Genomic DNA, 55,639 nt, shown 5'->3' on the forward strand with positions numbered 1-55,639 from the left:
GCCAACGATGTCATTCAAGGAACAGGAGTCACAGATGCGTGATGTGTCACAACGGGCCGCGCCGGCATGGAGCGCGGTTTTCTCGATGACGCTCGGGGTTTTCGGATTGGTCACCGCGGAGTTTCTCCCGGTGAGCCTGCTGACGCCCATGGCGTCTGATCTCGGTATCACCGAAGGCATGGCCGGACAGACGGTGACGGCAACGGCCGCAATCGCCCTGGTGACCAGCCTGTTGATCACGGCGGCGACCCGGAAAGTCGATCGTCGCCACGTGCTCCTGGGGTTTTCGGTGCTGTTGATCATCTCGAATCTGCTGGTGGCGCTGGCACCGAACTTGCCACTGCTGCTGATCGGCCGTGTCCTCCTTGGCATTGCCCTGGGCGGCTTCTGGACGATGTCGGCAGCCACGGTGATGCGCCTGGTGCCCGAGGATAGCGTGCCGCGCGCACTGTCGATGATCTTCAGCGGTGTGTCGGTAGCCACTATCGTGGCGGCCCCCATGGGCAGTTTTTTCGGCGAGATCATCGGCTGGCGTAGTGTCTTCTTGATCGCCGCGATGTTTGGGGGGCTGGCCCTGGGGGTACAGTTCGCCACTTTGCCACGCATGGCACCGAACGCTCAGACGCGCCTGAAGACCCTGGTCGAGGTGCTGCGGCGCCCAATGGTCGGAATCGGCATGCTGGCCGCCGCCATGATCTTCGCGGGACATTTCGCCTTCTTCACTTATATCCGTCCCTTCCTCGAGACCGTCACCCGGGTCGATGTGAACGGCATGTCGAGCATCCTGCTGGGTTTTGGCCTGGCCAACTTCCTGGGCACTTTCCTGGCAGGCGTCATGCTCGAACGGAACATGCGTTTCACGCAAATCGTGATGCCGGCCACGATGGGCATACTCGGCCTGGGGCTGGCGAGTGTCGGTGGCATCCCCCTGGTCGACGCCATGATGATTGCACTCTGGGGCATGGCGTTCGGTACCGTTCCGGTCGCATGGTCCACCTGGCTGACCCGAACGGTGCCCGATGAAGCCGAAAGCGCAGGCGGCCTGCTGGTGGCGGCGATCCAGTTCGCGATTGCCAGTGGCGCGGCTGCCGGTGGGTTGATCTTCGACACCGGTGGCGCCGTCGGTGTCTTCGCGGTGAGCGGTTTCGTACTGCTGCTGGCGGCGCTGTTGATCCTGTTCGGCGTCAGGGCCCCGGTCACCGTTGTCTCCTGAACGATGCATGAGGGCGTCATCGTGACGCCCTCCCTGACAGCTTTCCTGACCCTCCTTCCTGTCCTTTCTGGTCCGTCGTGACGCGCTTGCCGCGCCCCCCTCTCTTCCTTCAAGCAAAGTCCATGCCATCGGCTCCCGACCGTCGGTGCGACGAGAGTTGATACCCTGTCGACGATATACCCGAGCGCGCGGCTGATAGAATGGATGATGGTTATCTCGTCATGACGCGCCGGTCGTCATCGTGGACACCGGGAGGCCGGCTCCTTATCATCCCTGCAACCCATGCATCCCGTTCACGTCAGTGCAAAGGACACCCACGATATGCCGAATCGCCCATCGTTGATGTTATCGCTCTTCGGCTCAATGACGTTACTCGGGGGGTGTGCCCTGCTGCCTCCTCAGTCTCCCGAACCGTCGCCCCCACCGGTGACGACGGCGCAGTTCGAGGCGGGCATGCAGCGTCTGGAAAGCAATCTCACCGCTCGCTGCGAGAACCAGTCACACCTGCTGTCGTTGCAGAGATTGGAACAACGGACGCTGACGGCCGATGTGCGTGAAGTCGGCAGCCTGTTGCGGAATCTGCGAGGCGATATTGCCGCCCTGGACGATAATCAGGGTGAAGAGGCCACAAAGGTCATCACCGAGTGCCAGGCGACCGATGACCGGCTGGCCAACAAGGAACTCCTGGGGCGCAGCGAGTGGGTTGGCCTGCCCAATGTCGGCACCTACCTGCAAGCCCGCGTGGACTCCGGGGCGGATACCTCCTCGCTGAGTGCCAACGAGATCACCAGCTTCGAGCGGGATGGCGAGGACTGGGTGCGCTTCAAGCTCGGCCTCGATGACGACGATAGTGTGGTCGAAGCGGTCAGGGACAGCTGGCTGGAGGCCCCGGTAGAACGTCGCGTGCGGGTGAGCCAGGCAGCAGGCGAGGAGTCCCGTCCGGTCATCGAGCTGCTGATGACCCTGGGCCCGATCCGTGAGACGGTGGAGTTCACGCTGACCGACCGCCGTCATCTCGATTACCCGGTTCTGCTCGGGCGTCGTTTCCTGATGGACATTGCCATTATCGATGTCGCGGAGGACTTCCTCCATGGGCGACCCGAGTTCACGAGCACGACCGACGACGCCGAGTCGCAAGACGAGACGCCCTGATACATGGATGTATTCCTCACTCTGATTCACCAAGGACGTTGATATGTCCCGACTGCCCTTCTATCTGGTCGTTGCCCTGTTGCTGGTTGCTGGCATCGGCTTGAGCATCCATCGCCATGTCCAGTTCGAGGTGCCCTGGACACCAGGCGAGCAACGGCAGGTCTGGGAAATCGAGGCGCAGGTGAATTTCCTCGCCGATGGTGGCCCCGCCAAGGTGGAGATGGCCTTGCCCTCTACCCAGCAAGGATTCCGGGTGCTGGCCGAGCACACGGCCTCCCCGGGCTACGGCCTCTCCTTTCTCGAGGAAAACGGTAGCCGCCGCGCCCTCTGGTCGATCCGCGATGCCACCGGCAATCAGCAACTCTATTACAGCAGCCGCATCCAGGTCGCTCCTCGGGCCCGGGCATCCGACGTTACCCCGCCTTCCCCGGAACCGGATGTCGCCTGGGAACGCCCCTACGATACCGCGGCGTCCCAGGTCATCGACCGCGCCTGGGCACGTAGTGCCGATCCCTTCACCTTCACTCGCGAGCTGATCCGCGACTTCAGCGAGCAGCGTCAGGGAGAGAATGCCCGCTTGCTGCTGACGCAGTTCGATCGTGTGCCATTGCTGGTCCGGCTGCTCAACCAGGCCGGCATCGCCGCACGCGATGTCAGCGGCCTGATGCTGGATCATGGACGACGCCGACAGAGCCTGACCCCCTGGATCCAGGTCTACGACGGTGAGGAGCAGGCGCTCTTCAATCCGGCTACCGGCGAACAGGGGCGCCCCGACAACCTTCTCCTCTGGGAGAATGCCGGCAAGGCGGTGCTCGAAGTCCAGGGGGGGACGAACTCCCAGGTCTATTTCTCCATGCTGTCGCGCAACCAGCCCGCCGGGGCCGCCGTGCGCAATCGCATGGCCGAGGCGTCCGACACCATTCTCAACTTCTCGATCCACAGCCTGCCTCTCGAGGAACAGGCACTGTTCCAGACGATCCTGCTGATTCCCATCGGGGCGCTGGTCGTGGTCCTGCTGAGAGTGCTGGTCGGGATCAAGACGTCGGGCACCTTCATGCCGGTGTTGATCGCCCTGGCCTTCATCCAGACGACCCTGGCCACCGGTCTGATCGGCTTCCTGCTGGTAGTGGCCGTGGGTCTGGTGATCCGCAATTATCTTTCCTACCTCAATCTATTACTGGTGGCGAGGGTCACGGCGGTCATCATCACGGTGATCGCCATCATCTCCCTGTTCTCGGTGCTGTCCTATCGCATCGGGCTCAACGCCGGCCTGACCATTACCTTCTTCCCGATGATCATCCTCTCCTGGACCATCGAGCGAATGTCGATCCTCTGGGAGGAAGAAGGTCCCAAGGAAGTCCTGATCCAGGGCGGCGGCAGCCTGTTGACCGCGGTACTGGCCTATCTGGCCATGAACAACCCCTGGATTCGCCACATCACCTTCAACTTCCTCGGCGTGCAACTGATCCTGATGGCGTTGATCCTGATGCTCGGCAACTACACCGGCTATCGCCTGCTGGAGCTGCGTCGCTTCAAGCCGGTCACGGAGGACTGAGCCGATGTGGACGACCCCCGGAAAGCTTCGCGCCAAGGGCATCATCGGCATGAACCGGCGCAATATCCGCTATATCGGCCGTTACAACGACCGACGGCTCTATCCGCTGGTCGATGACAAGCTCCAGACCAAGCTGCTCGCCCAACGCTACGACATCACCACACCGGCCCTGATCGGCACGGTGTCGACCCAGTTCGGCGTCAAGCATATCCGCGACATGCTCGATGGCCATACAGGGTTCGTCATCAAGCCGGCCAAGGGCAGCGGCGGCAAGGGCATTCTGGTCGTCGAGCGTGTCGAGGGGCAGCATTACGTCAAGCCCAGTGGCGCTCACCTGTCGCTCAAGGACGTCGAGCGTCATGTGTCCAATATCCTGTCGGGGCTCTATTCCCTGGGGGGATCGCCGGATGTGGCGCTCATCGAAGGCTTGATCAACTTCGACGAAACCTTCAACGAGTACACCTACGAAGGCGTGCCGGATATTCGCGTCATCGTCTTCAAGGGCTATCCGGTGATGGCGATGATGCGGCTCTCCACGGCCGCCTCGGACGGCAAGGCGAACCTCCACCAGGGCGCGGTGGGTGTCGGCATTGACATCGCCTCCGGCCAGGCGATTCGTGGCGTTCAGTTCGACCGTTCGCGCAACGATCACCCGGATACCGGCCATGAGCTGGCCAGCCTGCGGATCGGCAACTGGCGCACCCTGCTTCGGCTGGCCGCGGGCTGCTACGAGATGACCTCGCTGGGCTATCTGGGGACCGACATGGTGCTGGATCGCGACCATGGCCCCATGCTGCTGGAGCTCAATGCACGCCCCGGGCTGGCCATCCAGATGGCCAACGGGGAAGGCTTGCGCGAACGCCTGGATCTCATCGAGCGACAACCTGAAGGGCTCGAGATCGAGCAGCGCGTTGACTTCGCCCGGCAGCATTTCGCGCGGCGTAGCGAGCTGGACCCCGTGCAGGCCGCATCGGCATGAAGCAGCTTCGTCAGGGCTATCGCCGTTAAGCGTTGTCGCTCGGGCTGATCCGTCGACAGGCCTGCGAGGGGGCGCTGTGAATCCTTCCCTGGAGGCTACCGATGCCATCCATGGCATCGGACCCCCTCTCCGGCCTGTCCCCGGCGCCCCTCGCCAGATCCAACTGCGATAGCAGCCCTGGCAGCCTCGTGCGATGTCTGGCGATGGCGGTGCGCGGCGCGTAGAATGGGTCGTCAATCCCGAGACCGCATGGCCAGCATGACCGATTCCCGAGCCCTGATGGACCAGGCCGAACGACAGTGTCGCCATCGTGGCGTCCGCTTCACGCCGATTCGTCGGCGAGTGCTGCAGATGATCGCCGACACGCGTGGCGGACTGAAGGCCTATGACCTGCTCGATCGCCTCGCCACCGAGCATGCCTCTGCCCGCCCGCCGACGGTGTATCGCGCCCTGGAATTTCTCATCGACCAGGGCCTGGTGCATCGCATCGAGTCGCTCAATGCCTATGTGGCCTGCCCGTGCCCCGAGCATGCCCATGGCTTCCAGCTCTTGATCTGCCGCGATTGCGGCCGGGTCGAGGAGTTGCACCTCGACGATATCAACGAGCAACTGGGACAGCGTGCCCACGAGCTGGGGTTCACGGTGCAGCGTCAGACCATCGAGCTGCTCGGCCGTTGCGATGCCTGCCATGCGGTTCCTCAGACATCCTGAGCCAGCCGGAGTCCCAATGTCCGATATCTTCAAGGCGCTGGAAGGCGCCCCTCTCGACAGCCGTCGCCCGCTCGACGCTATTCTGGACGCTGCCCGCTTCAACGCCGATGGCCTGATGCCCGCCATCGCTCAACAGCATGACTCCGGCGAAGTGCTGATGATGGCCTGGATGAACCGCCAGACCCTGGAGGAAACCTTGCGGACCGGGCATGTCTGCTACTGGTCACGCTCCCGGGGGAAGCCCTGGCGCAAGGGAGAATCATCCGGACAGCAGCAACACCTGCGAGCGGCCCATCTCGACTGCGATGGCGACACCCTGCTGCTGCAGGTCGATCAGACCGGACCGGCCTGCCACAGCGGGCGTCGAAGCTGCTTCTACGTGGCACTCGATGAGCAGGAAGCCCGCGTCGTCAGCGAGCCGATGATCGACCCGCAAACCCTCTACGGCGACAAGACGCCCCACTGACCCCATGCATGCCCTCGCCCGTGGCCTGCGCACCGGGCTGGCCTTCATCATGATCGGCCTGGTGCGCCTCTATCAGTGGCTGATCAGCCCCCTGCTCGGCCCGCGCTGCCGTTACTGGCCCAGCTGCTCTCAATACACGGCAGAAGCACTGAAGGTGCACGGCCCCATGAAAGGCGGCGAACTGGCGGTTCGGCGCATCCTGCGCTGCCATCCCGGCGCTTCCGGCGGCATCGACCCGGTCCCCGGCGGTCCCAGTGAACGGCTGTGCCGAGAAGACCCCGAGCTGGATGACGACTTTCGTTGTCGCTAGACTGCCTTGTTCTAGTCGCCACCTTTCAGATCACGAAACCCGTTTTTTACTTCCTGTTCCAGGCGTGTCGCCAAGTCTTGATCCTGGATAATGGGGAACTCCTTGAGCAATTTGCCACTGATGCCGCCGTGTTGACGGATCGAGCGGATGATCCGGTCAATATGATCGTCGGGGCCCTCCAGCCAGTCCTTGATGGCCAACCGGGTCCGATACCAGGCGCGTTGCAGTGCCGCCTGCTCATGCATCTCATGTTCCAGAGTATGTTGAACCACTGCGCGAAGATACTCGACCTGTTGGGTCAGGTCAGGGTAACGCCATGTCGGCGCAGCCTGATCATAGGCTGAAAAATGGAAGTCGGATTCGATGCCATCATCGTAACGACGGCGCCCTTTCGAGAAATCCACTGCCCCTCTGAATGCATCCATCAACGGCTTGGAGTAACGCTCGAGAATGCGATCATACTCGGCACGCCGAATAGCCGACGACGTGATAGTGGCCGATATGGGGAGAATGAATGGCTCAGGTACCGCGCCGTCCCGGCGCAGGACGTCGTTGACCAGAAAGCGCGACACTCGACCATTTCCGTCGGCTAATGGGTGCAGGAACACAAAGCCGAAGCTGGCAACAGCCGCTCGGATGATCGATGGCTCTTCCCTGGTGACTGTCAGGAAAGCACGTAATCCCTCGAGCATCTCGGCAAGCCACTCCCAATGCGGGCATATATAGTGGACCACTGCACCATGCTGCAGTGAATTACTGCCAACGAAGACCGGTGAATGTCGTAACCCTGGGCGTATCGTCGAGATGCCCAGGATCGCACGCTGGAGTTCGGTCAGTGCTTGTGAGTCCAGAGGGTCGTCCAGGTCGCCGCAGTAACGCTCCATGGCTTCCGCAAAGCGCTGAATTCTGTCTCGCTGCTCTCCTTCGTGCTCGATCACGAAGCTGGCCCGACTTTCCTTGATCGTCAGCCATACGGCACTCCTGAGTAGAATATCAGCGCCGAACTCCCCTTCCATGGCCTCAAGCCTGGCGGTTACATCGAAATCGTTCAATGCCTTGACGGTCGGAGTTCTTCGTATCAACGGGCAATAGTCAGACGTTCCCGGCAAATTGTCATTGATACGCCAACGACGGTTTCGAATCGGCTGGCTTCTGGTGACATAATGTCGAGGGTCGAGAGCATCTCGATAGTTGCCGCCGACCTCGACGACATCCAGCTCACGGCCTGTCAGCCACTCGTAGAGAAAGCCCGCTCGACGGGCATATTGTCCAGTTGGCTCATGCTTCACCCACTCGGCAATTTCGCGTCCCGGCATGACGCCGAACAAACGGGCAAGGAATTCCAGGTGTATACCTTCATGCTTCAAGGCAAAGGCCAGGTGAGCCGTCGGCGTGTCGGCTGGACGCATGGCATCAAGATATGTCTCCTGACGCCCAGCCTCACGCTCATGGGTGTGCCGCGTGCGACCGATGCAACTCATCACTGGAAACGGCTGGGTCGCTTGAACACCGAAGTGTCGGACGAGCCAGCCATAACCGATTTCATCCTGCTCTTGAGCTGCCAAAATGATTATCTCGCCAAAAAAATGATTACATGCGCGAACTTTTCTTCAAAAACGATTATGGCAGGGTGTCAGATGGGGGGCTACCGAGTCACGCGGCCTCCTGCTCGGCGACGCGATAGATGCGCTCAAGCATGGCATTCAGGCCGTTGCTGCGGGTCGGCGACAGATGCTTGTCGAGGCCGAGGTCCACGAGGAAGTGCGGACTGGTCGCGCGGATGTCTGCCGGGTGACGATCATTGTAGATCCGCATCAATACCGCGATCAGCCCCGAGACGATGGCCGCATCCGACACGGCATCGAAATGCAGCAGCTCGCCGTCGAGACGGTGATGCATCCAGACATTGGACTGGCAGCCCTGGATCTTGAGTTCCTCGACCTTCCACTCCTCGGGGAAGGTCGGCAGCTGCTTGCCCATGTCGATGATGTACTGGTAGCGGTCCATCCAGTTGTCGAACATCTCGAACTCTTCCAGCAATTCCTGCTGGGCCTGTTCGGCGGTGATCTCTGTGCTCATGAGGGCTCCTGATTGCATCTGGCCATATTATACCGGTTGCTTCCCCGGTGCGTCCGCCCCCGCCTTGCCATGGACGGCCAGGCCGTGTCGCGATTGCTGTCGATGCCACTCCTCCGCCTCGGCATGCAGGTACCGTGCCGTGGTATCGAGGCGAGAGTGACGTGCCGTCTCGGCAAGATAGCGAAGCTCGACACCGGCCTGTGCCTGGTGCGTCAGCGCCGTGTGACGCAGCCAGTGCGGCGTGGCACGACGCAATTGTGCCACTTCGCGCCCGGCGTCGACACCGAGCTGGCGCTCCAGAGTACTGGCCGCTTGTTCGAAGGTCGCCCGAATCAACCGATACAGGTGATTGTCCCCCACGCCACGTTGGCCATCGAGTCCCCGCAGCAATGGTGTCGGCTCGTCGGGTGATGGTTCCGGCGAAAGTCCCAGGGAGGTCCGCCACTCGGCGAGCAGGCGCATCATGTCCGGTGGCACGGGAATGCGCGCGGTCTTGCCGCCCTTCCCTGTTACCCGCCACCACCAACGGCCCTCGAGACGAGTGAAGTCGTCCATGCGGGCGCCGCTCATCTCGCCGATGCGGGGCGCCAACAGATAGGCGAAGCCAAAGACCAGGCGCCGACGCATCCAGAGGAAGCGCTCACGACGGGAAGCCTGCAACGAGGGCGGCTGATCTAGCCATTGCCAGAGCCACTCCCATAGTGGCCGTTCCAGGTAGCGCTCGATCGCCGTCTGGCGATTGTCCAGCCGCCGTCGCTTGTCGCGCATCAGCCGGAACGGATTGTGGTCGAGCCACCCCGCTTCGACCAGCCAGGCGCACAGGCCCTGCAGGATGACCAGGCTCTGACGGCGGCTGGAGGGCGACAAGGGGCCACGGAACGGCCGCCAGCGCGGATCCTGACGAGCCCGGGTCGGACCGACCCAGCGCTCCTTCGGCATGGGATCGCCGAGAAAGGCTTCGAAGGCATCGAGATGATCTCGGCGCAACTCGGCAAGCGACATGTCTCGTTCGTTCAACCACAGCAAGAGCCGCTCGGCTTCGCGCCGGTAGGCCCGCTGGGTATTCGGGCTGGCGCGATACTCCCCGAGCCACAATGCCACCGCCTGGGCATCGCTGGTTGCCGCAATGCGTCCTGCCCCGCTTGTCGGGATGCCACCCGGGAGCAAGGCGCCGGCACCATAAAGCGCCGCTCCTATCTCCGAAGCCACGGCATAGGCCGGCTGCGGTACGCCTGCCCATCCCGCTGGCTCTCCTGCGGGCCATTCGTCCGCCACATGCCCTCCTGCCGTCTGTCTGCGAACCAAGGCCTGCAGTGTCACGCTGTAAGTCAAAATAATCAAGATAAGCCGCGTAATCTTGATTATATGCCGGGTAAAATAAATAAAATTACATTATCCATAATACGTAATAAGCTTTATCTTCGATCGTGAAAACGCTATCCTGCGCCTATTCATCGGATGGCCACGCGCCCCGATAACCCGACAAGGAGGCTTCCCATGGCACGCACCGGTGTGCGATACGAGGATGTACAGCGCGCCATCGATACCCTGATGGCCAAGGGGGAAGCCCCCAGCGTGCACAAGATTCGCGAGACGCTCGGCACAGGCAGTTTCACCACCATCAGCGAACATCTGCGCGAATGGCGCCGTCTGCGCGAAGAGAACCGTGACGTCCCGCCCCCTCAGGGCATGCCCGCGGAGCTGCAGGAACTGGCCGAGGCACTCTGGACACAGGCTCAGGAAGCGGCCAACCAGGCACTCGCCCACTACCGCCAGGAGGCCGACTCCCGCGTCGGTGATGCTCGACAGCAGGCCGCCGAGGCCGATCGCCGCGCCGAAGATGCCGAACAACGCGAGACGGCCCTTTCGGCGCACCTGACACAGATCGACCAGCGACTCGAACAGCGCACCAGCGAACTGGCCCAGCTACGCGCCGAGCACGAGGCCCTCCTGGCACAGGAAACGCGATCGCGCGAGCGCTGCGATGAGCTGACGCGACGTCTGGAAGCGGCAGAAGAAGACGCGAAACGCCGTGAAGAGGCGCACCGGCAGGCACTCGAGGAACAGGCAGAGACCCACCGGGAACGCCTCACCCAGGAGGAAGAGCGCAATGAAAGCGCCGAGGCGCGCTTGATGGGGCTGCTCGATCAGGAACGACAGGAACGTCAGGCCGCCGAAAAGGCACATGCCGGCCGGGAACAGCGCCTGACCCGACGACTGGAAACCACCCAGGAACAGCAGAACGCGCTGCAGACGGATCTTGCCACCGCTCGTCAGGCACTACACGAGGCCGAACAGGCCCGGGACAGCGCCGAACAACGGGCGGCCGCCCTGCGCGACCAGCACGAACAGCTCAATGCGCGTTTCGAGGAGCAGGAACGGCGCATGGCAGAACAGACGGAACAGTGGCGCGAACGTGAGCGCCACTTCGAGGAACGGCTATGGGCCTCGCTCGAGGCACTGCGTGAAGAATGGCGGACCGAGACGGCCGCTTCGCCGACGAAGGGGGACGACGCACCAGACGAAAGAGGCCCCGCATGAGCGGGGCCCGAGAAAGGGTTGCGCTTATTGCTTGAATGCAGAGTAGACAGACGGTGTTGTCGACACCGCCTTGATCGAGACGGCGTCCTTAGCGGTAGTAGGCGTTGGTGGTATCCGTATGATCGGTCACGTCGCGAATGCCCGAAAGCTCCGGGATGCGCTCCATCAGCGTCTTCTCGACACCATCCTTGAGAGTGATGTCAACGGCCGCGCAACCCTGGCAGCCACCGCCGAATGACAGGACGGCGACCTGTTCCTCGGTCAACTGCACCAGGCGGACTTCCCCGCCATGAGCTGCCAGGCCGGGATTGATCTCGCTATACAGCACATAGTTGACCTGGTCCTCGATGGGGCTGTCGGCATTGACCTTGGGCATCTTGGCGTTGGGGGCCTTGATGGTGAGCTGCCCGCCCATGCGGTCGGCATTGAAATCGACCACGGCTTCCTCGAGGAAAGGCACGCTGTTCTTGTCCAGGTAGACGGCGATCTTCTCGAGCTCGAGACGCTCGTCGCTGGGTTCCTCCTCGCCGGGCCGGCAGTAGGCCAGGCAGGTCTCGGCGTAGGGGGTCCCCGGTTGGGTGATGAAGATACGCACGGCAATCCCCTCGACGTTCTGCTTGGCCAGCAGTTCGCCGAGGTAGTCCTGGGCACTATCGGTGATCTGGATGCTGTCGCTCATGATGCTCTCACTGGTCTGGCCCCGACCGGGATGAGGCTAACGGACGCGGGCCGGGAATCGGTATTTTCCCTCATGGTAAGCGAGCGATGGCGCCGAGACAATCCCGAGTGATTTGCTGGGTCTTTGATGCCCTGCCGCCGGGCCGCACCATTTGCTACCATAGGGCGCCTATCCGGCGCGCCACGCCGAACAAGGAAAATACTGCACCCAATTGCGCGTGCAAATCGCTGCATCGTGCGGCGCTCTGCTCAGCGTTTTCCCAGGACCGATGCTTTCACGCTGGAGATCACCCCGACCCATGGCCGACGTTCCCGTATCCTCGCTCGTGACGCTTACCGACAGTCTCGCCGAACGCATCCTGATGCTGGATGGCGGCATGGGTACCATGCTGCAGAATGCCGGCCTCTCCGAAGAGGAGTTTCGGGGCGAGCGTTTCGCGGACTGGCCGACGGATCTCAAGGGCAACAACGACCTGCTGGCGCTGACCTGTCCCGATCTGGTGACACGCATCCATCGCGACTACCTCGAGGCCGGTGCGGACATCGTCGAGACCAATACCTTCAACAGCACCCGGCTGTCCCAGTCCGACTATGGCATGGAAGACCTGGTGCCGGAACTGAATCGCGAATCCGCGCGCCTGGCCCGGGGCATCTGTGATGCCGTGGCACAGGAAACCGGCGTGCCGCGCTATGTGGCGGGCGTGCTGGGCCCGACCTCGCGCACCGCCTCACTATCCCCGGACGTCAACGACCCGGCGATGCGCAACGTCACCTTCGACGAATTGCGCGACAACTACCGCGAGGCTGCCGAGGCACTGGTGGAGGGCGGCAGCGACCTGATCCTGATCGAGACGATCTTCGACACCCTCAACGCCAAGGCGGCGATCTACGCCCTCGAGGAGCTCTTCGAGGCGCGGGGCGAACGACTGCCGGTGATGATCTCCGGGACCATCACCGATGCCTCCGGTCGCACCCTCTCGGGCCAGACCACCGAGGCTTTCTGGAATTCGGTACGCCATGCCCGGCCGTTGTCGGTGGGCCTCAACTGCGCCCTGGGGGCCGAGGAATTGCGCCCGTACGTCGAGGAGCTCGCCAACAAGGCCGACACCTTCGTCTCCGCGCACCCCAACGCCGGCCTGCCCAACGAGTTCGGCGAGTATGACCAGACACCCGAGGAAATGGCAGCCATCGTCGCCGAATTCGCCGAGAGCGGGCTGGTCAACATCATCGGCGGCTGTTGCGGCTCGACGCCCGAGCACATCGCCGCCATCCACCGGGCGATTCGCGACACGGCGCCGCGCCGTATCCCCGAGCGCGCCCTGGCCTGCCGGTTGTCCGGCCTCGAGCCGTTCAACATCGAGCACGACTCGCTGTTCGTCAACGTCGGGGAACGTACCAACGTCACCGGATCGGCACGCTTCAAGCGCCTGATCAAGGAAGAGGACTACACCACCGCCCTGGAGGTGGCCCTGGAGCAGGTCGAGAACGGCGCCCAGGTCATCGACATCAACATGGACGAAGGCATGCTGGAGTCCGAGGATGCGATGGTGCGCTTTCTCAACCTGATCGCCGGCGAGCCGGACATCGCCCGGGTACCGATCATGGTCGACTCCTCCAAGTGGGAGATCATCGAAGCTGGCCTGAAATGCATCCAGGGCAAGGCGGTGGTCAACTCCATCTCCTTGAAAGAAGGCGAAGATGCCTTCCGCGAGCAGGCGACCAAGTGCCGCCGCTACGGTGCTTCGATCGTGGTCATGGCCTTCGACGAACAGGGCCAGGCCGATACCTTCGCGCGCAAGGCCGAGATCTGCCAGCGTGCCTACCGCCTGCTGGTCGACGAGATCCATTTCCCGGCCGAAGACATCATCTTCGACCCGAACATCTTCGCCATCGCCACCGGCATCGAGGAACACAACAACTATGCCGTGGACTTCATCGAGGCGACCCGCTGGATTCGCGAGCATCTGCCCCATGCCATGGTGTCCGGCGGCGTTTCCAACGTCTCCTTCTCCTTCCGCGGCAACAATGCGGTACGCGAAGCGATCCACTCGGTCTTCCTCTACCACGCCATTCGTGCCGGCATGACCATGGGGATCGTCAACGCCGGCCAGCTGGCGGTCTACGATGATCTTCCCGAGGAGTTGCGCGAGGGCGTCGAGGATGTCGTGCTCAATCGCCGCGACGACGCGACCGAACGCCTGCTCGACCTGGCCGACAAGTACAAGGACGACAGCAGCGGCGCCTCTCGCCAGGAGGACCTGGAGTGGCGCGGCTGGGAGGTCGAGAAGCGCATCGAACATGCCCTAGTCAAGGGCATTACCGCCTATATCGAGGATGACACCGAACTGGCCCGGCAGCGCGCCGAACGCCCCATCGAGGTGATCGAGGGGCCCTTGATGGATGGCATGAACGTGGTCGGCGACCTGTTCGGCGACGGCAAGATGTTCCTGCCCCAGGTGGTCAAGTCGGCCCGCGTGATGAAACAGGCCGTGGCCTATCTGATCCCCTATATCGAGGCCGAGAAAGGCGAGGATACCCAGGCCAAGGGCAAGATCGTCATGGCCACGGTCAAGGGCGATGTCCACGATATCGGCAAGAACATCGTCGGCGTGGTCCTGCAGTGCAACAACTACGAGGTCATCGACCTCGGCGTGATGGTGCCGGCGGAAAGGATCCTCCAGACGGCCCGCGAGGAAAAGGCCGACATCATCGGCCTATCCGGGCTGATCACCCCGTCGCTGGATGAGATGGTCCACGTCGCCAAGGAGATGCAGCGACAGAATTTCGATCTCCCGCTGCTGATCGGCGGGGCGACCACCTCCAAGGCCCATACGGCGGTCAAGATCGAGCCCGGTTACGAGCATCCGGTCATTTATGTCACCGACGCTTCTCGGGCCGTTGGCGTGGCCGGCAAGCTGCTTTCGCCGGGGCTCAAGGAAGCCTATGTCACCGAAATCCGTGAGGAATACGAAAAGGTTCGCGAGCGTAACGCCAAGCGTCGCCCCAAAGCCGCCGAGATCAGCTACACCGAGGCCCGCCGGCACAAGCCGGCCATCGACTGGCAGGACTATACCCCGCCACGCCCGGCGCTTGCTGGTCTTGAGGTCTTCGAGGACCATGATCTGGCACCCTTGGTCGAGCGTATCGACTGGACGCCCTTCTTCATGAGCTGGCAGCTGGCCGGCAAATATCCGCGCATCCTCGACGATGAAAAAGTCGGGGAAGCCGCTCGCAACCTGTTCGACGATGCCCAGGCCATGCTCGGGCGGCTGATCGAGGAACGGCTGATCCAGGCTCGGGGCGTGATCGGCATGTGGCCGGCCAATACCGTCGACGACGACATCATCGAGGTCTACGCCGACGAGTCGCGCACCGAGGTCGTCGAACGACTCCACCATATTCGCCAGCAGACCACCAAGAATCGAGAAGGCGTGTGCTATAGCCTGGCCGATTTCGTCGCACCCAGGGAAAGCGGCAAGCCCGACTGGATCGGTGGTTTCGCGGTGACCGCCGGGCACGGTGTCGAGGAACTGGCCGAGCGCTACAAGGCTGCCGGCGACGACTACAACGCCATCATGGTCCAGGCACTGGCCGATCGCCTCGCCGAGGCCTTCGCCGAACACATGCACGAGCGTGTGCGTCGGCAGTACTGGGGTTATGCGCCCGACGAGGCACTGGACAACGAAGCGCTGATCGCCGAGAAGTACCGCGGCATCCGCCCTGCGCCCGGCTACCCGGCCTGCCCCGATCACACCGAGAAGGCCACGCTGTTCCGCCTGCTCGAGGCCGAGACGCATACCGGCCTCTCGCTGACCGAGAGCTTTGCCATGTGGCCTGCGGCAGCGGTGTCCGGCTGGTACTTTGCGCACCCGCAGTCGAAGTATTTTTCTACCGGCAAGATCACCCGCGATCAGGTCGAGACGCTGGCCGAACGCAAGGCGATGTCACTGCCCGAACTGGAACGCTGGCTCATGCCGGTGCTCTCCTACGACCCCGACTGACATGTCCGAACGCGTCACCTCTCCTGTGCGTTCGGCAGCCGCGATTGCCTCGCGGCTGCCCGACGGCGACAGGCGTCGCATCATCCTGCGCCTCGCCTTGCCGATCATCGGCGGCATGCTCAGCCAGAGCCTGCTGAATCTGATCGACGCCGCCATGGTCGGCGCCCTGGGCGAGATTCCGCTGGCCGGTGTCGGCATCGGCGGTTATGCCATCTTTCTGATCACCGCCGTGGTGTTCGGGCTGTCTTCCGGCGTGCAGGCCCAGACCGCCCGACGCCATGGCGAGCAGGCATGGGGATGCCGCGCTCAGGCCTTGAACGCGGGACTCGCCATCGCCCTGGTCGTCGCCGTGCCCTTGACCCTGCTCTGTCTGTGGCAGGCACCACGACTGATGAGCTGGATCAACCAGGATCCGGCGGTAAATACCGAAGCGGTGGCCTACTTCCGCTGGCGCGTGGTGTCGCTGGTCCCGGTGGCCATGATCTTCTGTTTTCGCGGATACTGGAACGGCATTCAGCGCACCGGGCTCTATCTACGCATCATGCTGGCGATGCACCTGGTCAATGGCCTGGCCAGCGTCGGCTTGATCTTCGGCCTCGCGGGGCTACCTGCCATGGGCGCCGCCGGCGCCGGTGCCGGTACCACGCTCTCGCTATACGCGGGACTGGCGATCTGGGCCTTCTACAGCTTGCGCCACGCCATGGCCAGCGGCTTTCTCGCTGCGCGTCCTCGTCTCGAGACCCTGCTGACGACCCTGCGGCTGGCCATTCCCCATTCCTTCCAGCAGATCTGGTTCGCCGCCGGCTACGCCATGCTGTTCTGGATTCTCGGCCATATCGATACGGCCAGCGTGGCAGTGGGTCATGTGCTGGTGAACCTCTCGCTGCTGCTGATACTGCCCGGTGTCGGGCTAGGCATGGCGGCAATGAGCCTGGTGGGGCAGTCGCTGGGGCGCCAGGACCATCGCGATGCCCATCGCTGGGGGTGGGACGTGGTGTCCATTGCCCTGCCATGCCTGTTGCTTCTGGCCCTGCCGCTGCTGGCCTTCCCCGACGCGGTATTGGGCCTCTTCCTGCACGATGCCGACCTCATTGCCCTGGGACGACGCCCCTTGCAACTCACGGCCCTGATGATCGTGCTGGACGCCGCCGCCCTGGTATTCGCCCAGGCCTTGCTTGGCGCCGGTGCCAATCGGACCGTGATGACCACGACCCTGACGCTGCAATGGCTGGTCTTCTTGCCGCTGGCCTGGTGGGTCGGTGTTCATCAGGAACTTGGACTGCTCGGCATCTGGTGGGTACAACTCGGCTATCGATGCCTGAATTCCGCCTGGTTCGCGACCATCTGGCAACGCGGCCGCTGGACAGCGCTGAGCGTATGATGGGATGCGTGGAAATGCGTCCAGGGACAGGGCGAGATGCCGCTCCTCATTCCATTTCGAATATAAACTATGCACATTTATTCTTTTCTCGTATAAAGATCACCCGGTAAGCTAGTCGCAACCGTGCCACTTCCCTATCGTAGGAAGGCGTAGAATGTATCGCTACGACAATCATGACCAGACCCTGGTGGACGAGCGCGTCGCCCAGTTCCGCGACCAGATGCGCCGTTATCTGGAGGGCAAGATCAGTGATGAGGAATTCCTGCCTCTGCGTGTGCAGAACGGCCTCTATATCCAGCGCTACGCCCCCATGCTGCGTATCGCCATCCCCTACGGCATGCTGGCCTCCTACCAGTTGCGCAAGCTCGGCGAGATCGCCGCGCGCTACGATCGAGGCTACGGTCACTTCACCACGCGCACCAATCTGCAGCTGAACTGGCCGAAGCTCGAGGACGTGCCGGACATCCTGGCCGATCTCGCCAGCGTGCAGATGCATGCCATCCAGACCAGCGGCAACGACATCCGCAACACCACTACCGATCAGTTCTCCGGCATCGCCGCCGACGAAGACGTCGATCCGCGGCCCTGGTGCGAGCTGATCCGGCAGTGGTCGACCTTCCACCCGGAATTCGCCTATCTGCCGCGCAAGTTCAAGATCGCCGTGACCGGTGCCGAGGAGGATCGTGCGGCTATCCAGGTTCACGATGTCGGCCTGCGTTTCTGGCGCGACGACGCCGGCGACGTTCGCGTCAAGGTGCTCGCCGGTGGCGGCCTGGGCCGCACGCCGATGATCGGTGGCGTGATGTGCGAAGACCTGCCGTGGCGCCATCTGCTCACCTATCTGGAGGCCCTGGTGCGGGTCTATAACCAGTTCGGTCGTCGCGACAACAAGTTCAAGGCGCGCATCAAGATCCTGGTCAAGGCACTGGGCATCGACGAGTTCCGACGCCGAGTCGAGGAAGAGTGGGCTCATCTCAAGGATGGCGCCCAGACCCTGACCGAGGAGGCGGTGTCCGCCGTGGCCGAGCACTTTGTCGACCCGCCCCGCCGCGAGGTCGCCGACGACGCCATCGAGGCTTACGAGCGCCTGCGAGGGGAAAATCGCGCCTTCGCCCGCTTCGTGACCAACAACGTCACCGATCACAAGGTTGCCGGCTACAAGGCCGTGACCCTGTCGCTCAAGCGTCACGACCACTCCCCCGGTGACGTGACCTCCGAAGACATGGCCGCAGTGGCTGACCTCGCCGATGAATTCGGCTATGGCGAGCTGCGCGTCACCCACGAGCAGAACCTGGTGCTGACCGATGTGCCGGTGGATCGCATGGAGGAGCTCTGGCAGCGTCTCGACGCGCTCGGCATGGCCAATCCGACCGTGGGCACCCTGGCCGACCTGATCTGCTGCCCCGGCGGCGACTACTGCTCGCTGGCCAACGCCAAGTCGATTCCGGTCGCCCAGTCGATCCAGGAACGCTTCGAGAACCTGGATTTCCTCTATGACCTGGGGCCCCTGGAGCTCAACATCTCTGGCTGCATGAATGCCTGCGGCCATCACCATGTGGGCCATATCGGCATTCTTGGCGTCGACAAGAAAGGCGAGGAGTACTACCAGATCTCGCTCGGCGGCAGTCAGGGCAACGAATCGTCCCTGGGCAAGATTCTCGGCCCGTCCTTCTACCGCGAGGACGTGACCGACGTGATCGACAAGCTGCTGAAGGTCTATGTCGGAGAGCGTACGCCCGACGAGACCTTCCTCGACACCTATCGTCGCATCGGCCTGAAACCCTTCAAGGAGCATGTCTATGCCTGAACAGCATCGAACCCTGATCGCCGATCGCCGCGTCCAGCATGACGGCTGGGTGCTCCTCGAGGAAGGTGCGGAGCGCCCCGCGGACACCCGTGTCATCGTCTCCGTGACGGAGTGGCTGGACGCCCCGAGCGAGAACGTCGCCCCGCTGTTGAGCAGCGACACCGAGCTCACCCTCGAGCTCGCCAGGCACTTGCTCGACGCGCCGCTGATCGCCATCGACTTTCCCAAGTTCACCGATGGACGGGGCTACAGCATCGCGCGCCTGCTGCGGGAGCGTTACGGGTACGGCGGCCAGATTCGTGCCGTGGGAGACGTGTTGATCGATCAGTTGTTCTACATGTCGCGCTGCGGTTTCGATGCGTTCCTGCTGCGCGAGGACCAGATCGTCGAGGACGCTCTGAACGCCCTGGACACCTTCAGTCGCAGCTACCAGCCCGGGACCGACACTGGCGAACCGCTGTTCCGGCGCCGAATGCGTGAAGCCCGTCGCGAGCAAGCCGTCGCCTGACACGGTCGGTTCGGAAACGCCGCAAGAGCGCCGAACGAAAACGGCAAGCCCCTGCAGACAGGAAGCCGGCCTCTGGCCGGCTTCCTTGTGTCATGGCCCGTGGTTCCTCAACCACGACGCTTCTGCTGCCGTTCGCGATTGTCGGCCCGGGCACGCTCGCTCTTGCGCAGCATGACCCAGGTCGCGCCGATTCCCCCATCACGCTGCCCCGCCGAGGCGAATGCCTGCATGTCTTCCACAGCGGCGAGCCACTTGGCGAGATAGGAACGCAGCACATTGGATGGGCTGTCGATCTCACGGCCCCGACCATGCACGATCAACACCGAGCGCAGGTCGTGTTCACGAGCCTCGCGGAGAAAACCGGGCAAGGCACGACGACATTCTTCCAGCGGCCGACGCAATAGATGCAGGCTGGCCTGGGCGGGATAGCCGCCGTGACGCAGGCGCTCCACTACCCCCCACTGAATGCCGTCACGGCGAAACTCGAGAGGATCGAAGGGAGGCACCAGGTCGACGAAGTCGTCCGACAGCCCCAGGCGTGCCTCGCCTTCGGCGACGGCGCTTTCTCGCCTCGCCAACTGGGCGTCGCTGGGGTCGCGACGAGGCCGACCGGGATCGGCACGATCATGGCCACCACGCACGGGTCGCACCTCACCCACCAGTGCCCGGAAATCCATCTCGTCATGCTGGGGCTGAGTCATGGGGCACCTCCGTCTCGAATGGTGAGTCCTCCATCCTAGCGCCCCGTGTCAGGCGAGCAAAGCGTCGTGATGGGTCTCGAGTCGACCGCATCTTGTGGCAGGATATGGCTTTTGCGTCGACGAGACCGATCCTGATGTCCTTTCGCCGTCTCGCCCTGTCGAGTCTGTGCCTCACGCCTTTCGCCCTTGCCGGCTGGTTCTGGTTGACCTGGCTCAGTCCCTGGACCTATGAGCGCCCGGACGCACTGCCTGACGTGGCAAGCGGTCAACACCAGCTCTTCGTTTACGGCACCCTGCGTCATGCTCCGATTCGCTGGCTCGTCTACGGTCGAGCCGGAGACCCGGAAACGGTGACATTACCCGGCTACCGACGCGAGGGGCTCGATCTGGAACCCGCCGAGGGGAATAGCGTCCCCGGACTGCTGTTGACGGTGGATGCCGAGGAACTCGAACGGCTCGATCGCTATGAGCGGCTCGGTATTCGGTATTATCGGCAAGAGGTCACGCTTTCCAGCGGTCAACAAGCCTGGGTGTATCGACGGCTGGATTCGGTAAGATGAATGTCGAGTTTTTATCAAGGAAGATAACGGTATAAAACCAAGATCCTTTTCTCAAGAAGGCCTCGATACGCCACCCTCTATAGGACAGGCCATCATTTCACCAATGATGCGAACACGAACAAGGAGCGTGTCATGGAAGCTGAACTGACACTGCTGGAGATGCTCACCCGCTTGTCGGCTGCCTCGGGACTGGCGCTGGTGCTCGGCATCGAACGTGAATTCCGTGGCAAGCCAGCGGGCCTGCGTTCTCACATGCTGGTCGCCCTGGGCGCTGCCGCCTTCCTTCTGGTCGGACTGGAAATCCTGTACGCCACGGCTGGAGAAGACTCCTCGGCACGCATCGACCCGACCCGTATCGTCGAAGGCGTGATCGGCGGCATCGGCTTTCTCGGTGCCGGCAGCATCATTCGCAGCGGCACCAGTGTTCAAGGCATCACCACCGGTGCCTCGATCTGGCTGGCCGGCGCCATCGGCATTGCCGCCGGTGTCGGGGACCTGGCCCTGGCTGCCATGGTCACGGTGCTGGCGCTGATCATCATGACGGTGCTCGGCGCCATCGAGCGCGCCCTGCCCTGGCACAAGCGGGATGACTGAGGGGTATGTTGTGAGGCTCAACGGCGACGGCCTACAATGGCTCGGCGCTATTCGACTCGACCATGAGGCCCTGCCATGTTGACCCTGCTGCACAACCCGCGCTGCTCGAAATCCCGTCAGGCTCTGGCACTGCTCGAGGAACACGGTGCCGACGTTCGGGTTCGCCGATACCTGGACGATCCTCTCGACGAGAAGGAGCTTCGGGCCTTGATGTCACGACTGGATGCCGATGGCACTGCCCTGGTGCGGACCAATGAAGCCGAATGGAAGGCTCTGCACGCCGACCTCGAGGATCCCGATCAGGTCGTGCATGCCATCCTCGCCCACCCGAAGATCCTGCAACGCCCGATCGCCGACGATGGCCAGCGCGCCGTGATCGGACGTCCTCCGGAGGACGTGCTCGGCCTGCTCGACTGACCCGCACCCCCTTTTCCTTTCGCTCCAGGAAGCCGCATGCCATCCCAACCCTACATCCTGATTCTCTACTATTCGCGCCAGGGCGCTACCCGCGCCATGGCCGAGCGCCTGGCAGCCGGCGTCGAATCGATGCGCGGCATCGAGGCCCGCCTGCGCACCGTGCCCCCTGTATCCCCTACCTGCGAAGCGGTGGACCCGGAAATTCCCGCCGAAGGGGCTATCTACGCCGATCTCGATGACCTGCGTCATTGCGCCGGCCTGGCACTCGGCAGCCCGACCCGCTTCGGCAACATGGCCGCGCCCTTGAAGCATTTCATCGACACGACCAGCGAACTCTGGCTGGGAGGCGCCCTGGTCGATCGGCCGGCCACGGCCTTCACTTCCACTTCCAGCCTGCATGGCGGCCAGGAGACCACACTGATCTCCATGCTGTTGCCCCTGCTGCACCACGGCATGGTCTATGCGGGCCTGCCCTACAGCGAGGTGGAGTTGATGGAGACCCAGGCCGGCGGCACGCCCTACGGTGCCAGCCACCTGGCCGGCAAGCGCAGCGATCGTCCCCTGGATGATCATGAGCGCCGCCTGGCCTTCGCCCAGGGCAAGCGCCTGGCACGCCTGGCGCTTGCCCTGGGCCACCATGGCGAGGAGGAAACATGAAGCGCTGGCTGGACAATCTCGAAGAACGCGAGGGACTGACCGCTCTGGTGACCCGCTGCCGGCGTCTGGTGATCGGCAGTTATGCGATACTGATCCTGATGATGATCTACCGAGGCGTGGCCGTGGAAAGCGATGCCAGCCGCATCGGCCCCATGGTGGCCTTCGTGCTGCCACTGGTGCTCTTCCTGCCCTCCATCCTGGCCAGGCGTGCCAGGGGACACGCCTGGCTCGCTTTCGTCAGCCTGCTCTACTTCGCCCAGGGCGTGATGGTCGCCGGCCTGCCCGGGCAGATGGCGCGAGGCAGCCTGGAGGCGCTGGTCTCGCTGGCACTGTTCGCCGGCTGCACGGGATATGCCCGCTTTCGCAGCCGCCAGGTCAAGGCAGAGGCGTGACCCGACCGCTCATCCTCGAAGGCTCTCGACTTTGGTCCAGCACTGGTGGGCCCTCCCTTGATGGCATCACGCTCATCCAGGCTAGAGGGTCCTCATCGATCCATGACATCGACCAATCATGTCTTGAGCTTGGCACGCCGAGCGGCGACCATGACCGCATATTCTAGGAGAACGCCATGACACGAGATATTGCCGATATACGGCGCGATTATGAGGGTGGCCGGCTCGAAGAGGACCAGATGCCTGAACGGCCCATGTCCCTGTTCGACGAATGGTTGGCACTGGCCCTGGAGGCCGAGGGCGACGATGGCAACGTCATGACGCTGGCTACCGTCGACAGCCAGGGCATGCCTCATGCCCGTGTGGTGCTGCTCAAGGACATCAGCGAACAAGGACTGGTCTTCTATACCAACTACCAGAGCCACAAGGGCAGCGAGCTGGCCAATGTCCCGCATGCCGCTCTGGTCTTCTGGTGGCCCTCCCTGGGCCGTCAGGTGCGCGTCGAAGGTGCCGTGGAGCAGGTCAGCGACGAGGAGTCCGACGCCTACTTCGCCAGTCGACCCCGAGCCAGCCAGCTGGGTGCCTGGGTGGCTACCCAGAGTGTGGTAATTCCCGGTCGAAACTGGCTCGAGGAACGTGAGCAGCGCTTTCAGCGAGCCTATGAGGGCCAGGAGATCGAGCGGCCCGGCCACTGGGGTGGCTATCGTGTGGTGCCCGAGATGATCGAATTCTGGCAGGGCCAGCCCAGTCGCCTGCACGACCGCATCCGCTACGAGCGACGCGCCGATACCTGGAGCCATTTCCGGCTGGCTCCCTGAGAGGGACCTTCCCGTCAATCCTTCAGCGTTTCGAGACGATGGCGCTGCCATTCGCTGTGCGGTTCGTTGAGACGCAGTACGGCATCCACGACCTGCTCCTCCATGTTATAGCGCTGGCGAAAACCGAGCTGCTTCATCAGCGCACGCATGGGATGGTTGTCGGCCATGATCTGGCCGACCATCTCCAGGGTACCGACGCCCTTGCTGTAACGGATCATGCGTTCCATCAGCAACTTGCCGATGCCCAGCCCCTGCAGGTCGTCACGGATGATGATCGAGAACTCGGTGCGAATATTGTCGGGATCGTTCCAGACCCGCACCACGCCGAGCATTTCCTTGGTGCCATCCTCGAGCGGATGTTCGGCGATGAAGGCCATCTGGCGGTCATAGTTGATATGCGACAGCATCGACAGATCCCGCTGTGACAGATCGGCCTTGTTGTGGAAATAGCGGAACCGAATGCTTTCCTCGGAGAGCTGGGTGTGAAAGCGCGTGATCAGCGGGGCGTCCTCGGCGCGTATCGGTCGTACCTCGACATCCCAACCGTTGCCCAGCTTCACCCACTCGCGCAGTTCTTCCGGATACGGCATGATCGCGAAGCGCGCCGGCTCGCCTAGGTCCATGGCGAAATCCACGGCCACTACCCCATCGCGATTGAGCAGGACCGGATTGAGTTCCAGCCCCTTCAACGTCGGCAGATCGCTGGCCATCTGAGAGAGCTTGACCAGCAATTCACAGATACGCTCGATGTCCCGTTCCGGGTCACTCGAGTGCGCGTGAATCAAGCGCGCCGCATGGGTGCGTCCGACGACGTCGGCCGCCAGTGACATGTTCAAGGGCGGGAGGGCTATCTGCCGGTCGGCGAGGATATTGACCTTGTAGCCACCGATGCCGAACAAGATCAACGGGCCGAACACCGGATCCCGCGTGATACCCGCGCACAGCTGCATGGAATGCTTGCCGCGCTGCATCGCCTGAAGACAATACTCGCGAACGGCCAGGTCGGGAAACTTCTCGCACACCTTGTCACCCAGGCGTGTGACGCCTTCGGCCACCTGTTCGGGGGTGTCCAGGTCCTGCAACAACCCCGCCGAAAGCTTGTGTGGATGGCGTCGATAACGAAAGGGGTGGCAGTTGCCATCGTGCACCACCTTGAGCGCCATGGGGCCATCGAAGCTTCTGGCCGCTTCGCTGGCCTGGTCGGGCGTCTGCAGGTACCGGCTCGGGGCGGAGGGAATGCCATAGGTCTCGAGCACCCGCGAGACTTCGGAGTGATCGAGGCTCTGGCGCCCCTCGGCACGAACGCTGTCGATCAACTCACGACAGCGGGCACGGATCGCCGGTGTCGTGGCAAACGGCAGGCTCGGCGGCGTTTCCTGAAGCAGCGCCTGTACCCGCTGATAGTCGACCATATGCATGAAGGCCTTGATGGCCTTCTCCGGCGAGATGTAGGTCGGGATGCCCGCCTGGTTGCACTCGTGCCGAGCCGACAGGGCCTCCTCCAGCCCCATCCAGCTGGTCAGGAGATTGCGCTTGAAACGCCTGCGCGCGTCGATGACGGCTCGCGCCGTCTCCGCCGACGGCGCCAATCGCGTCGGCGCATGCACCACCAGTACGGCATCGACGCCCGGATCGGCCGCGACCAGCTCCAGCGCTTCAACGAAATGTGCCGGTGTAGCCAAGCCTCCCAGATCGACCGGATTCTCGCCCGGCTTGCTGCGATCCCGCTGCTCCTGACGCAATCGTCGCTGCGTCGATGCCTCGAAGGTTGCCAGACGACCGCCGGCGCTGATCAACTTGTCGATGGCCAGCATCGCCGGCCCCAGGCCGTTGGAGACCACCGCCAGACGATCGCCACGCAGGGGCTTCATGCGTGACAGGGTTTCCAGGGCATCGAAGAGTTCATCGGAGTCATCGACGCGCACCACGCCGGCACGGGCGAAGGCGGCATCGAAGACTTGGTCGCGATTGGCGATGCCCGGTGTCGCCGGCAGGTTCGAGATATCCGATTCCGCGGTGCGGCCGCTCTTGATGGCCAGCACCAGACGGTGGCGAGAAGCATCGCGCATCGCGGTCATGAGATGCTGGGCGTCGAGGATGCGCTCCAGGTGCAACAGGATGGCCTGAGTCGGCGCGTATTGATTGATGTAGTCGATCAGGTCGGGCAGCATCACGTCGACGCTGTCCCCCAGCGTCAGCAGATGCGAAAAGCCGATGCCTCGCCCCGCTGCCCAGTCGATCATGGCGTTGCCCAGCATGCCGGACTGCCCCAGATAGGCAACGCGCCCGCGCTTGACCGGTTGACTGGCGTAGGAGGCATTGAGTCTGCGGCCCGGCACGATCAGCCCCATGCACTCGGGGCCCAGCACGCGAATGCCGGACGCCCGCGCCGCGCTCAGCATTCGCGAGCGCACCGACCCCTGCTCGCCTCGCGCATCATCGAGATGCGCACCGCCCGACAACACCAGCGCCGCCTTCACCCCGAAGCGCCCCAGCCGATCGATCAACTCCGGCGCCGTCTCCACCGGTGAACAGATCACGGCCAAATCCGGTACCTGAGGCAGGCGAGAGACGCGGCTCACGCAGGGGTCACCGAACACCGCCTCGTAGCCCTTGGGGTTGAGCGCCCAGATCTCGCCGGCGAACCCTCCTTCGCGCAGATTACGCATCACCAGCCCCCCCATGGAATGGGGCTTCTCGGACGCACCGGCCACCACGATGCTGCGCGGCTCGAAGAAATGGGGCAGGAAGCGAGTGCTCATCGAAGGCTCCGTCGACTGACCGGGACATCAGGTCGTGTACGAAAGGTCGGCGAATTTCCGTACACGACCAGAGGCGCTTGCTCCTGTGTACGACTTATTGCCAGTGTCATGCAAGGACTCCCCACCCCTATGGTAGGCGCAACCCAGCGGAGGGCATGCATGATAACGGCCTACATCACCCATCCCGATCACCCCCGGCACTACATGGGCCCCGAGCATCCCGAATCGCCCCAGCGGCTGGATGCCATCCGCGCCCGCCTGCTGCGTTCGGGCATCCTCCAGCAGACCATGCAGTCCGAGGCCGTCGAAGCCAGCGAAGCACAGTTGTTGCGCGTCCACCCCGAGGCCCACCTGCGTCATCTCGAACGTTGCGTGCCAGAGCATGGCATCGTGTCCATCGACGGCGATACCCTCATGACGCCCGACAGCCTGCGCATCGCCAGGCTGGCTGCCGGCGCGGCGATCAAGGGTGTCGACCGGGTCTACCGGCACCAGGCGGACAACGTCTTCTGCGCCATGCGTCCCCCCGGCCATCATGCCGAGGCCTCGGACGCCATGGGCTTCTGCTTCTACAACAATGTCGCGGTGGCCGCCGCCCACGCCCGGAGCCAGTATGGTGCGCGCCGCGTCGCGATTCTCGACTTCGACGTTCACCAGTGCAACGGCACCATCGATATTCTCCAGAATGATCCCGACGTGCTGATCTGCACCAGTTTCCAGTACCCCTTCTATCCCTGGCGCTATCTCGACTGCCATGCTCCCAATATCGTCAATGTACCATTGCCGGCCGGTACCGAAGGCCCCGCCTTCCGTCGCGCCATCGAGGCGAGCTGGCTACCGGCCTTGCACGACTTCCAGCCCGACCTGGTACTGGTCTCCGCGGGCTTCGATGCCCATCGCGAAGACCCCCTGGCCGAACTCTGTCTGGGCGACGAGGACTTCTACTGGGTGAGCCGCCTCGCCACCGACATCGCCGACCGTTATGCCGAACGTCGCCTGGTCTCGGTCCTCGAGGGCGGTTACTCGGATAATGCCCTGGGACGCAGCACCGAGGCCCATCTCAAGGCCCTGCTGGGCCTGCCCTTCGACTGACCCCGGCCCTTCGACCAGACACGGGTTTCCCAGTCTCGGGAAACGGCATCGACGATGGCCGACTGCACCGACATGTCGCCACCGGCCAGGTACGGGTCGCCAGGACTACCCGATGGCCCGGGCGGTTATGGTAGTCTGAGGGGAAACCCAGTTTCCGATAGTGAATTCCGATGACCGCCAGCAACGATCAGGACGCCGCCCTGCGCATCGCCTCCGGGCGCAAGCCGTTCGTCGAGCCCCTGCGACTCGGCGAACGGCTCAAGGAAATTCGCCTGGCCAACGAATGGACCCTGGGCGACGTCAGCGAGCGTACCGGACTGGCACGCTCCACCCTTTCCAAGATCGAGAATGACCAGATCTCGCCGACGTTCACCGCGGTACAGAAGCTCATCAGCGGTCTCGATATCGACCTGCCACAGCTGCTCACCCAACCGCGGACCAAGACTCGCACCATGGGGCGACGCGACCTGACACGCCGGGGAGAGGGGCAACAGCACCCGACCCCGACCTATGAGCACGAGCTGCTCAGTTGCGAGCTGGCCCAGAAGCGCATGATTCCCTTCAAGACCATCGTGCGCGCTCGGCGCTTCGAGGAATTCAGTGAATGGGTCCGTCACGACGGCGAGGAATTCCTGATGATCCTCGAAGGCGAGATCCAGCTGTTCTCCGAATTCTATGAGCCGCTTCACCTGGCCAGGGGCGACAGCATCTACTTCGACAGCGACATGGGCCATGCCCTGGTCTCGGTCGGCGAGGAGGATGCCGTGGTGCTGTCGGTGTGCACACCGCGGGATGGGCATTGACGGACGACCGTCCTTCTCCGACAAGATATCGAACCTCTCTCCAACGGAGCGACACCATGCAGGATTTCGACGACGCCACCCGTACCGAACTCGAGGCCGCCGCTTTTCGCCGGCTGCTTCGCCACCTGGACGAGAACAAGGATGTTCAGAACATCGACCTGATGATCCTTGCCGACTTCTGCCGCAACTGCCTGTCCAAATGGCTGGTGGCCGAGGCCGAGGCCCGTGGCGAGTCGCTGGACTACGAAGCCGCTCGCGAATATGTCTACGGCATGCCCTACCCCGAGTGGAAATCACGCTACCAGGCCAAGGCCACGCCGGAACAGTTGGCCGCCCTCGAGGCCCGTCAGTCCGCGAAACGCGAACGGAGCGATGGCGAATGAGCGAGGCGATGGTTGCCCTTTCCGTGGCGGTGCTCACCGTCTCCGACACCCGCACCGAAGAGACCGACCGTAGCGGCCAGACGCTGGTTGAGCGCCTCGAGGCTGCCGGTCATCGACTGCATGACAAGCGAATCATCGCCGACGACGTCTACCACATTCGCGCCCAGGTGGCGGCCTGGATCGCCGACGCCGAGGTACAGGTCATCCTGACCACCGGCGGCACCGGCTTCACCGGTCGAGACTCCACCCCGGAAGCCGTCTCGGTACTGCTCGACAAGCGAATCGAGGGATTCGGCGAACTCTTTCGCCACCTTTCCTGGCAGGAAATCGGCAGTTCCACCGTGCAGAGCCGCTGTCTCGGCGGGCTGGCCAACGCCACCGTCGTCTTCTGTCTGCCCGGTTCCACCGGCGCCTGTCGCACTGCCTGGGACGGTATCCTCGCCGAACAGCTCGATAGCCGCCATCAACCCTGCAACTTCGCCAACCTGGTGATTCCCGAGCGAGGCCAGCATGTCTGAGACGGCGTCCCTACAGACAGTGGAGGCAGCCCTCGACACCCTGCTCCAGGGCGTCCCGGTACTGTCGACGGAAACTCTGCCCTGCGACCAAGCGGCGCGACGGGTACTCTCGACCGATGTCACGGCCTGCATCGACGTGCCGCCCTTCGACAATAGCGCCATGGATGGTTATGCCCTGCGTCATGACGACGCCGGGCGAACCCTGCCGGTTTCCCAGCGTGTCGCCGCCGGCGCGAACGCCGAGCCACTGGCGCCGAACAGCTGCGCCCGCATCTTTACCGGAGGCGAGCTTCCCCAGGGTGCCGATTGTATCGTTCGGCAGGAAAGCGCCGAGGTCACCGCCGACGGTATCCGGGTTCCCGACGACATCCCCGTCCATGACAATGTGCGTCATCGAGGCAGCGACGTGCGCGCGGGCACGCCATTGCTGAGCGCCGGCATGCGTCTCGATGCCGCGGCGCTTGGCCACCTCGCCGGACAGGGCATCACCGAAGTCGAGGTGCGCCGCCGTCCGCGTGTCGCCCTGCTATCCACCGGTGACGAGATCGTCGAGCCCGGCCAGCCGCTGAGTGCCGGCCAGATCTACAACAGTAACCGTCCCATGCTGACGCGGCTGCTCGAGACCTTCGGCGCCGATGTCACGCGGCTGGCCACGGTACCGGACGACGCCGAGGGCACCCGTGCCCTGCTGGATGAAGTGGCACGGGAGGCCGACGTGGTCATCACCACCGGCGGTGTGAGTGTCGGCGAGGAAGACCACGTCAAGGCCGCCCTGGCGTCACTGGGCCATCTCGATCTGTGGCGGCTGGCCATGCGACCGGGCAAGCCCCTCGCCCTGGGCCGTCTCCCCGATGGTGACGGCGGCGAGACCCGCTTCGTCGGACTCCCGGGCAATCCGGTCTCCAGTTTCGTCGGTGCCTGGCTGTTTCTGCGCCCCCTCATGGGCGCCCTGCTCGACTGCCGCGAGCTGGCCCGTCTCCCCAGGCTCGCCGTCCGCGCCGACTTCACGGCCCGCACCGGTCCACGTCGGCATTACATGCGCGTGACGCTGGCATTCACCGCGCAAGGAATCGTTGCCCAGGCCTTTCCCGACCAGAACTCCGGTGTGCTGTCGTCCTGTGTCGGCGCCGATGCTCTGGCGATCATCGAACCCGACTCGCACGTCACCGCCGGCGATACCATCGACTGCCTGTGGTTGCGCGGCGGTTGAGACCTCAGGGTGCCACGTCCAGTGTCGCCTCGAGATCGTCCCAGAGTGACGCGAAATCCCGGGCCAACCGGGAATAATCGCGTTCCATCCAGGGCACCAGGCGAGCCAGATGATTGGGGCCGGCGATCCGTCGCCCTACGCCCGCCACCGCACGACAGGTGAAGGCGAAGTCGGCATATCCCCTCAGCCAGTCCTGGCGTACCAGGGCCGGCATCATCGCCTCGAGGCGATTGGGCGCAACACGACCGTCGAGTACTCGATAACAACGCGTCACCAGGGCATCGCGCTCGGGCACCAGCAGGTGACGGGCCAGGAAATGATCCCACAACAAGTCCAGGGCGATGCCCGCATAGCGGCGCTGGGGTAATGGCGCTCTTGCCCGGGCGTCACGCACCACCGGATGCGCATCGACGTAGGCATCCACGCGACGATGGTGACGGATCCCCCTGGCGATATCCGCCGCCCAGTCGTCGAGGTCCACGCCCTTGACGCCATCGGCGATGAGATTGCCGTACAGGAAGTCGTCTGTCCCGCCCCTCGCCAGCCAGCCATGCGCCAGAAAATTCATGTCACAGACAATGACTGGGTTTGGGCAGTCCCGCCAGTCGAGCCGCCACCTTGGCAGGGCTGCCGGGGAACAGGCGCATCAAATGGATGGAGCGTCCCTTGTCCGGCCCCAAGGCACGTCCCACTGCCTTGACCAGAGGACGCATGGCAGGCGCCATCTCGTAGCGCTCATGGAAATCACGCAGCACCTCGATCACCTCCCAGTGCGCCTCGCCCAGAGCGATGCCCTCTTCATCGGCCAGCGCCCTGGCGACGTCGGGGGTCCACTGCCCCAAATCGACAAGATAGCCTTCGGGGTCCAGGGCTATCTCGACGTCATTATCGAGAGATAGATAACGGTATATTTCTGTCGTGGCCATCAGTACCAGCTCAAGGTTTGTTCAGCCTGCTCGGTCAGGGTCACGAAACCATCGACGTCCACCACCGTCACCCGATCGTCGTGACGGCTCATGAGCCCCCGGGCCTCGAGATCCTCGCGCAGGACATAGAGTCGTCCCTCGATACCCGAGAACCCGTCGACCAGGGACGGCAGCGCTCCCTGTACACCATCTTCGATCAGCAAAAGCCGGTCATCGGTCGTCATGGCCGAGAGCGCCTGCTGGACGACGCGCCCAGCATCCGGCGCACAGTTCACGATATGCAGTTTCATAGATTCCTCGTTGGCGGCACGAGTCTCACCGGGGATTGTACGCAAGCAAAGGCGGGACGAAATGAGCATCCTTAGCGGGCTCGCGACACCGCATGGCCGAGCACAGGCAGTTTTCAGACAATGCCTAGAATGTCAGCACCAGAGCATGGCGCTCCACCAGCTCGGCGATGGCCGTGTCATCCAGATGACGAGCCGCCAGCAGGAAATCCCGCTGTTCGAGGCCATATCGCGCCATGGCCTGTTCCTCGACATACAATGCCTCGATATCATACATCTCGAGCATCTCGAGCGTCGGCCCCGTGCCCTTCTGTCCAAGCGCACCCTGCCCTTGCCCCTCGAGCAGGCCCAGGACCCCCTCTCCCATGAACAGCAGTGCAACCTCTCGTCCAAAGGCAGCGCCCACCAGGGCGGCATCGAGGCCTTCTCGCAACCAGCTCGTCCCATGAGAACCATGGCGCAGGATCACCAGCAGATCGCCAGCAGGCGTTTCGCCATCACGCATCATCATTCCTCTGCACAATGCCTGGGTCTTGACGTCGACGAGCACAGGCAGTTTTCGGACACAACCTAGGGGCCGAAGGTCACCAGGCGGTCACACTGCAATCCGAGATCGATGAGCTGACCGAGCCCCGTCAATTCGAAGGGAGCCTCCACACTGTATCCCGACTTGCCATGCCGACTCGCCTCTCGCTCGTCCATCAGCCCACGCCGTAGAGCCGCCGCGATGCAGACCTGCAGCGTGACCCCGTGTTCGGCATTCAACGCGGCCCAGCCATCCACCAGATGAGGTTCATCCTGGGGGGGAGCGGCGAGTCGGGCGGCGTTGTACACCCCATCATGGTAGAAGAACACGGTTTCCAGTCGATGCCCCCGTGCAAGCAGGGCACGAGCAAAGCGCAGTGCCGAATGACTGGCCTGATCGCTGTAGGGGGCGCCCATCAACAGGATCGCATAGCGCATGATACTTCTCTCTGAACGCGCTGACCCCGCCGTAGCGGGGCCAGCATGAAGACGGACGTCCGAGTCGAATCAGTCCTGACTCATGATTCCCAGGATGGAAAGCAGGCTGATGAACAGGTTGTAGATGGAAACGTACAGGGTAATGGTCGCGAGAATATAGTTGGTCTCGCCGGCGCGATGCACGATCTCACTGGTTTGGTAGAGGATGGCCGCGGAGGAGAAGAGCACGAAGCCGGCGGACACCATCAGCGAGAGGCCGGGAATCTGCAGGAAGAAGCTGGCCAGCATCGCCAGCACCAGCACGATAGCCCCGGCGAGCAGAAAATTGCTCAGAAAACTGAAGTCCTTGCGGGTGACCAGTGCCACGGCCGAAAGGCCGAGGAAGGTGAGGCCGGTCATGCCCAGTGCGGTCATGATCAACTGAGCCCCGTTGGGCAGGGTCAGGTAAGCGCTGAGGATAGGCCCGAGCGTAAAGCCCATGAAGCCGGTGAAGGCAAAGGTGGCCAACAGGCCGAAGGCCGAGTTCGCCGTCTTGTGGACCAGAAACATCAGCCCATAGGCACCGATGAAGAACACCAGAATGTTCATCTGCTGGACGCCCAGCGCCACAGCAGCGCCCGCCGTCACGGCCGAGAACAGCAGCGTCAGCGACAACAGCCCATAGGTGTTGCGCAGCGTCTTGTTGGCGCTGACGCCTCGTGACTGCTGATGTGTCACGTGAGTGTCTTGGTAAGCCATTTATCCAGAGCTCCCTGTTTATGATGATCCAGGCAATCGACACAGAATGCCCCTTGAAGGTTCCCGACGCAAGCGCTCCATCCAACCGCCCCGCCGCTCCTCTCCAGGGCCGACGTCTCGCCGCCCGGCAATCGACGGAAGAGACGCTTCCTTTTCAGTATACGTCATGCGCCGTCCTTGCATAGGTAACATCTTGATCGGCCAGGGGTCTTGACTCACCAGAAAATCTTGGTAGGATACACCGCCGTAAGCCGGAGGGATGGCAGAGCGGTTGAATGCACCGGTCTTGAAAACCGGCGAAGGTTTGCGCCTTCCCAGGGTTCGAATCCCTGTCCCTCCGCCACCTTCTTCAAGGGAATCAGCTAGTTGGCTGGTTCCCTTTTTCATTTCCGCCCCTCCAAAACCCCGTTTTCTATAACGCCTATAACAGCACCCGTTATAGAGAATCTCCCAGCCCGGTGCATAAACGACTGTTTTTTCAACAAAAGTCGAAAGCACAGGGCCATCACCAAGACTCGGCCCTCGCATCTACTGAGACGGAACGCTGCCCTGCCACCTAGCCACCGTCGGTGGCATGTGACATCGCGCCCCACGCACAACACCCTCTTTGCTACTAAGCTGTGAACTGAGAATGACCTTGCTCACCAATGTCAGGAGTTTGCCATGTTTCAGTCAATTCTCGTTCCTCTGGATGGGTCAGAGCATTCACAAATGGCCTTGCACGTGGCCTGCAAGCTCACCTCACAAACAAGTGGGCAGATCATCCTCTTGCATGTCCCCGAACCACTAGAGCATGAGCCCATGATGGTATGGGGGATTGGGGCTGTCCCTATGGGGGCAAACCAAGAGGAACGCGAAAAGGTAGGACAAGCGTTGCTTGATAAGGCAGTCGAAGACGCAAGGTCTCAAGGGCTTGATCAGAATGCCATTACCACCAAGCTAGTGCACGGTGCCCCCCAGCAGAAAATCTTGGCTGCAGCCAAGGAACATCATGTCGATGCCATCGTCATGGGCAGCCGTGGTCTCAGCGATCTCAAAGGACTGGTTGTCGGCAGTATTGCCCATCGAGTCAGCCACGCGGCGGATTGTCGAGTGATCACTGTCCACTAGACTCAAAGACAGGACCGACACAACGAATAGCCCAGCCTGGTAAACCTTCACCGGGAATAGGCCCCGTACGAGCCGTTCCAGGCCGGGCCTCCGAATTATGCAGCGTGGCTTACGGGGAGGACGCCGATCGCTCTCACCCAGTTGCCATGTTGACGACCCACCCTCTCAAAACACTCGAACATGGCCTTCCCCGGCTCCAGTTCGTGTTCGATGACGACGGTCAGGCGACCCCGGCTCACCTGGAGACACGGCAGCATCGTGGCTGGCTGGACAGAAGGCGCATGTCGAGACTCTATCGCACCTATCTGGACAGCTAGACGAGGATCACATCATGCCGGCGCGCTGTCACAAGCCCTGCCCATGATGGGCTCACGGCGTTTTACCGCCTCATTTGCATCGAGAGGTTCTGGCATAATGATGGCGCCGAGTGCCTGTATCAGGGTACCGGAGCCGCACTCACGTACCTTTCCAGCACCATCACCGAGGGATAGAAATGGACATCATCCGCATCATTCTCGCCGTCCTCCTGCCGCCCCTGGGCGTCTTTCTCCAGGTCGGCTTCGGCCTGCACTTCTGGGTGAACATCCTGCTGACGATACTGGGCTATATCCCGGGCATCGTGCATGCCATCTGGATCATCGCCCGGCGATAGAGCGTGGCGACACGACGACTCGCGGCCCCTGACCGGAGGGGCCGCTATCGCGCCCTGCAGTCGGCCATTGGTACCGGGGCGACGATATCATGTGCTCGCCAGGGGCCCCAGCAACGCCTTCGGCAACGTTTCCTCCAGGCGCCGCAGGCCGGCCCACAGGGTCACCTGGTTGGCGGTGAGGACTTCCCGGTCCGCCTCCCGACACAACACCGGCCGCAACGCCAGGCTGTTGACCGCGGTATCGGGTACCATCAAGGGCCGTGATGACCGATGGGCAGCCGCGAAACGGCGCACTTCGCTCAGGATATCCGCCGCATTGGAATCGGCGGCATAAGGGCAATCGAGGGCATGGCTGTGAACGACTTCGACACCGCATTCACGCAGAAACGATACCAGTCGCAGGGTGACATCGTCGGGATAGGGACTCAGCAAGTCGAGGGAACGGCAATCCAGCACCTCCAGGGCTTCGCGAAATGCCAGCGCGGTGCTGGTGACCGGCACGCCAAGCGCTTCTTCGAGTGTATCGGCCTGTCGGCTCGCCCAGGACAGCCCGCCGATGAAACTGCCGCTTGTACAGGCCCAGACCAGGGCCCCGACACCTTGTCGATGCACCAGTTTCTCACCGACCGGCAGGAGACGCTCGGTGGCACCCAATGCCAACAGGGCGGCGGGCGTATGATGGCCATCACTGGGAATTCCCCCGACGTCGATCCGCGGCAGCCTGCTACCTCCCTCGAGGCGACCCGGCGCATACCATTCATAATCATCGGGGCCGTCGTCAGGCAACAGGATGCCCAGTCTGGACAGTTTCGACATCTTCGCCTCCTGTCAGCGCGGTGTGTCGGGCGGGACCTCTCGATTCGGCTGACGACGCAGGTTCTTGGTCCAGCGTTGCCTGGCGTACTTGCGTAGATTGGCCACGTTATCGGTCTCGTCGACGATATCCTGTCCCAGGATAGTCTCGATCACATCCTCGAGAGTGATCAACCCCAGCCAGGTTCCCAGGTCATCATAGACCACGCAGAGATGCTGCTTGTCGGCCACCATCATCGTGAAGACACGCTCGACATCCTGCTCGGCGGCCACTGACTTGACCGGATGCATCAGCGATTTCAGGGTCGCCTCGGCGTCGGCATGATACGTGTCCGCCTTGTGCACATAGCCCATGGCCTGCTCACCTCCATCCATCACGGGAAAACGCGTGAAGGCGGCGTCGCTCAGGGCCTCGTCGAACTCGGCCACGGTCATCTGAGGCTTGACGGACATGCAGACGGTGCGCGGCGTCATCACGCTACGCACGTCGATCTCGTGGAGGTTGAGGATATTGGTGATGACCCGTGCCTCATCGGCGTCCAGCGCATCCTCCTCCAGCCCGATCCGCGCCAGCGCCTTGATTTCACCGCGCATATCGGTGTCATCACCCTCTCGGCCGATGCGGCGGGTAATGCGCTCGGAAAGCCAGACAAAGGGCTTGAGCAACCAGACCATCCCTTCCAGTACCGGGGCGATGAAGCCCGTCAGTGGACGCCAGTAGGTGGCACCGATGGTCTTGGGGATGATCTCGGAGGCGATCAGGATGAGCAACGTCATCACCGCCGACGCCAGCCCCAACCAGGCTTCGCCGAAGACCACCGTGACCTGAGCGCCGACGCCGGTGGCACCGACGGTGTGCGCCACGGTATTAAGGGTCAGAATGGCCGACAGTGGCTGGTCGATGTTCTGTTTCAGCGATGCCAGGCGACGATGCAGTGCGGGCCTGGAGTCCCGTAGTTGCGCGACATAGCTCGGCGTCATGGATAGCAGCGCCGCCTCGAGCAACGAACAGAGAAAGGAAATGCCGATGGCGAGAAAGGCAAAAAGGACGAGCAGTATCATGAAGCCTCGTGAGAAATGGCCAGGAAACGCCACTGACGCGGCGGCCCGGCAATCATCGCCGATCCGCCATCACCGGACAAGCGCCCCTGCCCCAGGAAACGCGGCATTGCATTCGCTGACGAGTGGCACGCCGTGTCGGCATGGACAGTGCCACGACGGTCGGCCAGACTATTCCCGCCAATCCCTTATATGGCAAGCCTACGTCAACGGATCAGGAGGATCGCATGGGCATCATTTCTTGGATCATTTTCGGCCTTATCGCCGGCATCGCCGCCAAGTTCATCATGCCTGGCAAGGATGGCGGGGGCATCATCATGACCTGCATCCTGGGTATCATCGGCGCCGTGGTGGGTGGCTGGATCAGCACCCTGCTCGGTATGGGGCAAGTCGACGGCTTCAACATCGGCAGCTTCGTGATCGCCATCATCGGTGCGCTGGTCGTGCTGTTCATCTACAACAAGGTCGTGAAGTGATGACGCCGGGGCCGGCCATGGCCGGCCCCCTCAATAGAGCCTCAGCCCAACCCGAGTCACTCGATTCCCGTCCATTTCGCTCACGACCCAGTGTATGCCGTGCCAATCGACATCGTCGCCCACCACGGGATGCCCTCCCACGCGCAGCGAGAGAAACTCCTCCAGTGTCATTTCCTGCTCTCCGGGACTCAACGTCAGTCCGTAGGCCTCGGCCAGATCCCCCATGCGTACATCGCCGGAGAAGGTGAAGGTGCCGAAGAAGGCCTTCTCGCGCTTTAGCGTGGCGTCGCCATTGAACAGCTTGTTGAGCGCCGGCAAGTCATCGGTGCGCCCGATCACGCAGAGCAAATCGCCGCGACACAATCGCGTGGAACCCTTGGGATGCAGCATCACCCCATCGCGGAACAATGACGCGATCAAGGCGCCGGAGGGAAACCTCAGCAATCGAATCGGCACGTCCTCGAGATCGCTGTTCTCCACCACGTAGACGAACATCTCGAAATCGTTATCGGCCTGGATACCGAGCGGACCACGCCGATTCGGTGCGATCATGGGCGGCAGCAGCACTCGTGTCCGTCGCGCCACCCACGGCAGGGTTCCCCCCTGGATGAGCAGCGACAGCAGCACGACCGCGAACGCGACATTGAAGTACAAGGAGGCATTCTCGACACCACCGATCACCGGGAAGATCGCCAGCACGATGGGCACGGCCCCGCGCAGCCCCACCCAGGCGATGAAAATGACCTCACGCCAGCGGAATCGAAAGAAGGGCTTGATGGCCACCAGCACGGCCAGAGGCCGGGCCACGAAGATCAGCGCCAACGCCACCAGGGAAGCAGGCAACGCGTATTCGAGCATCTCGCTGGGCGTGACCAGCAGGCCCAGCACCAGGAACAGGCCGATCTGGCTCAACCAGGCCAGGCCATCGTGTACCGGCAGAATGAAATTGAGGTGGCGTCCCGGTCGATTGCCGATCATCAGGCCGGTGAGATAAATCGCCAGGAAACCGCTCCCTCCCAGGGCACTGGTAAGGCCGAAGACACAAAAGCCCAGCGCCAGCGCCAGCAATGAATAGAGACCGGGTGCCAGGTCCAGCCAGCTCAGCAGTCGACCGCTCAACCAGCCGGCGCCAATGCCGATGACGATCCCCAGGCCAAACTGCTGAATGAAAAACAGCCCGGTCTCCCAGACACCGCCGATATCGCCGACCAGCACCTCCACCAGCATCAGCGTCAGGAAGATGGCCATCGGATCGTTGGTGCCCGACTCGATCTCCAGCGTCGCACTCACCCTCTCGTTGAGGTTGATGCCACGTCCACCAAGCATCGAGAACACCGCCGCGGCATCGGTGGAACCGACGATGGCCCCGACCAGCAGCCCCTGCACCGGCGTCAGGTCGAAGACCAGCATGGCAATGCCCCCCACCAGGGCGCTGGTCAGAAATACCCCCAGGGTCGCCAGGCTCAAGGCCGGCCGGAAACCGACACGGAATGTCTTCAACCGAGTCCTGAGGCCACCATCCAGCAGAATCATTGCCAGGGCGAGGTGGCCGATCAGAAAGGCCAGTGCATAGTCATCGAACTGGATCCCCAGTATGCCTTCCTCGCCGGCCAGCATGCCGAGGCCAAGGAAAATCAGCAGCAATGGCACTCCCGCCAGCGTCGACAGCCGGCTGGCGAGAATGCTCAAGGCAATGAGAAAACCGCTGAGCAGAAAAAGGGTATTGATCGAATCCATGCGCCCTATCCTGGGAGGTGAATGGTGATTATCTCATGGCCACGCAAGCCTCGCGATGCCGCCCTCCGGGTGGCCGCCATCGAGTCGGACGAGAGTCGTCGGATGGAAACCGGCGCGGAAGCCCATGGCCTGTCCTCCTGATACCGAACCAGCCGATACTGGCCAGGCACCGACCGGCGCCGATAGACTAGGCATTGTCTGAAAGTTGCCTATGCTCGGTTATACGACGTTGCAAACCTGCTCAAAATGCTCATTTACTCCTTGTAAACGCCGCGTTTTCGCAGATTTGTCGCCTTGTCCAACCTTCGCGCGCCGACTTTTCGGACAAGGCCTGGCGTCGATCGCTCGTATCGCAGAAAACCGCGGATGAAAAACGGCGCGGGCTCGATCATGAGCGGATCGATTCGAGCAGCCATTCCCGATCCCCGTCGGATTCAACCGATCATCGCGGCACAACCGAGCTGGATGTCACCGCTGGAGCCACTGCCATGTTCTCACTTCGCCGGTCGCTACTGGCGCTGGGTTGCCTGATGCTTGCCGGCAGCCTGTCCGTTCCTCCGCTTGTCATGGGGGCTGAGGACAGCGACACCGCCGAGCGGCGTTACCCGCCGTTGAACACCCTCGTCATGGTCCCGGACATCCCGCCGGCGACACCGGCCGATCCGCTGGTGAGCTACCGTGGCCGACCGAGTGGCCCGGCCGTGGACACGCCCTCCCGTCCCATCGCGCCAGCCATTGCCATGGGACCGGCAGAGCCCATCGCACCACCACCGGTCGACCACCTCGAGGTATCGCTGGACTGGTATCCCAGCCCGCGACATGCCGCCCTGTATGTGGCCAAGGCCCGCGACATGTTCGCGCACCGGGGACTGGACGTCAGACTCTCGACCCCCGCCGACCCCGAGGTGCCGACCAAGCTGCTGGCCGACTCGCGAATCGACCTGGCGCTGACTCGTCAGCCCCTGCTCCACCTCCAGGTCGATCATGGCATGCCGCTGGTGCGCGTCGCCACGCTGGTAGGCGTTCCGCTGACCGCCCTGATCGTGAGACGCGACACGGATATCGAATCCCCCGCCCAACTGGAAGGTGCCCGTATCGGTCACGCCGATCAGGACTCGGAGCAGATCCTGCTGCCCGCCATGCTCGCCGATCACGACATTCCCATGGACAGCCTCGATACGCCGAACGTTCACTACCGGATGGAACAGGCCATGCATGAGGGACGTGTCGATGCCGTGATCGGTGGCATGCGCCACTTGCTGCCTCGCTCCCTGGCCAATGATGGCCTGGCCACGCGCAGCTTCTCGGTGGAAGCCTACGGCATGCCGCGGCACGATGGCCTGATCCTGGTGGCCAACCGCAACGACCTGCAACGCCAGCGCTCGGCCATACGACGTTTCGTATCGGCCCTCGAGGAAGCCACGGCGTGGATCCTCGAGCATCCCGACGAAAGCTGGTCATTGCTCATCGCCACCGAGCCGACCTTGGACACCCCGGTCAATCGTGACGCCTGGCCGGAAATACGGGCACGCCTGACCCAGACACCCGCGGCCTTGAGTCAAGAACGTTATCAGGCCATGGAACGCTTCCTTTTCGACGCCGGCTTGGCCGACGCGCAACATCCCGTATCTCGGCTCGCCGTGGATATCGGCAGCCCTTGAATCACCCCACTCCGAGGAGGAAGCGGTTGACCGTCTCCTGAAACGCCTCGGGCTGTTCGGCATGCAGCCAATGACCTGCATCGAGGGTCACCAGCTCGGCATCGGGCAACACGCGGTACAATGCAGGCAGCATCTCGTCGGTGACATAACGCGAGCGCGAACCCCGCACCACCAGGGTCGGCCCCTCGAAGGCCCCCTCGCCGGCCGGTTCGGCCATGATAGCGTCATAATCCCCCTCGATCTCGTCGAGGCCGATCCGCAGACGGAGTCCACCTTGCTCGCCACGCGCCAGGTTGGTGGCCAGGAACAACCGAGTGGGCCGCTCGGCAACATGCTCGGCGAGCAAGGCATCAGCCTCGCCACGAGTCGTTGGTGCCCCGTTCTCGAGGCGTCGCAGTCCGGCGAAGATGCTGTCGTGATCATGACCATAGGCGTGCGGCGCAATATCGGCGACGATCAGGGAGGCGACCCTTGATGGCGCGAGTCGCGACACACTGATCACGACCTTGCCGCCCATGGAGTGCCCCAGCAGATGAGCCTTTGGCACATCGAGCCGGTCCAGCAATGCCATCAGATCCTGAGCCATCGCTTCATAGCTCATGCCCTCGGCATGGGGGGAACGACCGTGATTGCGCAGATCGACGGCGATCACCCGCCGCGACTCACGCCACTTCTTGATATGAGAGCGCCAGTTGTCGGCACTGCCCAGCAGGCCGTGGACCACCACCAGCGGCACGCCTTCGCCGCCAGTATCGATATGGTTGAGCGCGACGGGCATCGTGGTCTCTCCTTGTGCGGTTGAATTCAATGACGGGTGAATTCAAGAACGAACTCGGGCCTGCTCTGGCGCCATGTCCTCGCCGCCGGTCATGGTCACCAGCCGGCGAGTCAACCAGCCGAGCAGGATACCGTACAGCGGCAGAAAGAGCGCCAGACTGATCCCCAGCTTGATGGCGTAGTCCACCCAGGCGATCTCGGGCCAGTTGGCGGCCATGAAGGGGTCCGGGCTGTGGTGGAAGGCGATCGAGAAGAACGCAAAGGTATCGGCCAGATTGCCGAACAGCGTGGACATTGCCGGCGCCACCCACCAGATGTGCAGGCGACGCAGGCGATCGAACACCGTGACATCCAGCAGTTGCCCGACCACATAGGCCATGAAGCTGGCAAGCGCAATGCGTGCCACGAACAGATCCCACTGCGCCAACGCCTCGAACCCGGCGAAGCCGCCTCGCGGAAATACCACCGACACCCCATAGGACACCAGCAAGGCCGGGAACATCACCCGGAAGATGATGGCACGGGCCGGCTCCTTGCCGAACAGCCGTACCGTGAGGTCGGTGGCGAGGAAGATAAAGGGGAAGCTGAAGGCGCCCCAGGTCGTGTGCAGGCCGAACAGGCTGAACGGCAATTGGACGAGATAGTTGCTGGCGGCGATGACCAGAATATGGAAGGCAACCAGCAAGGCCAGGCAGCGGCGGGTCTGGGCAGCAGATAACACGAACATCGGGACAGCCTTTTTGGCAGGAGGGGTGAGGGAACCCTCATGGTGATCAATGGGCCGAGCGCAACGGCGCGAACGCGCGCATTATACGCACCCGGCGTCGCCCGGCCAAATGCCCGATGACCTGGCCTGCTCCTGTCACTCCAGGCGGGCTTGCTGCGATGCGCCGACCCGGTGCCGTCGCATCGTTCCATGAACCGATTCCAGGCTCGCCGGATCATCGATGGTCGAAGGAATCCCATAGGCCTGGCCATCGGCAATATTGCGCAACAACTTGCGCAGGATCTTGCCGGATCGTGTCTTCGGCAACCGGTCGACCACCAGCACCTGTCGAAGACAGGCGATCGGCCCGATCCACTGGCGCACCCGCTCGATCAACTCGGCCTCCAGCAACGCCTCATCGCCCGTGAACCCATCCTTGAGAATGACCAGGCCCACCGGCACCTGCCCCTTGAGCGCATCCTGGATGCCGATCACCGCACACTCGGCCACCGCCGGATGAGCACCGACCACCTCTTCCATCTCGCCGGTGGACAAGCGATGCCCCGCCACATTGATCACATCATCGGTACGCCCCATGATGAACAGATACCCCTCCTCGTCGACATAGCCTCCGTCACCGGTCAGATAGACGCCGGGAAAGGCTGCCATGTAGGCCGAGTGGAAGCGTTCGGGATCGCGCCAGATACCGGCCAGACAGCCTGGTGGCATGGGTTCCTTGATCACTACTGCCCCCTGCTCCTGCGCCATGGCGCGACGCCCTTCGCGATCCAGCACCCGGACATCGAACCCCGGCACGGGCACCGTCGCCGATCCTGCCTTGATCGGCATCGGTTCCAGCCCCTGAAGATTCGCGGCCACGGGCCACCCGGTCTCGGTCTGCCACCAGTGATCGATGACCGGCACATCGAGCCTGTCCTGAAGCCAGTGGAAGGTCGGGGGATCCAGGCGCTCCCCGGCCAGAAACAATGACTCGAGACACGACAGATCATACCGGGAAAGCCATTCACCCTCGGGATCTTCCTTCTTGATGGCCCGAAAGGCGGTCGGCGCGGTAAAGAAGCTCTTCACCCGGTATTCGGCGATCAGGCGCCAGAAGGCCCCCGCATCCGGCGTACGTACGGGCTTGCCTTCGTACACCACGGTCGTGCAACCCCGCAGCAATGGCGCATAGACGATGTAGGAGTGGCCGACCACCCAGCCGACATCCGAGGCCGAGAAGAACACCTCGCCCGGTGCCATGTCGTAGACCGTCTCCATCGAATAGTGCAACGCCACGCCGTATCCCCCGGTATCACGCACCACGCCCTTGGGCCTGCCCGTGGTCCCCGAGGTATACAGGATATAGAGCGGATCGGTGGCCTTGACCGGTACGCATGCCGCCGGCTCGGCCGACGCTTCGAGGGCTTCCCAGTCGTGATCGCCTTCATCGAGTTCGGCGACATGGTTCTCGCGTTGAAGCAGCACGCAAGCGACCGGCTTGTGCATGCTGCTCGCGAGAGCCTCGTCGACGATGGGCTTGTAGGGGACGATCCGGTCGATCTCGATACCGCAGGAAGCCGTCACGACGACCCGTGGTTCGGCATCCTCGATGCGAACCGCCAGCTCGTGAGGAGCGAAACCGCCGAACACCACCGAGTGCACGGCACCGAGACGGGCACAGGCCATCATGGCAATCAACGCCTCGGGGACCATCGGCATGTAGATCACCACCCGGTCGCCATACCCCACGCCCAGTTCACGCAAGGCACCGGCGAAGCACGCGACTCGATCACGCAGTTGACGATAGCTCAGGGTGCGTTTCTGGTCGGTGACCGGCGAATCCCAATGGATGGCGGCCTGCTCGCCCCGCCCCTGCTCGACATGATGATCCAGCGCGGCATGACAGAGGTTGAGTTCGCCATCCTCGTACCAACGTGCATGCCCCTGGTCATCATGCCGCAATATGGTTCGCGGAGGCGTGAACCAGGGTAAACGATCGGCCTGCTCGGCCCAGAACGCTTCAGGGGACTCGATAGAGCGGCGGAATTCGTCTTGATAGCGCGGCATGCGGCATCACCTCTGGATTCACGACTCTGGTTGTCGGCTCGATTGTTGACACTCTAGACCAAGAGGTTACCGATGAATCTCAGACCAATGGCTAGAATTCGACAAAAGGACGAAACTCTTCAATAACATTGTCGACAAACAAGGAGTGGCGCGCCTATCCGCACGCCGACTCCGTCATTGAGTCAGCGTTGAATCGCAGGTGATCAGTTGGGTGGGCTATAGTGAAAACAAAATTGTTGAGTAATGCCTGAATCAGAGAACTGAGATGGCGACAGCAGCCGGTGGAGGGCTGCCGAACGACCCATGAGGACCCGGTGGCCGGCGAGGGAAGACTGCGGCATTGGGCTCGCTAGCTCGAGGGGATACATCATGACCAACGCTCAGCGCCAGGCAAGACGCCTGCTGGATGGAGGCGATGCGGCAGTCGACCAGGCAAGCGCTCTACTCAAGGCGATGGCCAACGACAATCGCTTGCGAATCCTCTGCCTGCTGGCCGGCGCGGAACTTTCCGTGACCGAGCTCAACCAGCGACTCGCCCTCAGCCAATCCGCCCTGTCGCAACACCTGGCGATTCTTCGCCGGGAGGAACTGGTCGCCACCCGGCGAGCCTCCCAGACCATCTACTATTCGCTGCACGGTGATCGCGCCAGCAGCCTCATCGAAGCACTCGGCAAGCTGGGCGCATGATACAAGCGCCCGATTGCCGGCTCAGCGTTTCTGCCAGAGGCTGGCATCGAGCGCTTCCATGCCACGCTCGACACCGCGCTCGATGCCGTGCGATACCGACAGGCCCAGACGCTCGGCAAGGCCGCGCCGGGGCTGAATGCTCAGGACCATGACCCTGGCATCCTCCATGCGTTCGGCGAGATAGGCCTCACTGGTCCCGATGTCATCGATCAATCCTCTCGGCAGCGCCTCCGTACCGTGCCAGGCCTCGCCGGTGGCCACCGCCTCGATATCGAGGGACGGCCGACGTTCGGCGACATAGCGCTTGAAAAGGTCATGCACCGAATCCAGTTCGGCCAGGAACTTCTCCCGGCCTTCCTCGGTATTTTCACCGAACACCGTCAGGGTCCGCTTGTAGTGCCCTGCGGTGAGAACATCCACATCGATGTCATGCCGCTTGAGCAGGCGATGGACATTCGGCACCTGCGCGACCACACCGATCGACCCCAGCACGGCAAAGGGGGCCGCACGCAACCGGTCTGCACAGCACGCCATCAGGTAGCCCCCGCTGGCCGCCACCTTGTCGACACAGACCGTGGTAGATAGCCCGGCCTGACGCAGGCGATCCATCTCGGCGGCGGCATGACCATAGGCATGAACCAGTCCGCCCGGCGACTCCAGTCGCACCACCACTTCATCCCCCTCGTCCGCGACATCCAGAACGGCCGAGACTTCCTCTGCCAGCCTGCCGGTGGCGCTGGCCTTGAGATCCCCGTGGAAGTCCAGTACCCAGACCGTCGAACGCGGCGAACCGTCAGTGTCGCGTTGCTTGCCACGTGCCTTGTCGTCCCGCCGAAAGGCTTTCGCCAATCGTTTACGAGCGCTTGGCTCACTGGCCGCCAGACGCAACCGCCGTGCACGCCGACGACGCCGGGCATTGAGTTCCTCCAGCTTGATATGGCTGCGCTCCTCGCCGCCCCCGGAGCGGGCTCTGGCCACCATGATCAGCACCAGGGCGACGACAGCGACCACGACCAGCCACTGGGCCAGGAACATGCCGAACTCACCCAACCATTCATTCACGATATGACTCCTCTCGATCTGTCGACTCACATGCTGACGCCGGTGTACCAGTGGAACAAGTCGGCTTGATTAAAACGATCGTTTTAAATACGCTTGCACCACCTTTCGACACAATGACCCACAGGGACCCCCGCCATGTCCACCTTCGACAAGCTGCACGACCGTTTCGATGCCCAGGCCGCCCAGGGTATGAACGACATCTTCCAGTTTCACTTCAGTGACGCCGAGGATCATTACCTCAAGGTCGTGGACGGTGAACTCGAGATCTGCACCGGCGAACACGAGGATCCCTCGGTCAGTCTGAGCCTGAGCACCGAGACGCTGAAAGGTGTGATGTCCGGCGAGATCAACGGCATGACGGCCTTCATGACCGGCAAGCTGAAGGCCACCGGCAATATCATGCTGGCCACCAGGCTCACCAGCCTGTTTCCCGCCAAGTGAAAGGACTTCCCCCGTGTTGTCGAGTCGTTTCAGGGCCGGACGCCGACCTCCGCGAGATGCGTATCGATCAAGGCACGGGAAATCGAGTACGACGGCGGAAGCTTGGGCAATTGCCTCGGCGTGAACCAGGCCGCATCACTGATTTCCACGCCATCGATGCGAATCCGCCGGCTTGCCGCCTCGGCGAAATAGCCGAGCATCAGGGAGTGTGGAAAGGGCCAGGCCTGACTCTGGAAGTAGCGCAGCCGGCCCAGGGCCACGCCCACTTCTTCCTCGACCTCGCGACGCACCGCTTCCTCGGCAGACTCCCCTGGCTCGATGAACCCGGCCAGGGTCGAATAGCGTCCGGCGGGAAAACGCGGGCTCCGCGCCAGCAGCATCGATGCTCCATGGGTCACCAGGGTGATGATGCACGGCGAGATGCGCGGGTAGTTGCGCTGACCACACTGTGCGCACTGCATGGCGAACTCGCTGTCGAGTCGCGATGAAGGCGCGCCGCAACGGCCGCAAAAACGGTGATTGCGCAACCAGGCGCCCACTTGAAGTGCCGTGGACACCAGCGGAAACCAGTCGCCCGGCAGACGTACCAGCCAGTCCCGGCCTTCCAGCCAGTCGTCACCGGCCCGTTCTTCAAGCGACAGTCCCACCGGTTCGCCACCCCACCAGCAAAGCGGCTGCACGCCCTCATGCCAACGGGTCGGCGGTTGCAAGGGCCCGCCATCCCGAGCGGGCGCGATGCGCCCCTCGGCGAGTCGAATCAGGCGCCCCGCCTCGGCATCATGGGGCAAGTCGCGCTTCAGCATCAGCCTTCCTCCCCGGGGATCATCCCGGGCCACCCTTCCAGGCCGTCCCATTGGCACTGCCCCGACGCCTCACGGATGCCGGCCAGCTTGTCGCGATGCGCCTGCCACTCTGCCTCGTCCGGCTGACGAACGCTGAGCTGGCCCGGCGACAGCGACAGGCGCCGTATCATCAAGCCGCCACTGTTGTCGTCCTGCCCGGTGTCGTCACCGGCGGAAGCATCCAGCGACAAGGCGGTCTGCCCCCCGGTCATCGCCAGGTAGACATCGGCCAGGATCTCGGCATCCAGCAAGGCACCGTGAAGCACTCGGTGTCCGTTCTGGACATCATAGCGCTTGCAGAGCGCATCCAGGTTGTTGCGCTGCCCGGGATGCTTGTCTCGCGCCAACCGCAACGTATCCAGAATACGACAATGCTCGGCCACCGGCCCTAACGACGGCTCGCCCCTCGCCTTGTTGAGCATGGCGAGTTCGTGATCGATGAAACCGACATCGAAAGGCGCGTTGTGAATGACCAGCTCGGCACCCTCGATGAAGGCCCAGAAGGCATCGGCTACTTCAGCGAATACCGGCTCGTCGGCCACCTTTTCGTTGGTGATACCGTGAACCTCCACGGCCTCGGCTTCGATATCCCGCTCGGGATTGATGTACTGATGATAGGTATTACCGGTCAATCGTCGATTGACCATCTCCACCGCACCGATCTCGATCAGGCGATGGCCGTCGCGGGGATCGATGCCGGTGGTCTCGGTATCCAGGATGATCTGGCGCATGTCGTGTCTCGTGCTCGCTGCTCGGCGTTGGGAAAAGTCGGCGCGTCAGCCGCCGGCCTGCATCTCGTCGATGGCCTCATTGGCCAGGGCATCGGCTCGTTCATTGCCGGGATGGCCACTATGCCCCTTGACCCAGTGCCATTCGATACGGTGCCGCCGGGACTGTTCGTGCAGGTCGCGCCACAACTCGGCATTCTTGACGGGTTTGCGCGCGGCAGTCTTCCAGTCGCGCTTGATCCAGCCGTGTATCCACTCGGTGATCCCACGACGCAGGTATTCGGAATCGGTCCACAGGGCAACCCGACAAGGACGCTTGAGAGCGCGCAGCGCCATGATGGCCGCCATCAATTCCATGCGATTGTTGGTGGTCCTGGCCTCGGCGCCCTTGAGCGCCTTCTCGTGCTCACCGCTGAGCAGTAAGGCCCCCCAGCCGCCCGGCCCCGGATTGCCTCGACAGGCCCCGTCGGTATAGATCGTCACTTCGTGCAATGCCTCTTGGGGCGGTTCGTCATTCACCCTCTGTCACCCTTTCCGGTTGTGGCCCGAGCCGCGTGGCGCCTCCCAGGGCGGAACCGGGCAGCGACGGAGCAAAGGCCATCCGACCGCGCCGGGGCTGAGCCAGTTGGGAGCGGCGCCGGGCATGAATCATGTAGCAGTCGCTCAGCGGCAGGTTATGCCGCCGGCCCACGGTTTCCAGCACGGCATTGCGCGCCAGCCCGCCGGGCAGACGAAAACCGCAGTAGTCTACCCGGTGCGTCTCGAAGTCGACAAACGTCAACCAATCGCGCAGCCGGCCCGGACCGCGCCAACGCCCTCGACCGGGAAGATGGCGCCGCCGTTCGGGCCAGACGCGGGACCATCCCGCGATACCGAACGGCAACCAGCCGAACAGCACGAGATGTCCCTCGTCGGCAGTGACCCTCGCCGCCTCCTGCAACACATGATGAGGATTCGGCAAGACTTCGAGCAGGTGGTGCACGACCACCAGATTCAGGCAACCATCGGGCAATGGCAGGGCATCGGGAGAGCAGACCAGGGTCGAGAGCGTTTCGGCCAGTTCCTGCGTCGGCGCCCAACGCAGTGAGTGGTGCACCGGACACATGTCCGTCAGCGCGGGCCCGAAGCCGAGCTCCAGGGCATGGGCACCGAACCAGCGCTCGCACAGCGGCCCAATGCAGGCTCGCTCGGCACGCCAGATCGCCTGCCCCGATGCACCGGCCCAGTATTGGCGCCCCTCTCTGGCCAATCGCGCCAGTGCTACCGCCTCCCGCGAATTTGACATGATCGGCTCTTCTCTCCACAGTTTACACTTTTTGCGATTTGCCCCGGGTCCGGCACCCTCGACATCGTCGAGCCCGGTCAAGGCGCGAGGATAACGAGTCCATGTTGAGCGTGACACCAATTCCAGCCTTCAGCGACAACTATATCTGGCTACTTCGTCAGGATACGAGCGACAGTGTCTGCGTGGTCGACCCCGGCGATGCTGCCCCCGTGATCGAATGGCTGGAGCGCGAAGGACTGACGCTCGGCACGATCCTCGTCACCCATCATCACCCCGATCATACCGGCGGACTCGCGGAGCTGATCCAGCGTTACTCGCCTCGTGTCATCGGCCCCCACAACCCCTCGATCACGGGCATCGACGAGCGCGTCGGCGATGGCGACGAAATTCGGGTGATGGGGCGCTTGTTCGACGTGCTCGAACTGCCCGGCCACACGCTCGACCATATCGCCTTCTTCACCGCCGGCATACCGCCATTGCTGTTCAGTGGTGATGTCCTCTTCAGCGCCGGTTGCGGTCGCCTGTTCGAGGGCTCGCCGGAGCAGATGCATCAGTCCCTGTCCCGCCTCGACAATCTGCCCGAGGAAACGCTGGTATTCGCCGCCCACGAATACACCCTGGCCAACCTGAGGTTCGCCAAGACCGCCGACCCGAACAACAGGGAGGTGATCGAGGCCGAGCAGGAGTGTCTACGCGCCAGGGAGCTCGAGCGTCCCACGCTGCCCAGCACCCTGGGCCGGGAGCGCCGCATCAACCCCTTCCTGCGTTGCCGCGAGGACGGGGTGCGCCAGGCCGCAGCGGCACACGGCGACACCGCCACCGAGCAGGCCACCTTCACCACCCTGCGCGCCTGGAAGGATTCCTTCTGACACCCCCTGAAACGCCCTTTGAAAAGGGCCGCTGGACGACCGGCTCGGCACTGCGCGTGCCAAGCCCCGGCGCCCCGGAGACCCTTGCATGACCTATCACATGATGCGTCGACGCCTGTTCGGATTCGCCAGTTCTCTGAGCCTGCTCGGCGCCCTGCTGGCGACCGCCCCCTACAGCCTGGAAAGTCAGGCCTCCGCCTTGCCTGCCGAGCGAGCGTCTCTCGGCGCCGCCTCCCAGGCTGATGCCGCCGACAAGCGCTCTCGTTCGCTGTCGACCTTCTGGGGCGCTCTCGACCTGCAGCCCAAGGATGCCTGGGAGCGCCTGCGTGCCAGCTTCGAATGGAATGACCAGTGGCGCGCCGACGCCGGGCATGCCAGGGTCCAGCACTGGATCGACGAATACCGTTCGAGTCCAGGCAATATCGCCGAAATCACCGAACGCGCCCGCCCCTGGCTGACCTGGATCATCCAGCAGGTCGAGGCCAGGGGGTTGCCCGGCGAAATTGCCCTGGTGCCCTTCATCGAGAGTTCCTTCGATCCCGAGGCACGCAGTCACTTCGGGGCCGCCGGCCTGTGGCAGATCATGCCGCGCACCGGGGAAGCCCTCGGCCTCAAGCGCGACAATGCCTGGGACGGCCGCCTCGACGTCGTACGCTCGACGGAAGCGGCACTGGACTACATCGAGACTCAGGCCGCCCAATGGTACGAAGGCGACATCGAGCTGTCATTGGCCGCCTATAACGCCGGTGCCGGCACGGTGAACCAGGCCCGTCGTGTCGCTCAGTCGCAAGGCCATGTCGGCGAGTACTGGGACCTGAACCTGCCGGCAGAAACCATGGACTATGTCCCCAAGTTGCTGGCCATCGCCGCGATCATCGCCGAACCCAAGCGTTATGGTGTCGAGCTTCCCGATATCGAGGGAGGACCGGCCTTCGCTCAAGTCCCGGTGACCCGACGCGTGACCCTCGACGAAGCGGCGCGCCTGGCCGGGGTCTCCAGACAACGCCTGGCCAGACTCAACCCGGGCCTTCGCGCCGGGGTCGCTCACCCTCGCCAGGTCGACGACCTCCTGGTACCAATGGGACACGCCCAACGCCTGGTGGCCGCGCTCGGGACACCCCCGATGGACAACGCCGATGGTACCGCCGATATCCATGTGGTCCAGCGGGGCGACACCCTGTCGTCCATCGCCTCCCAGCATGCTCTGGCGGCCGCGGACCTCGCCCGCTGGAACGGCCTCGACCAGCCGGATGCTTTACAACCGGGGCAGCAACTGACACTTTCCGGTAGATGATACCGAGGCGCGCCCTTTCGCGCGTCTTCCTGTTGACGCTGGGAAAGGATCCTCTCCGATGATGCGACTGCTCCTGCCGCTGCTGGCGGTGATGGCCTGCCCTCCGGCCATGGCCGCCGATCCTGCCGATGTTCCCACCCGGCACGCGCTCGCGCTATACGGCGAGCCGGCACTCGACAAGGAGTTTACGCACTTCCCCCATGTCGATCCGGACGCCCCGATCGGCGGGACCCTCGCCCGCGCCGCCAACGGCAGCAGCTTCGACTCGACCAACCCGTACATCATCCAGGGCACACCCGCCGCCGGGCTCGGCAATGTCTACGACACCTTGCTGACCCAGAGCCCGGACGAGCCCTTCACCATGTATGGATTGCTGGCCTCGGGCATTCGCCTGGACCCGCAGAGACACTGGGTGGAGTTCGACCTGAACCCCCGGGCACGCTTTCACGACGGCACGCCGGTCACGGCCGAGGACGTGATATTCAGCTTCAAGACCCTCACCGAGGAAGGTCAGCCGTTCTACGGCGCCTATTACGCCGACGTGACCGAGGTTCGTGCCGTGGACGAGGATACCGTTCATTTTGACCTGGCCGACAGCGAGTCGCGAGAGCTCCCCTTGATCCTTGGCCAGATGCCGGTATTGCCTGCCCACTACTGGCGGGATCGCGACTTCTCCAAACCTACCCTGGATGCCCTGCTCGGCTCGGGCCCCTATCGCATCGACGAAGTCGATCCGGGGCGCCGTATCGTCTACGAACGGGTCGACGACTACTGGGGGCGGGATCTCCCCGTCAATCGAGGCCGCCATAATATCGACCGACTCGTCTTCGACTATTACCGCGACGCCTCTGTCGCCATGGAGGCCTTCAAGGCCGGCAACCTGGACATGCGCATCGGTTCCACGGCCCGCAACTGGGCGACCGGTTATGATTTCCCTGCCGCCGATGCCGGCTTCATCAAGCGGCTGGAAGTGCCCGACGGCCAGCCAGCCGGCATGCAGGCCTACGTCATGAATCTCAGGCGCGACAAGTTCCAGGATGTGCGTCTTCGCGAGGCATTGAACCTTGCCTTCGACTTCGATTGGCTGAACAAGAACCTCTTCTATGGCGCCTATCAGCGCACCCACAGCTACTTCGCCAATTCCGAAATGGCCGCGAAAGGCCCGCCCAGCGACGCGGAACTGGCACTGCTCGAGCCCCACCGAGACGCCCTGCCCGATCGCCTATTCGAGGAGCCCTTGCCCATCGACATGCCCGAGGCGCAACGCGCCCGTCTTCGGCGTGCCCACGAGCTGCTCGCCGAGGCCGGCTATACCTATCGCGACGGCGAGCTGATCACGCCCGATGGCGATCCCTTGAGCATCGAGGTGCTACTGCACGACACCCGCTTCGAGCGTGTGGTGCAGCCATTGTTGCGTAACCTGAAACGACTCGGTATCCAGGGCAGTATCCGCGTCGTTGATGTCAACCAATACCTCAACCGCCAGCGCAACTTCGATTTCGATATCATCGTCGGCAGCTTCCCGCAGTCGGCAAGTCCGGGCAACGAACAACGCGACTTCTGGGGCAGCGAATACGCCGATGCCCCCCAGAGCCGCAATCTCATCGGGCTGAAGAATCCGGTCATCGACGAGCTCGTGGACCGGCTGATCGCCGCCGATACGCGCGACGACCTGGATACCGCCGCCCGCGCCCTTGACCGGGTCCTGCGCTGGGGCTTCTACGTGATTCCCCAGTGGCACCTCCCGGTGAACCGCCTGGCCTTCTGGGACAAGTTCGGCTGGAAGGAACCCTTCCCGGACTACAACCTGGACCTGGACGCCTGGTGGGTCGACCCGCAGCGTGCCGCCGAGGTCGAGGCCCGCCAGAGTGGTAACTATTGACCCGACAGGACATCATGTCGGGGCAATGGCGGCACAGGCATGTGCCGCCGCCGGACGACAGGCCGGCGCGAGCCCGCCCCGCGCCAGCTGGTGCCCACATCGGCGCCAGCATGGGCGGGCGAGACTCAAGGAGATCGGGAGGATCTCTTCGAGAGCCAGGTTGATGGATACCCCGTCACGTTCGTTTCCGAGGAGTTGCCGTGGCTGCCTATACCTTGCGCCGCCTGCTGCTGATGATCCCCACCTTGCTGGGGATCCTGCTGCTCAACTTCGTCATCGTCCAGGCTGCTCCGGGCGGCCCCATCGACCAGATGCTGGCACGCTTCGAGGGCCTGTCCAGCCAATCCAGCACCCGCCTCGAGGGTGGCGGAGGCGAGGTGGTCGAAAGCGGTGACTCTCGTGGCAACCGTGGCATGCCGCCACAGCTCATCGAGCGCCTCGAGACCCAGTTCGGTTTCGACAAGCCGGCCCCGGAACGCTTCCTCGATATGCTCGTCGACTACGCCACCTTCGATCTCGGCGAGAGTTTCTTTCGCGGCAAGGCCGTCACGACCCTGATCCTCGAGCGCCTTCCGGTCTCGATCTCCCTGGGCCTCTGGACCACCCTGTTGGTCTATCTCATCTCGATCCCCCTGGGCATCCACAAGGCCCTGGCACATGGCTCGCGCTTCGACGTCTGGACCTCGGGACTGGTCATTGTCGGCTATGCCATCCCCGGTTTCCTGTTCGCCATCCTGCTGATCGTGCTGTTCGCCGGCGGCAGCTACTGGGATGTCTTTCCGCTGCGCGGCCTGACGTCGCCGGATTTTCCGGAGCTTTCGGCCTGGGGCAAGGTAAAGGACTATTTCTGGCATATCAGCCTGCCGGTCGCCGCCTCGGCCATCGGCAGCTTCGCCACCCTGACCATGCTGACCAAGAACAGCTTTCTCGACGAGATTCACAAGCAGTATGTGCTCACCGCCCGGGCCAAGGGTGCCAGTGATCGCCGAGTGCTCTATGGGCATGTCTTCCGCAATGCCATGCTGATCATCATCGCCGGCCTGCCTTCGGCGCTGATCGGCATCTTCTTCACCGGTGCCTTGCTGATCGAGGTGATCTTCTCCCTCAACGGCCTCGGTCTGCTGGGCTTCGAAGCCGTCATGCAACGCGACTATCCGGTGATCTTCGGCACCCTCTACCTCTACACCCTGATCGGCCTGATCCTGAAGCTGATATCGGATCTGACCTATGTGTGGGTCGATCCACGCATCGATTTCGAGACGCGGGAGTCCTGACCATGACGCGTGCTTCCACTTCTCGCCTGTCTCCCATCACCCGTCGCCGGCTCGAGGTCTTTCGGCAGAATCGTCGCGCCAGGGTATCGCTATGGGTATTCCTCGTGCTGTTCGTGATCAGCCTGGGCGCCGAGCTGGTGGCCAACGACAAGCCGCTGCTGATGCAGTATCAGGGCGACTGGTATGTCCCGTTGCTCGTCGACTATCCCGATACCGAATTCGGCGGTTTCCTGCCCACGCCGGCGGACTATCGCGATGCCTATACGCGAGAGGCCATCGAGGAAGACGGCTGGATGCTCTGGGCTCCCATCCCCTATTCCTACGACACCCTGGACATGACGCTGAGTCATCCCGCGCCATCGCCGCCGGACGTCGAGCACTGGCTGGGTACCGATGATCAGGGCCGCGACGTCCTGGCCCGGGTGATCTACGGTTTTCGGCTGTCGGTGATCTTCGCCCTGGTGCTTACTGCCGGTTCCATCGCCCTCGGCGTTCTGATCGGCGGCGTCCAGGGATATTTCGGGGGCAAGATCGATCTGGTCGGACAGCGCCTCACCGAGATCTGGTCGGGCTTGCCGGTGCTGTTCCTGTTGATCATCCTGGCCAGCATGGTCGAGCCCAACCTGTGGTGGCTGCTCGGCATCATGCTGCTGTTCTCCTGGTTGGGACTGGTCGACGTGGTGCGTGCCGAGTTCCTGCGAGCCCGAAACCTCGAGTATGTTCGCGCCGCCCGGGCCATGGGCTTGCCATCGCGGCTGATCATGTGGCGCCATGTACTGCCCAATGCCATGGTGGCCACCCTGACCTTCATCCCCTTCCTGTTCACCGGCGGCATCACCACACTGACCGCCCTGGACTTTCTCGGCTTCGGCCTGCCGCCCGGGTCGCCCTCGCTGGGTGAGCTCGTCGCCCAGGGCAAGAACAACCTCCAGGCCCCCTGGCTCGGCATCACGGCCTTCATGACCCTGTCGATCATGCTCTCGCTGCTGGTCTTCATCGGCGAGGGCCTGCGAGA

At 63.1% G+C, this 55,639-nt stretch carries 58 protein-coding genes and 1 tRNA gene (1 of these 59 cut by a window edge); 36 read left to right on the forward strand and 23 right to left on the reverse strand.

What is annotated here, in order from left to right; all coding sequences use genetic code 11:
• Nucleotides 1-34: 34 nt before the first annotated feature.
• From LU493_RS09985 to yidD, 7 genes are all read left to right on the forward strand, one after another.
• The gene (locus LU493_RS09985) at nt 35-1,213 is read left to right on the forward strand and encodes an MFS transporter (protein WP_275287647.1); all 1,179 of its coding nucleotides are present in this window, start codon (nt 35-37) and stop codon (nt 1,211-1,213) included.
• Between the two features lie 321 nt (nt 1,214-1,534).
• Nucleotides 1,535-2,365 (forward strand): ATP-dependent zinc protease family protein, encoded by an 831-nt coding sequence (locus LU493_RS09990; RefSeq protein ID WP_275287648.1) that lies wholly within the window; start codon nt 1,535-1,537, stop codon nt 2,363-2,365.
• Nucleotides 2,366-2,408: 43 nt separating this feature from the next.
• Nucleotides 2,409-3,920, forward strand: a complete 1,512-nt coding sequence (locus tag LU493_RS09995) for an inactive transglutaminase family protein (protein ID WP_275287649.1) — start codon at nt 2,409-2,411, stop codon at nt 3,918-3,920.
• Nucleotides 3,921-3,924: 4 nt separating this feature from the next.
• Complete coding sequence (locus LU493_RS10000; RefSeq protein WP_275287650.1) at nt 3,925-4,899, forward strand: alpha-L-glutamate ligase-like protein; 975 nt, start codon at nt 3,925-3,927, stop codon at nt 4,897-4,899.
• Nucleotides 4,900-5,157: 258 nt separating this feature from the next.
• Nucleotides 5,158-5,610, forward strand: coding sequence for a transcriptional repressor (locus tag LU493_RS10005; RefSeq protein ID WP_275287726.1), 453 nt, complete (start codon nt 5,158-5,160; stop codon nt 5,608-5,610).
• Nucleotides 5,611-5,626: 16 nt separating this feature from the next.
• Nucleotides 5,627-6,076, forward strand: coding sequence for a phosphoribosyl-AMP cyclohydrolase (hisI, locus tag LU493_RS10010; protein ID WP_275287651.1), 450 nt, complete (start codon nt 5,627-5,629; stop codon nt 6,074-6,076).
• Between the two features lie 4 nt (nt 6,077-6,080).
• Nucleotides 6,081-6,386: a membrane protein insertion efficiency factor YidD gene (yidD, locus tag LU493_RS10015; protein ID WP_275287652.1), complete on the forward strand. Its 306-nt coding sequence runs from the start codon at nt 6,081-6,083 to the stop codon at nt 6,384-6,386.
• Between the two features lie 11 nt (nt 6,387-6,397).
• Here the strand turns inward: yidD and LU493_RS10020 are convergent, their stop codons facing one another.
• The 3 genes from LU493_RS10020 to LU493_RS10030 form a co-directional block, all read right to left on the reverse strand.
• Nucleotides 6,398-7,951 (reverse strand): Fic family protein, encoded by a 1,554-nt coding sequence (locus tag LU493_RS10020; RefSeq protein ID WP_275287653.1) that lies wholly within the window; start codon nt 7,949-7,951, stop codon nt 6,398-6,400.
• Nucleotides 7,952-8,039: 88 nt separating this feature from the next.
• Nucleotides 8,040-8,465, reverse strand: coding sequence for a SufE family protein (locus LU493_RS10025; RefSeq protein ID WP_275287654.1), 426 nt, complete (start codon nt 8,463-8,465; stop codon nt 8,040-8,042).
• Between the two features lie 27 nt (nt 8,466-8,492).
• Entirely contained in the window at nt 8,493-9,632 is a 1,140-nt protein-coding gene (locus LU493_RS10030) for a tyrosine-type recombinase/integrase (RefSeq protein WP_275287727.1), read from the reverse strand.
• Nucleotides 9,633-9,962: 330 nt separating this feature from the next.
• Between LU493_RS10030 and LU493_RS10035 the strand changes: the two genes are divergently transcribed.
• Complete coding sequence (locus tag LU493_RS10035; RefSeq protein WP_275287655.1) at nt 9,963-11,006, forward strand: DNA-binding protein; 1,044 nt, start codon at nt 9,963-9,965, stop codon at nt 11,004-11,006.
• Nucleotides 11,007-11,094: 88 nt separating this feature from the next.
• Here LU493_RS10035 and nfuA read toward each other — a convergent pair whose 3' ends face one another.
• Nucleotides 11,095-11,685, reverse strand: coding sequence for a Fe-S biogenesis protein NfuA (gene nfuA, locus LU493_RS10040; RefSeq protein WP_275287656.1), 591 nt, complete (start codon nt 11,683-11,685; stop codon nt 11,095-11,097).
• Nucleotides 11,686-11,983: 298 nt separating this feature from the next.
• Between nfuA and metH the strand changes: the two genes are divergently transcribed.
• From metH to LU493_RS10060, 4 genes are all read left to right on the forward strand, one after another.
• Nucleotides 11,984-15,685 carry a methionine synthase gene (gene metH, locus LU493_RS10045; RefSeq protein WP_275287657.1) on the forward strand — a complete coding sequence of 1,234 codons (3,702 nt, stop codon included), beginning with the start codon at nt 11,984-11,986 and terminating at the stop codon, nt 15,683-15,685.
• Nucleotide 15,686: 1 nt separating this feature from the next.
• A complete protein-coding gene (locus LU493_RS10050; RefSeq protein ID WP_275287658.1) occupies nt 15,687-17,066 on the forward strand; it encodes an MATE family efflux transporter in 1,380 nt (459 codons plus the stop codon).
• A 154-nt stretch (nt 17,067-17,220) separates the two neighbouring features.
• Nucleotides 17,221-18,873, forward strand: coding sequence for a nitrite/sulfite reductase (locus LU493_RS10055; protein WP_275287659.1), 1,653 nt, complete (start codon nt 17,221-17,223; stop codon nt 18,871-18,873).
• Complete coding sequence (locus tag LU493_RS10060) at nt 18,866-19,381, forward strand: DUF934 domain-containing protein (protein ID WP_275287660.1); 516 nt, start codon at nt 18,866-18,868, stop codon at nt 19,379-19,381. The genes LU493_RS10055 and LU493_RS10060 overlap by 8 nt, the downstream gene beginning before the upstream one ends.
• Before the next feature lie 107 nt (nt 19,382-19,488).
• Here LU493_RS10060 and smrA read toward each other — a convergent pair whose 3' ends face one another.
• Nucleotides 19,489-20,082 carry a DNA endonuclease SmrA gene (gene smrA, locus LU493_RS10065; RefSeq protein ID WP_275287661.1) on the reverse strand — a complete coding sequence of 198 codons (594 nt, stop codon included), beginning with the start codon at nt 20,080-20,082 and terminating at the stop codon, nt 19,489-19,491.
• 134 nt (nt 20,083-20,216) lie between these two features.
• Here smrA and LU493_RS10070 point away from each other — a divergent pair, with 134 nt between their 5' ends.
• The 6 genes from LU493_RS10070 (at nt 20,217) to pdxH (ending at nt 23,520) form a co-directional block, all read left to right on the forward strand.
• Nucleotides 20,217-20,642, forward strand: coding sequence for a gamma-glutamylcyclotransferase family protein (locus LU493_RS10070; protein WP_275287662.1), 426 nt, complete (start codon nt 20,217-20,219; stop codon nt 20,640-20,642).
• A gap of 132 nt (nt 20,643-20,774) precedes the next feature.
• Nucleotides 20,775-21,236, forward strand: a complete 462-nt coding sequence (locus LU493_RS10075; RefSeq protein WP_275287663.1) for an MgtC/SapB family protein — start codon at nt 20,775-20,777, stop codon at nt 21,234-21,236.
• 75 nt (nt 21,237-21,311) lie between these two features.
• Complete coding sequence (locus tag LU493_RS10080; protein ID WP_275287664.1) at nt 21,312-21,653, forward strand: ArsC/Spx/MgsR family protein; 342 nt, start codon at nt 21,312-21,314, stop codon at nt 21,651-21,653.
• Nucleotides 21,654-21,689: 36 nt separating this feature from the next.
• The gene (wrbA, locus tag LU493_RS10085) at nt 21,690-22,310 is read left to right on the forward strand and encodes an NAD(P)H:quinone oxidoreductase (protein ID WP_275287665.1); all 621 of its coding nucleotides are present in this window, start codon (nt 21,690-21,692) and stop codon (nt 22,308-22,310) included.
• Nucleotides 22,307-22,702: a DUF2069 domain-containing protein gene (locus LU493_RS10090; RefSeq protein WP_275287666.1), complete on the forward strand. Its 396-nt coding sequence runs from the start codon at nt 22,307-22,309 to the stop codon at nt 22,700-22,702. The genes wrbA and LU493_RS10090 overlap by 4 nt, the downstream gene beginning before the upstream one ends.
• Nucleotides 22,703-22,878: 176 nt before the next feature.
• Entirely contained in the window at nt 22,879-23,520 is a 642-nt protein-coding gene (gene pdxH, locus LU493_RS10095) for a pyridoxamine 5'-phosphate oxidase (protein WP_275287667.1), read from the forward strand.
• Between the two features lie 14 nt (nt 23,521-23,534).
• Here the strand turns inward: pdxH and LU493_RS10100 are convergent, their stop codons facing one another.
• A complete protein-coding gene (locus tag LU493_RS10100; RefSeq protein WP_275287668.1) occupies nt 23,535-26,282 on the reverse strand; it encodes a bifunctional acetate--CoA ligase family protein/GNAT family N-acetyltransferase in 2,748 nt (915 codons plus the stop codon).
• A gap of 159 nt (nt 26,283-26,441) precedes the next feature.
• On the opposite strand from LU493_RS10100, the gene LU493_RS10105 reads away from it, so the two are divergent.
• The 5 genes from LU493_RS10105 (at nt 26,442) to LU493_RS10125 (ending at nt 30,288) form a co-directional block, all read left to right on the forward strand.
• Entirely contained in the window at nt 26,442-27,374 is a 933-nt protein-coding gene (locus LU493_RS10105) for a histone deacetylase family protein (protein WP_275287669.1), read from the forward strand.
• 170 nt (nt 27,375-27,544) lie between these two features.
• Nucleotides 27,545-28,177, forward strand: a complete 633-nt coding sequence (locus LU493_RS10110; protein WP_275287670.1) for a helix-turn-helix domain-containing protein — start codon at nt 27,545-27,547, stop codon at nt 28,175-28,177.
• Nucleotides 28,178-28,233: 56 nt separating this feature from the next.
• Nucleotides 28,234-28,560: a DUF1244 domain-containing protein gene (locus LU493_RS10115; RefSeq protein WP_275287671.1), complete on the forward strand. Its 327-nt coding sequence runs from the start codon at nt 28,234-28,236 to the stop codon at nt 28,558-28,560.
• Nucleotides 28,557-29,078 (forward strand): molybdenum cofactor biosynthesis protein B, encoded by a 522-nt coding sequence (gene moaB, locus LU493_RS10120; protein ID WP_275287672.1) that lies wholly within the window; start codon nt 28,557-28,559, stop codon nt 29,076-29,078. Before LU493_RS10115 ends, moaB begins: the two co-directional genes overlap by 4 nt.
• On the forward strand, nt 29,071-30,288 hold the full coding sequence (locus LU493_RS10125; protein WP_275287673.1) for a molybdopterin molybdotransferase MoeA: 1,218 nt from the start codon (nt 29,071-29,073) through the stop codon (nt 30,286-30,288). Before moaB ends, LU493_RS10125 begins: the two co-directional genes overlap by 8 nt.
• Nucleotides 30,289-30,292: 4 nt before the next feature.
• Here the strand turns inward: LU493_RS10125 and LU493_RS10130 are convergent, their stop codons facing one another.
• From LU493_RS10130 to LU493_RS10155, 6 genes are all read right to left on the reverse strand, one after another.
• Nucleotides 30,293-30,856 (reverse strand): ACP phosphodiesterase, encoded by a 564-nt coding sequence (locus LU493_RS10130; RefSeq protein ID WP_275287674.1) that lies wholly within the window; start codon nt 30,854-30,856, stop codon nt 30,293-30,295.
• A 1-nt stretch (nt 30,857) separates the two neighbouring features.
• Nucleotides 30,858-31,214 carry a TusE/DsrC/DsvC family sulfur relay protein gene (locus tag LU493_RS10135; protein WP_275287675.1) on the reverse strand — a complete coding sequence of 119 codons (357 nt, stop codon included), beginning with the start codon at nt 31,212-31,214 and terminating at the stop codon, nt 30,858-30,860.
• A complete protein-coding gene (gene tusB / locus LU493_RS10140) occupies nt 31,214-31,504 on the reverse strand; it encodes a sulfurtransferase complex subunit TusB (protein ID WP_275287676.1) in 291 nt (96 codons plus the stop codon). Before tusB ends, LU493_RS10135 begins: the two co-directional genes overlap by 1 nt.
• 124 nt (nt 31,505-31,628) lie before the next feature.
• Nucleotides 31,629-32,006: a sulfurtransferase complex subunit TusC gene (gene tusC / locus LU493_RS10145; protein WP_275287677.1), complete on the reverse strand. Its 378-nt coding sequence runs from the start codon at nt 32,004-32,006 to the stop codon at nt 31,629-31,631.
• 65 nt (nt 32,007-32,071) lie between these two features.
• The gene (gene tusD / locus LU493_RS10150) at nt 32,072-32,464 is read right to left on the reverse strand and encodes a sulfurtransferase complex subunit TusD (RefSeq protein ID WP_275287678.1); all 393 of its coding nucleotides are present in this window, start codon (nt 32,462-32,464) and stop codon (nt 32,072-32,074) included.
• Nucleotides 32,465-32,533: 69 nt separating this feature from the next.
• Nucleotides 32,534-33,202 (reverse strand): Bax inhibitor-1/YccA family protein, encoded by a 669-nt coding sequence (locus LU493_RS10155; protein ID WP_275287679.1) that lies wholly within the window; start codon nt 33,200-33,202, stop codon nt 32,534-32,536.
• A gap of 253 nt (nt 33,203-33,455) precedes the next feature.
• On the opposite strand from LU493_RS10155, the gene LU493_RS10160 reads away from it, so the two are divergent.
• From LU493_RS10160 to LU493_RS10175, 4 genes are all read left to right on the forward strand, one after another.
• Nucleotides 33,456-33,545 (forward strand) — tRNA-Ser (locus LU493_RS10160).
• 320 nt (nt 33,546-33,865) lie between these two features.
• On the forward strand, nt 33,866-34,312 hold the full coding sequence (locus LU493_RS10165; protein ID WP_275287680.1) for a universal stress protein: 447 nt from the start codon (nt 33,866-33,868) through the stop codon (nt 34,310-34,312).
• A gap of 146 nt (nt 34,313-34,458) precedes the next feature.
• Entirely contained in the window at nt 34,459-34,629 is a 171-nt protein-coding gene (locus LU493_RS10170; protein WP_275287681.1) for a hypothetical protein, read from the forward strand.
• Between the two features lie 176 nt (nt 34,630-34,805).
• Nucleotides 34,806-34,964 (forward strand): YqaE/Pmp3 family membrane protein, encoded by a 159-nt coding sequence (locus LU493_RS10175; protein ID WP_275287682.1) that lies wholly within the window; start codon nt 34,806-34,808, stop codon nt 34,962-34,964.
• A gap of 87 nt (nt 34,965-35,051) precedes the next feature.
• On the opposite strand, the gene LU493_RS10180 is transcribed toward LU493_RS10175, so the two are convergent.
• Both LU493_RS10180 and LU493_RS10185 read right to left on the reverse strand, forming a co-directional pair.
• Entirely contained in the window at nt 35,052-35,780 is a 729-nt protein-coding gene (locus LU493_RS10180) for a hypothetical protein (RefSeq protein WP_275287683.1), read from the reverse strand.
• A gap of 12 nt (nt 35,781-35,792) precedes the next feature.
• Entirely contained in the window at nt 35,793-36,839 is a 1,047-nt protein-coding gene (locus LU493_RS10185) for a CNNM domain-containing protein (RefSeq protein ID WP_275287684.1), read from the reverse strand.
• A gap of 224 nt (nt 36,840-37,063) precedes the next feature.
• On the opposite strand from LU493_RS10185, the gene LU493_RS10190 reads away from it, so the two are divergent.
• A complete protein-coding gene (locus LU493_RS10190) occupies nt 37,064-37,312 on the forward strand; it encodes a GlsB/YeaQ/YmgE family stress response membrane protein (protein WP_064698498.1) in 249 nt (82 codons plus the stop codon).
• 30 nt (nt 37,313-37,342) lie between these two features.
• Here LU493_RS10190 and LU493_RS10195 read toward each other — a convergent pair whose 3' ends face one another.
• A complete protein-coding gene (locus LU493_RS10195) occupies nt 37,343-39,049 on the reverse strand; it encodes a potassium/proton antiporter (protein ID WP_275287685.1) in 1,707 nt (568 codons plus the stop codon).
• Nucleotides 39,050-39,537: 488 nt separating this feature from the next.
• Here LU493_RS10195 and LU493_RS10200 point away from each other — a divergent pair, with 488 nt between their 5' ends.
• On the forward strand, nt 39,538-40,710 hold the full coding sequence (locus tag LU493_RS10200) for an ABC transporter substrate-binding protein (RefSeq protein WP_275287686.1): 1,173 nt from the start codon (nt 39,538-39,540) through the stop codon (nt 40,708-40,710).
• Nucleotide 40,711: 1 nt separating this feature from the next.
• Here LU493_RS10200 and LU493_RS10205 read toward each other — a convergent pair whose 3' ends face one another.
• The 3 genes from LU493_RS10205 to LU493_RS10215 form a co-directional block, all read right to left on the reverse strand.
• A complete protein-coding gene (locus LU493_RS10205) occupies nt 40,712-41,488 on the reverse strand; it encodes an alpha/beta fold hydrolase (protein ID WP_275287687.1) in 777 nt (258 codons plus the stop codon).
• 42 nt (nt 41,489-41,530) lie between these two features.
• Nucleotides 41,531-42,214 carry a 7-cyano-7-deazaguanine/7-aminomethyl-7-deazaguanine transporter gene (locus LU493_RS10210; RefSeq protein ID WP_275287688.1) on the reverse strand — a complete coding sequence of 228 codons (684 nt, stop codon included), beginning with the start codon at nt 42,212-42,214 and terminating at the stop codon, nt 41,531-41,533.
• 135 nt (nt 42,215-42,349) lie between these two features.
• Nucleotides 42,350-44,260, reverse strand: a complete 1,911-nt coding sequence (locus LU493_RS10215) for a propionyl-CoA synthetase (RefSeq protein ID WP_275287689.1) — start codon at nt 44,258-44,260, stop codon at nt 42,350-42,352.
• Between the two features lie 369 nt (nt 44,261-44,629).
• Between LU493_RS10215 and LU493_RS10220 the strand changes: the two genes are divergently transcribed.
• Nucleotides 44,630-44,947, forward strand: coding sequence for an ArsR/SmtB family transcription factor (locus LU493_RS10220; RefSeq protein ID WP_275287690.1), 318 nt, complete (start codon nt 44,630-44,632; stop codon nt 44,945-44,947).
• A gap of 21 nt (nt 44,948-44,968) precedes the next feature.
• Here LU493_RS10220 and sohB read toward each other — a convergent pair whose 3' ends face one another.
• Complete coding sequence (sohB, locus tag LU493_RS10225) at nt 44,969-46,009, reverse strand: protease SohB (RefSeq protein ID WP_275287691.1); 1,041 nt, start codon at nt 46,007-46,009, stop codon at nt 44,969-44,971.
• 135 nt (nt 46,010-46,144) lie between these two features.
• Between sohB and LU493_RS10230 the strand changes: the two genes are divergently transcribed.
• The gene (locus tag LU493_RS10230; RefSeq protein WP_275287692.1) at nt 46,145-46,450 is read left to right on the forward strand and encodes an SCP2 sterol-binding domain-containing protein; all 306 of its coding nucleotides are present in this window, start codon (nt 46,145-46,147) and stop codon (nt 46,448-46,450) included.
• Between the two features lie 29 nt (nt 46,451-46,479).
• Here LU493_RS10230 and nudC read toward each other — a convergent pair whose 3' ends face one another.
• The 4 genes from nudC to LU493_RS10250 are packed head-to-tail and all read right to left on the reverse strand — an operon-like array spanning nt 46,480 to nt 49,305.
• The gene (gene nudC, locus LU493_RS10235) at nt 46,480-47,253 is read right to left on the reverse strand and encodes an NAD(+) diphosphatase (protein WP_275287693.1); all 774 of its coding nucleotides are present in this window, start codon (nt 47,251-47,253) and stop codon (nt 46,480-46,482) included.
• Nucleotides 47,253-48,023, reverse strand: coding sequence for a DNA polymerase III subunit epsilon (gene dnaQ, locus LU493_RS10240; RefSeq protein ID WP_275287694.1), 771 nt, complete (start codon nt 48,021-48,023; stop codon nt 47,253-47,255). Before dnaQ ends, nudC begins: the two co-directional genes overlap by 1 nt.
• A gap of 45 nt (nt 48,024-48,068) precedes the next feature.
• Nucleotides 48,069-48,539 carry a ribonuclease HI gene (gene rnhA / locus LU493_RS10245; RefSeq protein ID WP_275287695.1) on the reverse strand — a complete coding sequence of 157 codons (471 nt, stop codon included), beginning with the start codon at nt 48,537-48,539 and terminating at the stop codon, nt 48,069-48,071.
• Nucleotides 48,532-49,305, reverse strand: a complete 774-nt coding sequence (locus LU493_RS10250; protein WP_275287696.1) for a methyltransferase domain-containing protein — start codon at nt 49,303-49,305, stop codon at nt 48,532-48,534. Before LU493_RS10250 ends, rnhA begins: the two co-directional genes overlap by 8 nt.
• 101 nt (nt 49,306-49,406) lie before the next feature.
• Between LU493_RS10250 and gloB the strand changes: the two genes are divergently transcribed.
• The 5 genes from gloB to LU493_RS10275 form a co-directional block, all read left to right on the forward strand.
• On the forward strand, nt 49,407-50,174 hold the full coding sequence (gene gloB, locus LU493_RS10255) for a hydroxyacylglutathione hydrolase (protein WP_275287697.1): 768 nt from the start codon (nt 49,407-49,409) through the stop codon (nt 50,172-50,174).
• 88 nt (nt 50,175-50,262) lie between these two features.
• On the forward strand, nt 50,263-51,468 hold the full coding sequence (locus LU493_RS10260) for a transglycosylase SLT domain-containing protein (RefSeq protein ID WP_275287698.1): 1,206 nt from the start codon (nt 50,263-50,265) through the stop codon (nt 51,466-51,468).
• Between the two features lie 58 nt (nt 51,469-51,526).
• On the forward strand, nt 51,527-53,350 hold the full coding sequence (locus LU493_RS10265; protein ID WP_275287699.1) for an extracellular solute-binding protein: 1,824 nt from the start codon (nt 51,527-51,529) through the stop codon (nt 53,348-53,350).
• Nucleotides 53,351-53,550: 200 nt separating this feature from the next.
• Nucleotides 53,551-54,624, forward strand: a complete 1,074-nt coding sequence (locus LU493_RS10270) for a microcin C ABC transporter permease YejB (RefSeq protein ID WP_275287700.1) — start codon at nt 53,551-53,553, stop codon at nt 54,622-54,624.
• Nucleotides 54,625-54,626: 2 nt separating this feature from the next.
• On the forward strand, nt 54,627-55,639 hold the 5' portion of the coding sequence (locus LU493_RS10275) for an ABC transporter permease (protein WP_275287701.1). The gene runs 73 nt beyond the window's last position; the window shows 1,013 of its 1,086 coding nt (coding positions 1-1,013); its start codon is at nt 54,627-54,629; the stop codon falls past the right edge of the window.

It is taken from the genome of Halomonas elongata (genome assembly GCF_029081005.1).
GTDB classification, from domain to species: Bacteria; Pseudomonadota; Gammaproteobacteria; order Pseudomonadales; family Halomonadaceae; genus Halomonas; species Halomonas elongata_B.

Coding starts and splice junctions, on each gene's coding strand:
- LU493_RS09985 (WP_275287647.1), top strand. CDS start 35: ATGCGTGATGTGTCACAACGGGCCGCGCCGGCATGGAGCGCGGTTTTC.
- LU493_RS09990 (WP_275287648.1), top strand. CDS start 1,535: ATGCCGAATCGCCCATCGTTGATGTTATCGCTCTTCGGCTCAATGACG.
- LU493_RS09995 (WP_275287649.1), top strand. CDS start 2,409: ATGTCCCGACTGCCCTTCTATCTGGTCGTTGCCCTGTTGCTGGTTGCT.
- LU493_RS10000 (WP_275287650.1), top strand. CDS start 3,925: ATGTGGACGACCCCCGGAAAGCTTCGCGCCAAGGGCATCATCGGCATG.
- LU493_RS10005 (WP_275287726.1), top strand. CDS start 5,158: ATGACCGATTCCCGAGCCCTGATGGACCAGGCCGAACGACAGTGTCGC.
- hisI (WP_275287651.1), top strand. CDS start 5,627: ATGTCCGATATCTTCAAGGCGCTGGAAGGCGCCCCTCTCGACAGCCGT.
- yidD (WP_275287652.1), top strand. CDS start 6,081: ATGCATGCCCTCGCCCGTGGCCTGCGCACCGGGCTGGCCTTCATCATG.
- LU493_RS10025 (WP_275287654.1), bottom strand. CDS start 8,465: ATGAGCACAGAGATCACCGCCGAACAGGCCCAGCAGGAATTGCTGGAA.
- LU493_RS10035 (WP_275287655.1), top strand. CDS start 9,963: ATGGCACGCACCGGTGTGCGATACGAGGATGTACAGCGCGCCATCGAT.
- nfuA (WP_275287656.1), bottom strand. CDS start 11,685: ATGAGCGACAGCATCCAGATCACCGATAGTGCCCAGGACTACCTCGGC.
- metH (WP_275287657.1), top strand. CDS start 11,984: ATGGCCGACGTTCCCGTATCCTCGCTCGTGACGCTTACCGACAGTCTC.
- LU493_RS10050 (WP_275287658.1), top strand. CDS start 15,687: ATGTCCGAACGCGTCACCTCTCCTGTGCGTTCGGCAGCCGCGATTGCC.
- LU493_RS10055 (WP_275287659.1), top strand. CDS start 17,221: ATGTATCGCTACGACAATCATGACCAGACCCTGGTGGACGAGCGCGTC.
- LU493_RS10060 (WP_275287660.1), top strand. CDS start 18,866: ATGCCTGAACAGCATCGAACCCTGATCGCCGATCGCCGCGTCCAGCAT.
- smrA (WP_275287661.1), bottom strand. CDS start 20,082: ATGACTCAGCCCCAGCATGACGAGATGGATTTCCGGGCACTGGTGGGT.
- LU493_RS10070 (WP_275287662.1), top strand. CDS start 20,217: ATGTCCTTTCGCCGTCTCGCCCTGTCGAGTCTGTGCCTCACGCCTTTC.
- LU493_RS10075 (WP_275287663.1), top strand. CDS start 20,775: ATGGAAGCTGAACTGACACTGCTGGAGATGCTCACCCGCTTGTCGGCT.
- LU493_RS10080 (WP_275287664.1), top strand. CDS start 21,312: ATGTTGACCCTGCTGCACAACCCGCGCTGCTCGAAATCCCGTCAGGCT.
- wrbA (WP_275287665.1), top strand. CDS start 21,690: ATGCCATCCCAACCCTACATCCTGATTCTCTACTATTCGCGCCAGGGC.
- LU493_RS10090 (WP_275287666.1), top strand. CDS start 22,307: ATGAAGCGCTGGCTGGACAATCTCGAAGAACGCGAGGGACTGACCGCT.
- pdxH (WP_275287667.1), top strand. CDS start 22,879: ATGACACGAGATATTGCCGATATACGGCGCGATTATGAGGGTGGCCGG.
- LU493_RS10100 (WP_275287668.1), bottom strand. CDS start 26,282: ATGAGCACTCGCTTCCTGCCCCATTTCTTCGAGCCGCGCAGCATCGTG.
- LU493_RS10105 (WP_275287669.1), top strand. CDS start 26,442: ATGATAACGGCCTACATCACCCATCCCGATCACCCCCGGCACTACATG.
- LU493_RS10110 (WP_275287670.1), top strand. CDS start 27,545: ATGACCGCCAGCAACGATCAGGACGCCGCCCTGCGCATCGCCTCCGGG.
- LU493_RS10115 (WP_275287671.1), top strand. CDS start 28,234: ATGCAGGATTTCGACGACGCCACCCGTACCGAACTCGAGGCCGCCGCT.
- moaB (WP_275287672.1), top strand. CDS start 28,557: ATGAGCGAGGCGATGGTTGCCCTTTCCGTGGCGGTGCTCACCGTCTCC.
- LU493_RS10125 (WP_275287673.1), top strand. CDS start 29,071: ATGTCTGAGACGGCGTCCCTACAGACAGTGGAGGCAGCCCTCGACACC.
- LU493_RS10130 (WP_275287674.1), bottom strand. CDS start 30,856: ATGAATTTTCTGGCGCATGGCTGGCTGGCGAGGGGCGGGACAGACGAC.
- LU493_RS10135 (WP_275287675.1), bottom strand. CDS start 31,214: ATGGCCACGACAGAAATATACCGTTATCTATCTCTCGATAATGACGTC.
- tusB (WP_275287676.1), bottom strand. CDS start 31,504: ATGAAACTGCATATCGTGAACTGTGCGCCGGATGCTGGGCGCGTCGTC.
- tusC (WP_275287677.1), bottom strand. CDS start 32,006: ATGCGTGATGGCGAAACGCCTGCTGGCGATCTGCTGGTGATCCTGCGC.
- tusD (WP_275287678.1), bottom strand. CDS start 32,464: ATGCGCTATGCGATCCTGTTGATGGGCGCCCCCTACAGCGATCAGGCC.
- LU493_RS10155 (WP_275287679.1), bottom strand. CDS start 33,202: ATGGCTTACCAAGACACTCACGTGACACATCAGCAGTCACGAGGCGTC.
- LU493_RS10165 (WP_275287680.1), top strand. CDS start 33,866: ATGTTTCAGTCAATTCTCGTTCCTCTGGATGGGTCAGAGCATTCACAA.
- LU493_RS10170 (WP_275287681.1), top strand. CDS start 34,459: ATGTTGACGACCCACCCTCTCAAAACACTCGAACATGGCCTTCCCCGG.
- LU493_RS10175 (WP_275287682.1), top strand. CDS start 34,806: ATGGACATCATCCGCATCATTCTCGCCGTCCTCCTGCCGCCCCTGGGC.
- LU493_RS10180 (WP_275287683.1), bottom strand. CDS start 35,780: ATGTCGAAACTGTCCAGACTGGGCATCCTGTTGCCTGACGACGGCCCC.
- LU493_RS10185 (WP_275287684.1), bottom strand. CDS start 36,839: ATGATACTGCTCGTCCTTTTTGCCTTTCTCGCCATCGGCATTTCCTTT.
- LU493_RS10190 (WP_064698498.1), top strand. CDS start 37,064: ATGGGCATCATTTCTTGGATCATTTTCGGCCTTATCGCCGGCATCGCC.
- LU493_RS10195 (WP_275287685.1), bottom strand. CDS start 39,049: ATGGATTCGATCAATACCCTTTTTCTGCTCAGCGGTTTTCTCATTGCC.
- LU493_RS10200 (WP_275287686.1), top strand. CDS start 39,538: ATGTTCTCACTTCGCCGGTCGCTACTGGCGCTGGGTTGCCTGATGCTT.
- LU493_RS10205 (WP_275287687.1), bottom strand. CDS start 41,488: ATGCCCGTCGCGCTCAACCATATCGATACTGGCGGCGAAGGCGTGCCG.
- LU493_RS10210 (WP_275287688.1), bottom strand. CDS start 42,214: ATGTTCGTGTTATCTGCTGCCCAGACCCGCCGCTGCCTGGCCTTGCTG.
- LU493_RS10215 (WP_275287689.1), bottom strand. CDS start 44,260: ATGCCGCGCTATCAAGACGAATTCCGCCGCTCTATCGAGTCCCCTGAA.
- LU493_RS10220 (WP_275287690.1), top strand. CDS start 44,630: ATGACCAACGCTCAGCGCCAGGCAAGACGCCTGCTGGATGGAGGCGAT.
- LU493_RS10230 (WP_275287692.1), top strand. CDS start 46,145: ATGTCCACCTTCGACAAGCTGCACGACCGTTTCGATGCCCAGGCCGCC.
- nudC (WP_275287693.1), bottom strand. CDS start 47,253: ATGCTGAAGCGCGACTTGCCCCATGATGCCGAGGCGGGGCGCCTGATT.
- dnaQ (WP_275287694.1), bottom strand. CDS start 48,023: ATGCGCCAGATCATCCTGGATACCGAGACCACCGGCATCGATCCCCGC.
- LU493_RS10250 (WP_275287696.1), bottom strand. CDS start 49,305: ATGTCAAATTCGCGGGAGGCGGTAGCACTGGCGCGATTGGCCAGAGAG.
- gloB (WP_275287697.1), top strand. CDS start 49,407: ATGTTGAGCGTGACACCAATTCCAGCCTTCAGCGACAACTATATCTGG.
- LU493_RS10260 (WP_275287698.1), top strand. CDS start 50,263: ATGACCTATCACATGATGCGTCGACGCCTGTTCGGATTCGCCAGTTCT.
- LU493_RS10265 (WP_275287699.1), top strand. CDS start 51,527: ATGATGCGACTGCTCCTGCCGCTGCTGGCGGTGATGGCCTGCCCTCCG.